Source organism: Pseudarthrobacter sp. DSP2-3-2b1 (genome assembly GCF_049895945.1).
GTDB lineage: Bacteria > Actinomycetota > Actinomycetes > Actinomycetales > Micrococcaceae > Arthrobacter.
This window is the reverse complement of sequence record NZ_JAFCTI010000020.1, coordinates 1-45,531: the sequence shown is the minus strand read 5'-3', so window position 1 is coordinate 45,531 and position 45,531 is coordinate 1. Positions and strand designations below refer to the sequence as shown.

At 64.6% G+C, this 45,531-nt stretch carries 42 protein-coding genes and 2 pseudogenes; 20 read left to right on the top strand and 24 right to left on the bottom strand.

The window, feature by feature from the left end; translation table 11 throughout:
- From ACP7AX_RS18410 to ACP7AX_RS18390, 5 genes and pseudogenes are all read right to left on the bottom strand, one after another.
- Positions 1 to 431: pseudogene (locus tag ACP7AX_RS18410) on the bottom strand (hypothetical protein); the annotation flags it as partial.
- Positions 432 to 660: 229 nt separating this feature from the next.
- Positions 661 to 1,977 (bottom strand): GNAT family N-acetyltransferase, encoded by a 1,317-nt coding sequence (locus ACP7AX_RS18405; protein ID WP_131683383.1) that lies wholly within the window; start codon positions 1,975 to 1,977, stop codon positions 661 to 663.
- A 113-nt stretch (positions 1,978 to 2,090) separates the two neighbouring features.
- A complete protein-coding gene (locus tag ACP7AX_RS18400; protein ID WP_426228543.1) occupies positions 2,091 to 3,467 on the bottom strand; it encodes an FAD-binding oxidoreductase in 1,377 nt (458 codons plus the stop codon).
- Between the two features lie 338 nt (positions 3,468 to 3,805).
- A complete protein-coding gene (locus ACP7AX_RS18395) occupies positions 3,806 to 4,306 on the bottom strand; it encodes a universal stress protein (RefSeq protein WP_426228541.1) in 501 nt (166 codons plus the stop codon).
- A gap of 138 nt (positions 4,307 to 4,444) precedes the next feature.
- On the bottom strand, positions 4,445 to 6,292 hold the full coding sequence (locus ACP7AX_RS18390; RefSeq protein WP_426228539.1) for a glycoside hydrolase family 15 protein: 1,848 nt from the start codon (positions 6,290 to 6,292) through the stop codon (positions 4,445 to 4,447).
- Positions 6,293 to 6,428: 136 nt separating this feature from the next.
- Here ACP7AX_RS18390 and ACP7AX_RS18385 point away from each other — a divergent pair, with 136 nt between their 5' ends.
- A complete protein-coding gene (locus ACP7AX_RS18385; protein ID WP_426228537.1) occupies positions 6,429 to 7,388 on the top strand; it encodes a polysaccharide deacetylase family protein in 960 nt (319 codons plus the stop codon).
- 28 nt (positions 7,389 to 7,416) lie between these two features.
- Here ACP7AX_RS18385 and ACP7AX_RS18380 read toward each other — a convergent pair whose 3' ends face one another.
- The 7 genes and pseudogenes from ACP7AX_RS18380 to ACP7AX_RS18350 all read right to left on the bottom strand — a co-directional run bounded on the left by ACP7AX_RS18380 (position 7,417) and on the right by ACP7AX_RS18350 (position 16,231).
- Entirely contained in the window at positions 7,417 to 10,815 is a 3,399-nt protein-coding gene (locus ACP7AX_RS18380) for a DEAD/DEAH box helicase family protein (RefSeq protein ID WP_426228535.1), read from the bottom strand.
- Between the two features lie 210 nt (positions 10,816 to 11,025).
- Positions 11,026 to 11,751 carry an HIRAN domain-containing protein gene (locus ACP7AX_RS18375; RefSeq protein WP_426228533.1) on the bottom strand — a complete coding sequence of 242 codons (726 nt, stop codon included), beginning with the start codon at positions 11,749 to 11,751 and terminating at the stop codon, positions 11,026 to 11,028.
- A gap of 1 nt (position 11,752) precedes the next feature.
- A complete protein-coding gene (locus ACP7AX_RS18370) occupies positions 11,753 to 12,625 on the bottom strand; it encodes a HipA domain-containing protein (RefSeq protein ID WP_426228531.1) in 873 nt (290 codons plus the stop codon).
- 2 nt (positions 12,626 to 12,627) lie between these two features.
- Positions 12,628 to 13,350: a restriction endonuclease gene (locus ACP7AX_RS18365; protein WP_426228529.1), complete on the bottom strand. Its 723-nt coding sequence runs from the start codon at positions 13,348 to 13,350 to the stop codon at positions 12,628 to 12,630.
- Positions 13,351 to 13,420: 70 nt separating this feature from the next.
- Positions 13,421 to 13,519 (bottom strand): annotated as a pseudogene (locus tag ACP7AX_RS18360) (hypothetical protein); the annotation flags it as partial.
- A gap of 47 nt (positions 13,520 to 13,566) precedes the next feature.
- Positions 13,567 to 14,739, bottom strand: coding sequence for a restriction endonuclease subunit S (locus ACP7AX_RS18355; RefSeq protein ID WP_426228527.1), 1,173 nt, complete (start codon positions 14,737 to 14,739; stop codon positions 13,567 to 13,569).
- Positions 14,732 to 16,231 carry a type I restriction-modification system subunit M gene (locus ACP7AX_RS18350; RefSeq protein ID WP_426228525.1) on the bottom strand — a complete coding sequence of 500 codons (1,500 nt, stop codon included), beginning with the start codon at positions 16,229 to 16,231 and terminating at the stop codon, positions 14,732 to 14,734. Before ACP7AX_RS18350 ends, ACP7AX_RS18355 begins: the two co-directional genes overlap by 8 nt.
- A 141-nt stretch (positions 16,232 to 16,372) precedes the next feature.
- On the opposite strand from ACP7AX_RS18350, the gene ACP7AX_RS18345 reads away from it, so the two are divergent.
- Complete coding sequence (locus tag ACP7AX_RS18345; protein WP_426228523.1) at positions 16,373 to 16,651, top strand: type II toxin-antitoxin system Y4mF family antitoxin; 279 nt, start codon at positions 16,373 to 16,375, stop codon at positions 16,649 to 16,651.
- On the top strand, positions 16,648 to 17,922 hold the full coding sequence (locus ACP7AX_RS18340) for a type II toxin-antitoxin system HipA family toxin (protein WP_426228521.1): 1,275 nt from the start codon (positions 16,648 to 16,650) through the stop codon (positions 17,920 to 17,922). The genes ACP7AX_RS18345 and ACP7AX_RS18340 overlap by 4 nt, the downstream gene beginning before the upstream one ends.
- Before the next feature lie 62 nt (positions 17,923 to 17,984).
- Here ACP7AX_RS18340 and ACP7AX_RS18335 read toward each other — a convergent pair whose 3' ends face one another.
- Positions 17,985 to 18,638, bottom strand: coding sequence for an SRPBCC family protein (locus ACP7AX_RS18335; protein ID WP_426228519.1), 654 nt, complete (start codon positions 18,636 to 18,638; stop codon positions 17,985 to 17,987).
- A 91-nt stretch (positions 18,639 to 18,729) separates the two neighbouring features.
- On the bottom strand, positions 18,730 to 19,347 hold the full coding sequence (locus ACP7AX_RS18330) for a uracil-DNA glycosylase (RefSeq protein WP_131683374.1): 618 nt from the start codon (positions 19,345 to 19,347) through the stop codon (positions 18,730 to 18,732).
- A 127-nt stretch (positions 19,348 to 19,474) separates the two neighbouring features.
- Between ACP7AX_RS18330 and ACP7AX_RS18325 the strand changes: the two genes are divergently transcribed.
- Positions 19,475 to 20,002: a hypothetical protein gene (locus tag ACP7AX_RS18325; RefSeq protein ID WP_426228517.1), complete on the top strand. Its 528-nt coding sequence runs from the start codon at positions 19,475 to 19,477 to the stop codon at positions 20,000 to 20,002.
- On the opposite strand, the gene ACP7AX_RS18320 is transcribed toward ACP7AX_RS18325, so the two are convergent.
- The 5 genes from ACP7AX_RS18320 to ACP7AX_RS18300 all read right to left on the bottom strand — a co-directional run bounded on the left by ACP7AX_RS18320 (position 19,999) and on the right by ACP7AX_RS18300 (position 25,320).
- Entirely contained in the window at positions 19,999 to 21,462 is a 1,464-nt protein-coding gene (locus tag ACP7AX_RS18320; protein WP_426228515.1) for an amidohydrolase family protein, read from the bottom strand. The two genes, ACP7AX_RS18325 and ACP7AX_RS18320, sit on opposite strands and share 4 nt — an antisense overlap.
- Positions 21,459 to 21,842 carry a S4 domain-containing protein gene (locus ACP7AX_RS18315; RefSeq protein ID WP_131683372.1) on the bottom strand — a complete coding sequence of 128 codons (384 nt, stop codon included), beginning with the start codon at positions 21,840 to 21,842 and terminating at the stop codon, positions 21,459 to 21,461. The genes ACP7AX_RS18320 and ACP7AX_RS18315 overlap by 4 nt, the downstream gene beginning before the upstream one ends.
- A 400-nt stretch (positions 21,843 to 22,242) precedes the next feature.
- Positions 22,243 to 23,247: an aldo/keto reductase family protein gene (locus ACP7AX_RS18310; protein WP_426228513.1), complete on the bottom strand. Its 1,005-nt coding sequence runs from the start codon at positions 23,245 to 23,247 to the stop codon at positions 22,243 to 22,245.
- A 77-nt stretch (positions 23,248 to 23,324) separates the two neighbouring features.
- A complete protein-coding gene (locus ACP7AX_RS18305; protein ID WP_426228511.1) occupies positions 23,325 to 24,389 on the bottom strand; it encodes an aldo/keto reductase in 1,065 nt (354 codons plus the stop codon).
- Between the two features lie 163 nt (positions 24,390 to 24,552).
- On the bottom strand, positions 24,553 to 25,320 hold the full coding sequence (locus ACP7AX_RS18300) for a hypothetical protein (protein WP_426228509.1): 768 nt from the start codon (positions 25,318 to 25,320) through the stop codon (positions 24,553 to 24,555).
- Positions 25,321 to 25,553: 233 nt separating this feature from the next.
- Here ACP7AX_RS18300 and ACP7AX_RS18295 point away from each other — a divergent pair, with 233 nt between their 5' ends.
- Entirely contained in the window at positions 25,554 to 25,955 is a 402-nt protein-coding gene (locus ACP7AX_RS18295) for a YchJ family metal-binding protein (RefSeq protein ID WP_131683359.1), read from the top strand.
- On the opposite strand, the gene ACP7AX_RS18290 is transcribed toward ACP7AX_RS18295, so the two are convergent.
- The 3 genes from ACP7AX_RS18290 to ACP7AX_RS18280 form a co-directional block, all read right to left on the bottom strand.
- Positions 25,952 to 26,761, bottom strand: coding sequence for a hypothetical protein (locus ACP7AX_RS18290; protein WP_131683358.1), 810 nt, complete (start codon positions 26,759 to 26,761; stop codon positions 25,952 to 25,954). The two genes, ACP7AX_RS18295 and ACP7AX_RS18290, sit on opposite strands and share 4 nt — an antisense overlap.
- A gap of 52 nt (positions 26,762 to 26,813) precedes the next feature.
- The gene (locus ACP7AX_RS18285) at positions 26,814 to 28,832 is read right to left on the bottom strand and encodes an acyl-CoA dehydrogenase family protein (RefSeq protein WP_131683357.1); all 2,019 of its coding nucleotides are present in this window, start codon (positions 28,830 to 28,832) and stop codon (positions 26,814 to 26,816) included.
- A gap of 75 nt (positions 28,833 to 28,907) precedes the next feature.
- Positions 28,908 to 29,198, bottom strand: coding sequence for a hypothetical protein (locus tag ACP7AX_RS18280; RefSeq protein ID WP_131683356.1), 291 nt, complete (start codon positions 29,196 to 29,198; stop codon positions 28,908 to 28,910).
- A gap of 251 nt (positions 29,199 to 29,449) precedes the next feature.
- Between ACP7AX_RS18280 and ACP7AX_RS18275 the strand changes: the two genes are divergently transcribed.
- The 10 genes from ACP7AX_RS18275 to ACP7AX_RS18230 all read left to right on the top strand — a co-directional run bounded on the left by ACP7AX_RS18275 (position 29,450) and on the right by ACP7AX_RS18230 (position 42,443).
- Positions 29,450 to 30,910, top strand: coding sequence for a DUF3375 family protein (locus ACP7AX_RS18275; protein WP_426228506.1), 1,461 nt, complete (start codon positions 29,450 to 29,452; stop codon positions 30,908 to 30,910).
- 2 nt (positions 30,911 to 30,912) lie between these two features.
- Positions 30,913 to 31,734 (top strand): DUF4194 domain-containing protein, encoded by an 822-nt coding sequence (locus tag ACP7AX_RS18270; RefSeq protein WP_426228504.1) that lies wholly within the window; start codon positions 30,913 to 30,915, stop codon positions 31,732 to 31,734.
- Complete coding sequence (locus tag ACP7AX_RS18265) at positions 31,731 to 35,195, top strand: ATP-binding protein (protein ID WP_426228502.1); 3,465 nt, start codon at positions 31,731 to 31,733, stop codon at positions 35,193 to 35,195. The genes ACP7AX_RS18270 and ACP7AX_RS18265 overlap by 4 nt, the downstream gene beginning before the upstream one ends.
- A 261-nt stretch (positions 35,196 to 35,456) precedes the next feature.
- Entirely contained in the window at positions 35,457 to 36,116 is a 660-nt protein-coding gene (locus tag ACP7AX_RS18260; protein ID WP_426228500.1) for a hypothetical protein, read from the top strand.
- 154 nt (positions 36,117 to 36,270) lie between these two features.
- Positions 36,271 to 37,374, top strand: a complete 1,104-nt coding sequence (locus ACP7AX_RS18255; RefSeq protein WP_426228498.1) for an iron-siderophore ABC transporter substrate-binding protein — start codon at positions 36,271 to 36,273, stop codon at positions 37,372 to 37,374.
- A gap of 10 nt (positions 37,375 to 37,384) precedes the next feature.
- The gene (locus ACP7AX_RS18250; RefSeq protein WP_131683350.1) at positions 37,385 to 38,491 is read left to right on the top strand and encodes an iron chelate uptake ABC transporter family permease subunit; all 1,107 of its coding nucleotides are present in this window, start codon (positions 37,385 to 37,387) and stop codon (positions 38,489 to 38,491) included.
- A gap of 77 nt (positions 38,492 to 38,568) precedes the next feature.
- Positions 38,569 to 39,603 carry a FecCD family ABC transporter permease gene (locus tag ACP7AX_RS18245; protein WP_426228496.1) on the top strand — a complete coding sequence of 345 codons (1,035 nt, stop codon included), beginning with the start codon at positions 38,569 to 38,571 and terminating at the stop codon, positions 39,601 to 39,603.
- A 1-nt stretch (position 39,604) separates the two neighbouring features.
- Positions 39,605 to 40,432 (top strand): ATP-binding cassette domain-containing protein, encoded by an 828-nt coding sequence (locus tag ACP7AX_RS18240; protein ID WP_131683349.1) that lies wholly within the window; start codon positions 39,605 to 39,607, stop codon positions 40,430 to 40,432.
- Entirely contained in the window at positions 40,429 to 41,481 is a 1,053-nt protein-coding gene (locus ACP7AX_RS18235) for a siderophore-interacting protein (RefSeq protein ID WP_426228493.1), read from the top strand. Before ACP7AX_RS18240 ends, ACP7AX_RS18235 begins: the two co-directional genes overlap by 4 nt.
- Before the next feature lie 116 nt (positions 41,482 to 41,597).
- Positions 41,598 to 42,443: an SGNH/GDSL hydrolase family protein gene (locus ACP7AX_RS18230; RefSeq protein WP_426228491.1), complete on the top strand. Its 846-nt coding sequence runs from the start codon at positions 41,598 to 41,600 to the stop codon at positions 42,441 to 42,443.
- Here the strand turns inward: ACP7AX_RS18230 and ACP7AX_RS18225 are convergent.
- Positions 42,440 to 42,727 carry a YciI family protein gene (locus ACP7AX_RS18225; protein WP_131683346.1) on the bottom strand — a complete coding sequence of 96 codons (288 nt, stop codon included), beginning with the start codon at positions 42,725 to 42,727 and terminating at the stop codon, positions 42,440 to 42,442. The two genes, ACP7AX_RS18230 and ACP7AX_RS18225, sit on opposite strands and share 4 nt — an antisense overlap.
- A gap of 60 nt (positions 42,728 to 42,787) precedes the next feature.
- Between ACP7AX_RS18225 and ACP7AX_RS18220 the strand changes: the two genes are divergently transcribed.
- From ACP7AX_RS18220 to rpsN, 5 genes are all read left to right on the top strand, one after another.
- Positions 42,788 to 43,267 carry a MarR family transcriptional regulator gene (locus ACP7AX_RS18220; RefSeq protein WP_131683345.1) on the top strand — a complete coding sequence of 160 codons (480 nt, stop codon included), beginning with the start codon at positions 42,788 to 42,790 and terminating at the stop codon, positions 43,265 to 43,267.
- A 39-nt stretch (positions 43,268 to 43,306) separates the two neighbouring features.
- On the top strand, positions 43,307 to 44,068 hold the full coding sequence (locus tag ACP7AX_RS18215) for an SGNH/GDSL hydrolase family protein (RefSeq protein ID WP_426228489.1): 762 nt from the start codon (positions 43,307 to 43,309) through the stop codon (positions 44,066 to 44,068).
- Positions 44,069 to 44,321: 253 nt separating this feature from the next.
- The gene (rpmB, locus tag ACP7AX_RS18210) at positions 44,322 to 44,558 is read left to right on the top strand and encodes a 50S ribosomal protein L28 (protein WP_108598676.1); all 237 of its coding nucleotides are present in this window, start codon (positions 44,322 to 44,324) and stop codon (positions 44,556 to 44,558) included.
- Positions 44,558 to 44,725, top strand: a complete 168-nt coding sequence (gene rpmG / locus ACP7AX_RS18205) for a 50S ribosomal protein L33 (RefSeq protein WP_011693743.1) — start codon at positions 44,558 to 44,560, stop codon at positions 44,723 to 44,725. The genes rpmB and rpmG overlap by 1 nt, the downstream gene beginning before the upstream one ends.
- Before the next feature lie 4 nt (positions 44,726 to 44,729).
- Entirely contained in the window at positions 44,730 to 45,035 is a 306-nt protein-coding gene (gene rpsN, locus ACP7AX_RS18200; RefSeq protein ID WP_011693742.1) for a 30S ribosomal protein S14, read from the top strand.
- 305 nt (positions 45,036 to 45,340) lie between these two features.
- Here the strand turns inward: rpsN and ACP7AX_RS18195 are convergent.
- The coding region (locus tag ACP7AX_RS18195) for a hypothetical protein (protein ID WP_426228485.1) at positions 45,341 to 45,531 on the bottom strand (191 nt) is incomplete at its 5' end.

The window sequence follows — 45,531 nt, the reverse complement described above, 5'->3', positions numbered from 1 at the left end:
CCGGCGGTCCGTTCGCTGATCGTCAGGACACAGGCGACCTCAGCCACGACCGCCATCTCGTGGGCCCCATCAGACATAACAGGTGACGCCAAGGCCTGGGCCGTGGCTGCGTAGCCTGCGGCCGCATGGACCATCACCGCGGCGACCTGCGCATTGATCCGGGTAGTCAGAGCCAGCGTATCCAGCCAGCCATCAGCCTCCCGGCGCAACGGATCATCATCACCACACGCCGCCAGCTCAGCAGAATCAGCAGACTCAGCTGGCCCGGCAAAGTCTGCGTTCCCCGTGAACCCGGCGGAGTCGGTGAACCCCGCGGGCCCAGCCAGCCCGGGCACGTCCGCAGAGTGAATCCCGCGCTTAGCCGCAGCGAGCAGTAAAGCGGCGGAAGCATAAACAGCCTCCGCCGCCTCAACCGCTGCCCTGTTTCCCATAACCCCATCATTCCGTGGGGTTCCGAGAGCCACCCGGAGGATGATGGCCTATGTGGATAACTAACGCAATGGATAACGGCGGTTGTGGATAACTGACGGCTCTGGATAACCCGCCGCCGTGGATAACCAGCCGCCCCTGCAAACCAGCCGCCGTGGATATCCAGCCCGTGTGGACGAACAGCCCCCGCAGAAAGCCCGAGCCGGGAGCCGAGTACCGCGAACCCTGCGGCTACACCCGGCCCAAGGCGTCGATGTCCTCGAGGAACTGCTCGTGGACTTCCTGGCTGACGGTGGTCCGCGTTTCGCCGATCGCGTCGAGATAGTCCTGCGTGCAGGGCCCCTTCCGCACCGCCTCGCGGACTGAAAGGCTACCGCCGGAAGCCGCGCCGCCGTCGTCGTACACTGCTTTTTCCAAGGCACGCTGGGAGGCGCTCCGGGCCGCGTACTCAATGTCCGCAGGGGAGAAACCGTCAGTCCGTTCCACCAAAAGCTCCACGTCAACGTCGTCCACCACGGTGGCGGGGATGAAGCGCTGCCACATCGCCTCGCGGGCCTGGCGGTCGGGGAGGCCGATGGGGATGACGTAGTCGAACCGGCCGTGGCGGAGGAATGCCGTGTCCAGGGCGCGGATGAAGTTGGTGGCGCAGACCAGCAGGCGGCCCGGCTGTTCGCGGAAGGCAGGGATGATCTTCAGCAGCTCGTTCGTGACGCCCTGCAGCGGCGACGGCGGCTCACCGGACCGCTGCGAGGCGATTTCCTCCACCTCGTCGATGAACACCACGGCGTGCTCCAGCTCGGCGATCTCCAGGAACGTCTCGCGCAGTGCGCCGGCGAGGCCCTTGGGATCGGAGGCCAACCGGGACGGGAAGACCTCCACAAACGGCCACTCCAGCCGGGACGCGATGGCCTTCGCGAACGTGGTCTTGCCGGTGCCCGGAGGGCCAAACAGCACCACAGCGCGCGGCGGCACCACACCGTACTCATCCGCGAGATCGGCCTCGGCAAGCGGGAGGACCAGCCTCCGTTCGAGGAGTTCCTTCTCATTGCGCATTCCGGCCACCCTGTCCCAGAGGTCGCGTGCCAGGATCCGCCCGCCCAGCTGGCCCAGCGCACCCAGTTCCTGGCGTTGCACCGGGATGGTCCGCTCGAAGTAGCGCAGGTTCTTTTTGAGTGCGAAACCGCGGCTGAGGAACGCCTCCACGCGGGTCTCGGACTCGGGCATCAGGGCGGACAGTTTGTTCAGCCCGTGCGGCGCCATCCGGTTTTCGACGGCGGCGAGCAACGAGGTGCCGATCCCGCGGCCCCGGTACTCCGGCAGGGTGGCCAGGAAGACGATCCAGCCTTGATCGTGGGCCGCGCGGCCGACGGCGGCGCCCACCACCATGTCGCCCAGCACCGCCACCACCGCATGGTCCTTTTCGCAGGAGGCGAGGACCTCGGAGAGGGCATAAACGGGTTCCACGTTGTTGGCCTTGAGCGTCTCCCACAGGTGCAGGATCCCGTCCAGGTCCGCAGAGTGGAAGTCCCTGATCCGCCAATTGGTCATGCCGTGTCTCCCGGGTGGTTCGTCGTTGAACTGAGTGCTCTGCTGAGCATAGGCGATCACCCCGCGACGAGGGGTTGCGGGAGCGTTGCGTTACAGGCGGACCGGGAGAAGGTTCAGGCTGCCGGTTTGATGTTCTGGTTGATGTGGAACAGGTTGTCCGGATCGTATTTAGCCTTGATGCTGGCCAGCCTGTCGTAATTGCCCGAGTAGTTGTCCCTGATCCGGGACTGATCGTCGGCGTCCATGAAGTTGATGTAGGCGCCGCCGGCGCTGTGCTCATTCAGGGCAGCCGCGTAATCGCGCACCCAGCGGATGTTCGCTGCGTTGTCCGCAGGGTTTTCCCACATCCCTGCAATCACGGCAGCAAACTCAACATCCCTGTATGGGAAGGCAGTGGCGTCTTTTGCCACCCGATGGACTGCGCCGTTAATGGGGTAGAAATGGTTTGCCGTCTCCTCGCTGGGGATGGTTTCGCCGTGGTGCTTTGCCAGTTTGATGACCTCGTCAGTCATGCTGGGCAGGAACTCCGCCTTCCAGTAGGCCTGGAGTCCTTTGGGCAGCATGGGGTCAAAGAGGGTGTTCAGGGCAGGGTACGGGATGGGCCCCACAAACGAGCCGGCCACGGGTGCCACGTCAAGGAAGGGCTGCCACCGCCGCTGTCCTTCATCGTGTTGCCCCATCCAGGCGCCAACCAGGACCGCCACCGGGCGCCCGTGGTATTCCTCCGGGAGGAACGGGACCGGCGGTCCCTGGTGGATGCCAAGAAAGACCCCCAGTTCCTCCGGTGCAGTGGCGATGGTGTCGCGGTACAGCTGGCCCACAGCCTTAAAATGCTCGAGCTGGTAGATTGCGATGCCGCCATAAACGACGTCTACAGGATGCAGGGCGAACTCCAGGGAGGTCACCACTCCGAAGTTGCCGGTGCCGCCGCGGAGGGCCCAGAAGAGGTCGTCGTTTTCCGTGGCGCTGGCATGCCGGAACTTCCCGTCGGCAGTGACCACGTCCGCCGACTTCAGGTTGTCGCAGGAAAGGCCGTACTTGCGAGAGAGGTAGCCGATGCCGCCGCCCAAGGTCAGCCCCGCCACCCCGGTGGAACCTATGAGGCCGCCGGTGGTGGCCAGTCCGAATGCGTTGGTTGCGTGGTTGAAATCCGCCCACGTTGCACCCGTTTCGGACCAGGCCGTCCCTGTGGAGGGATCCACGCGGACGCCCCGGCGGTTGGTGAAATCAAGTACCAGGCCGCCGTCGCAGGTGCCGAAGCCGGGGGCGCTGTGGCCACCGCCGCGCAGGGCGATGTCCAAGCCCTCGTCACGGGCGAAATTCACTCCCGCGATCACGTCAGCCACTTGGGAGACCTGAAGGACGGCTGCCGGACGTTTGTCGATCATGCCGTTGTAGACGGCCCGGGCCGTGTCGTAATCAGGGCTGTCCGCTGTGATGAGGGGACCGCGTACTTTTTCCTGCAATGACAGAAGGGAACTGCTGTTCATGGTGAACTCCAAAGCTCCAAGATGCTCAGGTGTTCAGGCGCGCACCCGCCAGCTGGCCTTGCCCGATGTGATGTTTCGAGACCGGTGCACCGCAGCAGCGTGCGGCCTGGCCGCACGCTTCGCCGCGGCGTGCTTCATGACTGCGGGTCCGCCGAGAAGGCAGCCCAGACCGGGCACTTCAACGGGTCCGGCTATTCACCAAAATAAGCCCGCGGCATGCGGTGGTCAATGGATTTAACGTACGACGGCGGCACCTGGGTGCCGTGGAAAGGGAACCCCGGGTGCCGCCGTCGTACGCTCAGGTTCTGTCCCGAGGCCCCGTGCGGGAGCGTCAGGACCTATGCCGTGGGCGTGTTCTCACCCTTGGCTTTGTGGCCCCTCCAAAGGTGGTGCGTGCCATGGCTGCTGCCGGCGTCCGAATGGATGACCAGGACCGGGCACTCGGCATGGGAGACGCAGGCTGTACTCACAGACCCCAGGTGCATGCCGCGGATACCGCCATGCCCGCGGCGGCCCACCACCAGCATTGCGGCGCCGGCCGCAGCCTCAACCAGTTTCGCCGGCGCCGGGCCCCGGATCAGCTCCTTGCTCATGTCCTGGGGTGCGTCCGGCCCGAACGCCTTGTCGAGGCTCTCCGCCAGGGTCTTGGCCGCAGCCGCCTGGAATGCCTCGAAATCGGGTGGGACGTAGCCGGCGTACATCTGCGGAAAGTCCCAGCAGGCTACGGCGTGAAGGCGGGCGCCCAGCGCGGGCGCCAGCTGGGCTGCAAAACGCAGTGCCTGCACTGAGGCATCGGAACCGTCGACACCGACTACTACTTTGGCTTCCTTGTCCGTCATTTCCTTAAGCTCCTTTAGCTGGACTTCGCCGTTGAATCAGTAGGATGTGGCTGACGCTAGACCCGGGAATGCAGGCTTTCAAGAGCACAAGGTCCCGGGGCGGCAAGGCTGGGGAGCTCGCTGAGTGGCCGGCGGGAATCAGGACTGCGAGGCCTTGCGGCGCTGTGCCTTCAGAAGCCGCAGCCCGCTGGCCAGCACGCCGACATGGCTGAAGGCCTGGGGGAAGTTGCCGAGGAACTCCCCGGTGTCCGGGTGGATCTGTTCGGGGAACAGGCCCAGCGGGTTGGCCCGCCGGCACAGGGATTCGTAGAGTTCATGGGCTTCGTCCAGGCGTCCCTGCCCGGCAAGGTTGTCCACCATCCAGAAGCTGCAGAGCAGGAACGCACCCTCCGTTCCGGGCAGGCCGTCGGGCGACTCGGCAGGCAGGTAGCGGAACAGGAGTCCGTTGCCGGCGTCGAGGTTGGCCGATATGGCACTGGTGGTGGACACCATCCGGGGATCGTTGAACGAGATGACGTTCCTGATGGGAAGGGTCAGCAGGGCAGCGTCCAGGCCGCCCGCACCGCCCAGCTGTTCGGTGAAGGTGCGCCGTTCCGGGTTCCAGGACAGGCCGAGGGCTGCATCGTGGATTTCCCGGGCCGCCGCCTCCCAGCGCCGGCTCGGGTACGGCAGCCTGTGCTTCCGGGCGATCTGGATGGCGCGGTCCAGGGCCACATGGCACATGGCCGCAGAGTACGTGAAGGGGCGGCCGTCGCTGCGGACCTCCCACGGCCCGCTGTCCGGCGTCCTCCAGCTGGTGATGGCGGCCTCCACGATGGGCGTCAGGGTGGACCAGAGCTGGTGGTCCACGGGCTGCCCGCTGTTGGACCACTGGAAGGCGATGTCCACAATTTCACCGTAAACATCGTGCTGCAGCTGGTGCACAGCGCCGTTTCCCCAGCGGACGGGTGCGGAACCGCGGTAACCGCGAAGCACCGGATCCACCACTTCGTCCGGCGGCTGTGAACCGTCCAGCGCGTACATAACGTGAGGGACGCCGTCGCGCTCTACGTTGGTCAGCACCCAGGCGAGGAAGACATCGGCATCGCTGGGATCGCCGATCCGCCGCAGGACGTAGTTGGAGAATGACGCGTCCCGCACCCAGGTGTAGCGGTAGTCCCAGTTGCGCGGTGAGCCCGGCCATTCGGGGAGGGAGGACGTGGCCGCCGCCATGATGGCGCCCGTTTCGGCATGGTCAAGCAGCTTCAGGGTGATGGCCGAACGCTTCATCAGGTCAGCCTGGGAGCCCTCGCAGGTCAAGCCAGACGCCCACTCCCGCCAGGCCCGGACTGTCTGGTCGATGAGCTTCTTCGCATCCGGGCGCTGCCGCAGCCGGAACCGCCCGGACCAGTGCAGGGCGATGGTGATGGTTTCCCCGGCCCGGAGGGTCAGCTCGGCGCTCAGGCCGCGCCCGTCGGGTCGAAGCTCTACCGAGGACCACAGATACACCTCCTGGGTTCCGTTGACAGGCCAGTCGAACCGCCATCCGCCCGCAAGCTGGTCGAATGTGGTGCCGACTTTCGGTACCACGCTGACGCGGACCCGGATATCGCCGCCAACCGCCTGCGCGTGCCGGAGCAGCTCCGAACGGCCGGCCGGAACCGGTTCCGCTAGATCGGCCCCCGAACGCAGGGTGAGGCAATCGGTCACCTGGAGCATGCCGTGGTCAGAGAACAGCGAGGTGACCACCACGCCGGAATCCTCCGTGTACCGCTGGGTGGACGAGAGCAGCGGCAGGGGAGTGAGTTCGAACAGGCCGCCGGCCTCACTGTCCAGAATCCCGGCCAGGAACGGCGGGCTGTCGAATTCGGGCAGGCAAAGCCAGGAAATTCCGCCGTCGCGGCCAACCAGGGCACAGGTGGAGCCGTCGCCGATGAGGCCGTGGTCCTCGATGGGCAGGTACCCGTCGAGGCGCTCCACCGGGCGCGGATATGCCGGAGCATGCATGCCTGCTGGCTCCTTCGTGTGCTTCCTGTACAGCTCTATTCTCCCGCGGATTTACGGGGTTTTCCACCTGGGGTCCCCTCACAATCGGGGCCTTTCTGCTCTTCCCACCGGCCGGGGTGTGGCCGCACGCTGGAGCATGAGGCCGATCTCAACCTGGAACCGCCGTGTGGCCGCCGCAGTCCTGGCTGCCCTGCTGGTGATGGGGGCCATTGTGTGGGCAGTGGCCGTGTCCATTGCCCCGCCGGCGGGCGGCCCGGCCGTCACCCCAGCTTCGCCTTCGGTGGCGGCCTCCTCGGTTGTTCCCTCCCCAACGACGACGGCGGCACTCACCACCGCATCGCCGTCGCCGTCCGCGCCCAGCACCACAGCACTCGCCACTCCGCCCCCACCGGCGCCAAGTCCCGAACCGCCGGTGACAGAGCAGCCCCCTGCGCCGCCCGAACCGTCCCCGGCTGCGCCCTTCCCGCCCGCGCTGGTGGGCCAGGATGTTGAGGTGCTGCCGGGTGCAGGGCCTGTTGTTGCGTTGACGTTCGACGCCGGGGCCAACTCAGCCGGGCTGCCCAAGATCCTGCAGGGACTCGCTAACGGCGGCGTCCCGGCGTCGTTCTTTTTCACCGGCGACTGGGCTGCCGCGAATCCTGCCGGCGTGGCCGCAATTGTGGCGGCCGGCCACCGCGTGGGCAATCATTCGATGACGCATCCCGGTTTCACCGGACTCTCGGATGCCGGCATAGCCAATGAGGTGCAGGCGGCGGAGCAGGCCATCCTCGCCGCCGGGGGTGATCCGAGGCCGTTCTTCCGCTTTCCGTTCGGTGAGCGCGATGCCCGGACCATCGCCGCCGTGAACAACCTCGGCTACGTGCCGGTGCGGTGGACCGTGGACACGCTCGGCTGGAAGGGAACCAGCGGCGGAATCAGCGCAGGGCAGGTGGCGGACCGGGTGCTGGCTGCGCTGCGTCCTGGCGAGATCGTCCTGATGCACATCGGCTCCAACCCCGACGACGGCTCCACCCTGGACGCTGACGCCCTCCCTCAGATCATCGAGCGCGTCCGCGCTGCCGGGTACAGCTTCGTGACGCTGGACGGGCTGCTGTAGAAGGCGGAACCTGCGCTGTAGCGGAATTTCAGCTCACGCGGGCGCGGTTCTCGATACCGCGCAGGATGCCGAACAGTTTTACAACCCGATCGTCACCGAAGAGGATGTCCGGCCCGGAGGGCGCCAACTCGTTGTAGGGCGAATCGAAAAGTGCGGCGGGCGTCACCTTTCCGTTCTCCACCAGATGCGCTGTCAGGACCTGCAGGAAGTCGATTTGCTGGGCTGTCAGCGTTGTCCCGGCCACGAATTCGGCGAGTGCTTCCTCAACGGCGTCCCGATCCAGGCCGACCAGCGAACGCACATACAGCCCCAGCCCATCCGTGGCCGCCCGATCCAGATCTTCCCGGGAGCCGAGGCCGCTTTCCAGCAGAATGCGTTCCAGCTCGGAAAGGTCCAGGGCGGTCAGCTGCTTGTTCCTGCGCAGGCGCTGGATGGTGGCGTGGTCCTGATGGCCGGCGAGGTAGAGGCGGATCTTGTCGCGATACCGCTCCAAATCGATGTGGCCATTGGCCGCGCCCACGAGGTCGATCTCCGCAAGCTCCCCGAGTTCGTCCTGGAAGTTTGTGTACACCACGTTGCGTTTGCGCTTCTCGATGAGGTGGACGAGCTCACGGAGCCTGAGCCGGATCTCTTCCAGCCATTCGGCTGAGACGGACTCCCACTCGGCGTCGTCAAGGATGGCCTCGATCAATGGCAGCTGTGCTGCAATGGCAGGAATATTGGGCTGGTCCTGGAGTGCAGCGGCTACGGCCTGTATTTTCTTCCGCAACGGGCCAAGGGGCTTGCCCTGCAACGCGGCAAGTTCGGTCTGCAGGATGAGGTAATCAAAGCGCTTGGCTTCCTCTGTATCCGGCAGGGCGCCGATGGAGGCCAGGCGGGCGATGTCCGTCTCCAAAGCGTCGAAGTCCTCGCCATCCAGGGAAGCCCACGCAGTCGGCTCGGCAAATTTGTCCACCCATTTGCGTGCCGGCTTCACCAGGAAGTTCTCCAGTGGCAGCCTGCCAACCGTGTGCTTCAACGACTCCCGCAACCCAGCAACGAACGGGAGGCCTGCATCCCAGGCGAGATCCGCCGTCGTACGCAGCAACTGGACCCTGGTGGCGAAGGTGCTCTCCGCAAGCGACTTACCCAGGGACCCTTCGTTTCCCGGCATGCCGGCGTTGAAGTACTCGGCGTTGCGGCACAGGTCGAAGATGAAGAAGTCCTTCTTGTCTTCGCCTGGTCCGAAGAGGTCCGGGCAGAGGCGCGTCCCGCGGCCCACCATCTGCCAGAACTTGGTCTTGGAGCGCACCATCTTGAAAAAGACCAGGTTGACGGCTTCCGGGACGTCGATGCCCGTGTCGAGCATGTCCACCGAGATCGCGATATGCGGGTCGCCGTCGCGGCGCGAGAACTCCTCAATGAGGGCCTGCGCGTAATTCACCTGGTAGGTCACCACCCGGGCGAAATGGCCCTTGAGGTGCGGGTAGTTCTTATCGAAACGCCGTTCGATGAACTCGGCATGCTTGTTGTTCTTGGCGAAGATGATGGTCTTGCCCAGCCGGTCCCCGCCGGCCACCTTGTGGCCATGGGTCATCAGGACTTCCAACGCCTTGTCCACGGTGTCGGTGTTGAAGAGCCAGGAGTTCACGACGGCGGAATCCACGGTCTCGGGGATTTCGCCGTCCTCGTTCCAGTCGAGTTCGTCCCACTGCTCTTTTTCATGCTCTGGAAGGTCGTCGTAAGCGATGCCTTCATAAGGGAATTTGAGCGGAACCGGGACCACCCTCGGCGGGACAAGGTAGCCGGCTTCGATGGCTTCGTTCAGTTCGTAGGCGAACGTGGGTACGTTGTCCTCGATGCCGAAGAGGTTGTAGGTGTTGCGGTCCACTTCTGATTGCGGGGTGGCGGTGAGGCCGATCAGGAGCGAATCGAAGTATTCAAAGATCGCCTTGTACTTCTGGTAGATCGAGCGGTGGGCTTCGTCAACGATGATGAGATCGTAGTGGCCGATGCCGAACGTCCTCTGGCCCAGGTTTCCCTCGGTGTGGTTGATGAGATTCATCATGGTGGGGTAGGTGGCCACGTGGATGCGGCTGTCTGCTTCCTCGCCGGAGCCCAGGATAACGGGCCCGGAACCCGGGAGGTGGGTCTTGAACGCGTTCGCCGCCTGCTTGACCAGGGCAACCCGGTCGGCCAGGAACAGAACACGTTTGGCCCAGTTGGCTTCCTGCAGCAGTTTGGTGAGCGCGACGACGGTACGCGTCTTGCCGGTCCCGGTTGCCATCACCACCAGGGCTTTGCGCTCGCAGTCCGTCTCGTAGGACTCGGTGACGGCGCGGATGGCATTGTGCTGGTAGGGGCGTTCGACGATGGTGTTGTCGATCTGCTGCTGTGCCAGGGGTTTGCGGGTCTGGCGGCGGTTCACGAACAGCTGGAGCTGATCGCGCGTGTGGAAGCCGTGGACCGCCCGTTCGGGATACATGGTGTCATCCCAGATCCACGTCTCATAGCCGGACGTGTAGTAAATGATGGGCCGCCTGTTGTACCGGAGCTCCAGGCAGTCGGCGTAGAGCTTGGCCTGCTGCTTTCCCACATGCGGGTCCTTCGTGGTCCGCTTGGCTTCCACGACTGCCAGCGGCAGTCCATCCGCACCCCAGAGGACGTAATCCACGTAGCCGATGCCGCTCAGCGTGCCGCTGGTAGTGGGCATCGTGTCCACTTTGAATTCGCGGTCCTCTGTATTGGAGAGCGGCCAGCCGGCCTCCTTGAGGTCCCAGTCGATGAGGTGCTTGCGCGTCAGCGCTTCGTCGTAGTCGTGGTGGTCCGGAACCGACTGGTTCTGCTTCTTTGCTTCGGCAATTTCCGCCTGGAGCTGCTGAAGCTGGGCTGTGAGGTCCTCGTTTGCCGCTGCCGCGTTTGCGAGGGCCGCAGCTTTGGACTTGAGTTCCTCTTCCAGCTTCTGGAGCTGCTCCGGTGACTGCTGCTGGACCGGCGCCTTGGGCGCCGGGGCGAGGTGGCCGGCGTCGAACGTTAACGACGGCGGCAGCTGGCTGCCGTATTTGGCGTAGTTCCGCGCCAGCCAGTAGCAGACGTGGTGGAGTTCCTTGAGGACGATCTCGGCACCCTGGACGGTGGGGTTGACCGGGTTGTGGACGGCGTTGTTTCCGGCTTTGCGGATGATGGTGAGTTTGCTGCCGATGACGCCGCCGACGAGGTTCTTGAAGGCCGGCTCATTGAGGAGGGCGTTGAGATCCTCCTTGTAGGGAAGATTCAGGGCAGCCTCTACCTTGTACAGCCAGTCGACCAGGCGCTCAGCGGTGTAGCGGGCGTAGAACATCGACGCGCGCGGATCGATGCGGGCGAACTGCTCGGCCCGCCGCGCGTGCTGCGCCAGGTCCGGCCAATCGCCCAGCATGAACCCGAAATTGCTGTTGCCCGCCCCCATGCAGTCTTCTCCGCTCCCACATCACGATGTTCTGTGGAACAGTCAACCATGCCGGCGGGAGGGTTGGCGCCTTAGGCCACGTCCTGTCAAGCCACGTTCTTCGCGGAACTGGCGGACGAGAGGGTGGCCGCCGGACCGTTTACATGTGGCCTCCTGTAGGCGTACGGCGACTTTAGAGAATGTTGCCGTACGCACACTCTGGTGTCGCGATCAGCGGGTTTGAGTCCAAACTAGCTCGACGACGAGGCGAAGGTGTGTTCCGTCAGAGCGGGGATTCTTGCGGACAACGCGGGCTGCGAACTTGCCCGGCGTACCAATCATGTCGATGTAGTCCAACACTGGTGCTGGTACGAATCCGACTTTGTGATTTTCTGAGCACAAACCCACTGCGCGGGGGTCCTTGGTGTTTTCTGGCTCCGGGACAGTTTGCAGGGGCTGCCCCTTTGAAACCGACGTGTCAACGTGTGCCTGTGCGGTCTCCGACATATACCGTAGCCCGTGCACGGGAACCACAAATGTCAGCGTGCCACACACGAGATCGACGGAGGGCTCTTCGAAAAACTCATAGGTGTCGGACACGCGCTTGCCGAACGAATGTGCCAAGACTTCAAACGGTGCCGCGTCGGGCCGTAAATCGAGTTTGTGAAGCCACTCCTCGCGGTCTGGACGTGAAGTGCTCATGATCCGCCCGGAGAGCAGGGGGAACAACACTTTGGACGAGTAGGTCTTGGTTGGATCTGAGAATCCCGGAATGGGGCGGAAATCATCGGCGTGTACGGCAGCCGGAAAATATTGAAACTCGTATCCCTGATCTGTTGAAACAGTGCGGCCCAACAGCCGGTACGTCCGCGTCTCAGGGTTTTGCCAAGCAACGAGCAGCGCCGGCGCGCCATGCTGAACGGCGGCAGGCCGCAGATCCATCACGGGAGCAGACATCTCACGAGCCTTTCCTTGTTGAGTCGAATGATTTCTGTTGCCAACTTATCGTTTGGCGACGACATTTTTGCAGAGGTAACGATTTCCGAGACTTCGTTGAGATCCAGAGCGCGGATCTGATTGCCCCAGTGTATCGCTGCCGTGGGGTCTGCGAGCTTGCAGAATGCTGCGGCGACGTCGACCAAAGTGACTTTGGTGCAGCCTTCGAAGCGGGTTCCCCGAGCTCGCTTGACGAACGCGGAAAAAGCCTTTCTTGGCTGGACAGCAGCCCGGGAAGCTTGTCCACGTTACGGTTCACAATCCCGAGACTTGTTCCGTGGTCGTAGGACGGGGCAATGTGCACAGCACCTCCTGCATCGATTTCAAGGGCCCAGTTTTCACTGTGACGATCCTGGTTTGCGATGAGGGCGTCGAAAACCAAGTATCCCGCGAACCAGGAGGCGGCTGACATGCCCTCCTTTTCGCGTCCAATCGGCGACGTGGCCTCAGCTAGGACTTGCCCAATGTTTGCCAGGGAGTGCCCAATCCCTCCTTTGGCTTTCGGGTCGAAATCTACGGCATACTCCGAGATGAACACGGCGGCGTGGGTGAGTTGATTGCGGGGTTCCGACTTCACGTTCCGTGAGATGCAACCTATTTCGCCCAGGTATTCGGCCAGGCGCACCTCAGCGGCCGGTATCCCGACCAGCGGAGCAATCCGACTCGCGACCAGTTCAGCGGAATGTACGTTGGCACTGCGTTCGATTGGGTTCGCTTTGAACATCCAACGACTCTCGTCGGGGGCGATAAACCACCTGTTCTCGTTTTCTCCGCTCGGTTCCTCCTCGGCCCGTATCCATTGCGTGAGGTCGACGAACTCGCTGGGTTGCTCCATACCTACTCGAAGAAGTCCTCGTCCAGCTCCACCACGTCATAGCTCTGCTTCACCTGGACGCCGACGCGGTACTTGATCATCAGCGTGACCAAGCGGGCGGAGTCGATCAGGATGATCCGCGACGGAACATTCTCCGCGTATTGCCGGGCGCCCGGAGTGAAGGTGCTGGTGGTGATGAAGACGCCGCGGGAAGCTCCGACGCCGTGCAGCGCGCCCACGAAGGCCTGGATGGTTTCGCGCCCGACGTTGTTGCCGTCGGCATAGCGCTTGGCCTGCACGTAGATCCGGTCGAGGCCCAGTGCATCCTGGTCGATGACCCCATCAACGCCACCATCCCCTGAACCGCCGATCCGCCGGCCTCGCTGTTCCGCACCGCCGTAGCCCATCTTCAGAAGCAGATCGACGACGGCCTGCTCAAAGAATGCCGGGTCGCTTTCCCGCAGCCGTTGGACCAGTTCTGTTCCAGCCTCCGTCTTAATCCGCTCAATGGCTGCTTCAATCGCATCGATTGGGTCGGCGTCATCATCTAGTGCATCGGTCTCGGGTGCTGTGGAAATCTCCCTGCGGGCCGCCCGGACCTCGGCCCGGTGCTGCCGGTAGGCCTCGATCTCCCGCAGCTGGGCTTGGGCGAGGCCCTCCGGGTAGCGCAGCAGAAGTTGGCACCCGACGTCTGTGATGACATAAAGAGCATTGTCCGGCCGGGCCAACGCCGTGGCGGCGATCAAGTGCGAGATTGCTTGCCCAGCCCACGCGGCCTTTGGCTTTGAGGCTTCCGGAGTCGAGTTGGACCGCACGCTGCTCCTCAGTCAGACCGACGATGTCCATCGCCTGCTTGACCAGCTCGCTGCGGGTCCGCGAATGCCCATCGGACAGTGCCTGCAGGAGAGCCGACATGACGCCATGCCATTTCGGGATGCCATCCGGCTCGACAACGGTAGTCATCACAGTTCTCCTTTGAAGGCCCGGTCCTGGAGTGACGCGAAGAGAGCGTCAAGTTCGGCAAGGTGCTTGCGGTGGGATTCCTTCAAGCGTTCGACGGCGGCAATTCGGGTTGCGAAGTTCTGCTGGAGTTCGAGGGGAGGAAGCTTAACGGGCATTTTCTTGATGATGCCCATGTTGAGCCCGCCCATAATGGCCCCCTTTGTCGTTTGCCTCAGGTAGGCCGCCGCAGCATCAGACCTAAGGAAGTACGCGTGTAACCATTCGGGCACGGCCTGCTCAAGATCTATGGTGATGCAACACAGATGCTTGGTATTGATTGCCAAAGGAACGTCGGCGGGTACGACAGCGCACCGGCCGAGAGTTCCCATGATTGTGACAAGAAGGTCACCGGGCCGCACCGTATAGCGCTTGAGTGCGTCGTACTTTTCGAACGAAATATAGCGCCGCTCGCGCCAGACGAATTCGTTGGAGACTGCGTTGTCGATCCCCAGAACAGCCACGCCCTCCTCGGTGAACTCACTGGTGAGGAGTTGGCTGCCAAATGGGCCGGTTCGGATTGATCCCTTTGCCTTATCGGCCAGATCCTCGATTGTTGTTTCCCCCCATGAACTTGGGGCTTCGTCGAACATGGAGTGGAAGATCGACTGGGTGAGGGTGTCGAGGTGGGTGAGGGCTTCGCGGCGCTTGGTGCGGAGCTCGTCGGCCTGGTCCAGGATCGACGCAATCCGCCGCTGCTCGTCGAGGGGCGGGAGGGGAATCTGAATCGAGCGGATGCTCTTAACCGACAGGTGCTTAACTGTTGCGAATGGAGTTTGGCTCCAGATTGCCATAAGTGGTTTCGGAAGAAAGTGATATAGGTAGCGCTGATTCAGTGATTGATCTCGGGCCACGATTTTGCAAACTCGCTGGTTGAGCAGCGCAGGATCGCTTGCCCAAGTTGCTCTGTTGAAGTCGCCATCCATACCGATCAGTAGGTCCCCGCGATTCACTAGGAACCTGTCGTCGAAGGAGCCAGCAAATCGCGTCTCTGTTCGGCCTCGAACTACGTCACGGATTCGAATGACAGGCACTCCACCAGCAGTTGAAAAGAGTTTGGAGTCGAAGGGGAATCCGGACAGAATATCCGCGTGGTCTCCAAGACTGACCATCCGGGATTCGATCGGATCAGCCACGGAGAAGGTCTCTCAGCTCAGCCGTGCCGAGTGAGATCTCGGCCTCGAGCTCGTCCAGCGCTGCGAGGATTTCTGCCGGCTCAGCATGATCGACTATCTCGTGCTCGATCTCCTTGTACCGGTTCAGCGACAGGTCGTAGTCGTTTTCGACAATCTCTGACAGCGGCACACAGAATGACTGTTCGGTCCGCGCCCTGGTGAGTTCCGCCGTCGTGCGTTCACTCCAGCGGGAGAGGACATCGGGGAGATCTGAGGTGCCCAGCGGTGTGCGCTTGTCGTCGAGACTGAAGCCGTCGGACTTCACGTCGTAAAACCACACGTTGTCCGTACCGCCAGAGTTGGTCTTGGTGAAGAAGAGGATGGCCGTGGATACTCCGGCATAAGGCTTGAAGACACCGGAGGGGAGCTTTACGACGGCGTCGAGCTTGTGGTCCTCAACGAGCATTTTGCGCAGCTGCTTGTGGGCATTGCTGGATCCGAAAAGCACGCCGTCCGGGACGATCACGGCTGCGCGTCCGCCCGGTTTGAGCAGCTTGATAAACAGGGCCAGGAAGAGCAGCTCGGTCTTCTTGGTTTTGACCACGCTGAGGAGGTCCTTGGCCACATTGTCGTAATCCAGGCTGCCCGCGAACGGCGGGTTGGCGAGGATGACGTTGTACTTCTCTTCCTCGGATTCGTGCAGATTCGCCAACGAATCCCGGTAGGAGATGTCCGGGTTCTCCACTCCGTGCAGCAGCATGTTCATGGAGCCGATCCGGAGCATGGTGGAGTCGAAGTCGAAGCCGTGGAACTGGTGGTTGTGGAAGAACTTGCCGGTCTCGTCGTTGGTGAGCAGGTTTGTGTTGTGCTTACGCAAGTAGTCACCGGCTTGGACCAGGAAGCCGCAGGTGCCGGACGCGGGGTCGCAGATCGCTTCCAAGGGCTTCGGGGCAGCCATTGCCACCATGAGGTCGATGATGTGGCGCGGCGTGCGGAACTGCCCGTTGGTGCCGGCCGAGGCGAGTTTGGACAGCATGTACTCGTAGAGATCGCCCTTGGTGTCCTTGCCGTCCATGTTGATGCTGTCGACGATATCCACGACCTGCTTCAGGACGCCCGCGTTGGGAATCTTGAACTGCGCATCCTTCATGTGATGGCTGTAGGTGGAATCTTCGCCGTTGGCCAGCTTGGGGAGCTCATTCCGGAGGAACGGGAAGACATTCTGCGAGAAGACGGTGTACATCTCACTTTGGGAAAAGTCCTTGAACCTGGACCAGCGGAGGTCGGCGTAGGGGCGGCCCATGGGATCGAGGCCGTCCGGGAATACGGCGTTCTGGAGGGGCTGGCCGAGGAGGTTGGCCCGCTTCTCCTCGCGCGTGTGGTTCTCGTCCAGGCGCTTCAGAAAGAGCAGGTACGTGATCTGTTCGATGACTTCCAGCGGGTTGGAGATACCGCCGCTCCAGAACGTATTCCAGACTTTGTCTACTTGGGACTTGATTTCACCTGTGATCACCAGAGTGAGTTTAGTGCTCCATATAGAGCGGCCGAGCCCATATGGACTAGATCCGGTACGTACGTGCCGTAAATGCCCTTGTGCGGGGTAGTCCATCCTTCTTATAGTTGAACCCTCAGGGATATCGGTACGTTCGTGCCTATGAAGGTGATTATGAAGGAAACGCTCTCAGCACACATCGCCGCGGAAGTCCGCGCCCGCCGCGCCGCTCTCCGCCTGACGCAGCAGGACCTCGCCGACATGGCAGGCGTCTCCGAGCGCTTTGTCAGGTTTTTGGAGAAGGGGAAACCGAGCGTTCAGCTGGATTCACTGACCACCGTCCTGGAAACCCTGGGCCTCGAGCTCCGGCTCGCCGCCAGGTCCAGCGAAGCTGCCAAAGCCCTCACACGCGAAACCATCCCTGAAGAAGCAGGGCAATGAAGCACCGGGTCGCCGATATCTACAAAGCAGGGGTGCTCGCCGCGCGGCTGGAACGCCACGACGGCGGGACCAGGTTCAGCTACCTGCCGGCCTATCTCGCGTCCGGGGGACCCGCCGTCGCCAGTTCCCTTCCCCTGACCAGTGAGCCGGTCTTCTCCGCGGCTGGGGCGGCGCCGCCCTACTTCACCGGACTGCTGCCGGAGGGCCGGAGGCTGAATGCACTGCGGCGGTCCATCAAAACCAGCGCCGACGACGACCTTTCGCTCCTGATTGCCGCCGGCGGGAACCCTGTGGGCGACGTGCAGATCGTAGGGCACGGCGAACCGTTGGACCCCGACGAGCACGCGGTCGAGGTGGACACCAAACTGCCGGTGGACTTTGACCAGCTGCTGGGGGATCCGGACCTGATCGATCCCGTGGCGCTGGCCGGGGTGCAGGACAAGCTGTCCGCCGGGATGATCTCGCTCCCCGTGGCCAGCGCCGGCAGGCGGTTCATCCTCAAGCTCAACGCCCCCGAATTCCCGCACGTAGTGGAGAACGAGCTGGTGATGTTCCGGTACGCGGCCAAACTGCGGATCCCGCTGAGCACGGTAGAGCTGATCCGGGATGTTGCCGGCAGGCCGGGCCTTCTGGTGGAGCGCTTCGACAGGGTTCCGGTTCCCGGCGGACAGTCCCACGAAGTTCAGCGGCTCGCCGTCGAAGACGGGGCGCAGGTCCTCAAGCTGTATCCGGCGGACAAGTACAACGTAGGCTTCGGGACGGTGTGCCACGCCCTCGCTGACTACTGCGCTGCACCCCTGCCGGCACTCCGCAACCTCGCCATCCAAGGCGCGTTTGCGTGGCTGAGCGGCAACGGGGACCTGCACGCGAAGAATGTGTCCATGGTCCAGCAGCCGCACGGCGAGTGGACCATCGCGCCCGTGTACGACATCCCCTCCACAGTGGTCTACGGGGACAAAACACTGGCCCTGACGCTGAACGGCAAGCGGAGCGGCATTTCCCGCCGCCACTTCCTCGGCTGGGCCAAGGACCTGGGCCTTACCGAGCGCACGGCAGTCCAGGTCCTGGAAGTGGCCATTAAGGCGTCAGGTCCGCTGATCGCGGATCTCGAGGCGGGCACCGCTTTCGCGGGCGTCAGTAGTGGCCGCAAGAATAGTGCCGGCAGGAACACTGCAGGCAGGAACGACGACGGCGGCTCGCCGTTCCCGGACATGGTCACCAGGGCGTGGGTCAAGGAGCTCAAGCACCGGCGGCGCTTGCTGGAAGCCTGACCCGGCAGCGGTGACTGACGCGCATAGGTGAGCGCCGCCGTCGTGCTCGCAGAAACGAGCTGTCAGAACGAGCCGCTGGTGGGTGGTGGCAGTATGTAGCCTTCATCCCGGTGGCGGGCCTTGCGTTCGGCCGCGCTGTAGTTCTCGCCTTCGGCCGTTTCGTCCGACTCGCCCTCGAAATCGACCAGGCCGTTGGTCTGGTCGAACGGGTGGGAGAATCTGCTGGCGCCGGCTGCTGTCCCCAGGGTTGTTCCGCTTTCAGAGCCGGGGACCGATTTCCGCCAGGCCCCGGTGGCATGCCCCTCGTGTTCGATGAATTCCTTGAACTTCTTCAGATCGTGCTCTGCCTGCCGCGCCACCACGTGGAGCAGGTCGCCGACCTTTTCCACAATGCCCTCAGGCTGGTATTCGAGAGTGAGTGACAGCTGCGTTTTGTTTCCGCCCGCATCCTGGAAGTCCACCGCACCCGAGTTCGTGGCGCCTTCGGTGGAGGTCCACGCCACCCTGCTGTCCGGAACCTGCTCGACGATCCTGGCTTCCCATTGCCTCCGGACCCCGGCGATGTGTGCCACCCACTTCAGCCGGTCAGCGCTGAGTTGCGTCACACTTTCCACGCCGCCCATAAAATGCGGAAAGTCCTCGAACTGGGTCCACTGGTTGTAGGCAGTGCCGACCGGCACGTCTACGACAATCCGCTTCGTTACTGTCGTGCTCACAGCGTCTCCTTCGACCGGAACCGAATCTGACGAGCAGTCTTACGTCATCAGTAGGCTCAACATAGCGCCGTCGGAGTCAGGGGGCCAGAGCCTAAAGGTGCTGGATGCCCGCCCGCTGCATGGCGTCCTTGTAGACATCCACGCTCTTGGCCAGGAGGTCCTCCTGCTTGGCTTCGGAAACAGCAAAGGCCCGCCCGCCGAGCGCGCTGGCCTTGTAGATCTTGATGCCGCTGTTCTTCAGGGAAGAGTGATAGGTCTTCTCGAAAAGGGTAAGGAACGTGGAGGCATCCGTGCCGTGGGCAATGACTGCCGAAACGCGCCGGTTGATCTTCAGGAACTGGCGGAAGGGGCGCAGGCCGTCGGTTTTTTCCTGGACGTTCAGTGCCGAGGGGAGATCGGCGTCGCGCACCCACGGGTAGGCGTTCCACGGCATCACGTAGCGCGGATCAAGCTCGGCAAGTTCGTAGATCTGCGTTGCGCGGCGGGCTGCTTCATCATCGTTGAAATGTGAGACGAAGCCGGATTCGGTGCCCTTGCCGGGGCTGACATGGAGGCTGACGATCCGGCATTCGTCCTCGTCATGCACGGGGTCGATGTACGGGACGACGGACCCTGGCTTCTTTTCCATCAGTTCATCGCAGAGTTGCGTCACCGCCGCGATGTTTGGTTCCTGTAGCAGGGCCTTTTTTTCGTCCCAGTCAATCGTCACGATCTCTCCCTCAGCAGCACGGCGTCCAGAATCAGGCGTCTTGTTCCACTCTACGCTTTTGGGCGTGGGGGTGCGCAGGGTGATTTCGCTCCTCCGCGTTGGCGCCCCGCGGGGTAACGTCATTTGGATGGACAGGAAAACGCTCAAAGAGGACGGGTTTGCCGGCTTCAGGACCCTCGGCAGCCTGGAGATCATGAGAGTGCCGCAGGGGACCGGTTTGTTCGCCGTGCTGCGGCCCAATGAGTACGAGCCGCATTTCCTGAAGAAAAGCACCGCCGGCATCTTCAAGAAGAAGGACCCCAGCCTGCCCCCGGAGCCCCTCCTGGCTGAATGGGTGGACGGGGCCGACATCCTCTACATCGGCAAGGCAGGGCCCGGGAGCAAAGGCAACCGGGGACTCCGGCGTCAGATCCAGGAGTTCCTCGACTTCGGCCAGGGGAAACCGCCGGGCCACTGGGACGGTCGGCTCATCTGGCAATTGACCCACACGGATGCGCTCATCATCGCGTGGAAAGAGCTGCCCGCCGAGGAACTGAACAACGCGGAAGCGCGGTACCACGCAGAGTTTGTCGAGGCCTACGGGAAGCTGCCGTTTGCGAACCTGGTCCAGGCGAGAACGAAGGACCAGCGTCCGGAAACCGGGATCCCGAACTAGGCCAAGCCGCCGTCGAACGTGAACCTGCCGGCCAGCAGCGTGGCGGCCACAGGCATGATGGCCAAGGCGGCGTCCGGGACGGTGAGCGGATCGGCGTCGAGCACTGTAAGGTCGGCGGGATCGCCAACCCGGATGCCGGCGCGTCCCCGCGCGGACGCGGTCAGTGCCTGCTGCCGGGTCATGGCCTCCGCAGGATGCCAGGGCCCACGTCCGTCGGGGCGGGCGCGGGTGGTGGCGGACGAGATGGCGGCCCACGGATCCAGCGGCGCAACGGGAGCGTCCGAACCGAGGGCCAGGGTTGCGCCGGCATGGAGCAGGGACCGCAGCGGAAAGGCCCGGTCGGTGCGGCCGGGCCAGTTGGACTCGGCGGCGTCGCGGTCATCCAGGGCGTGAACGGGCTGGACGCTGGCGGTGACGCCCAGTTGGCCAAAGCGGGGAAGGTCCTGTATCCGAATAAACTGGGCGTGCTCGATCCGGCCCCCTATGCCGGCACGCTCGAACGCGTCCAAAGCCACCTGGTTGGCGGCGTCCCCAATGGCATGGACTGCCGGGACGAAGCCGGCCGCCCCCGCGCGGCCCAGCAACCCGAGAAGTTCCTCTTCGCTCACGGTGAGCAGGCCATGCCCGCCGTGGGGATAAGGGTCCACGCAGTAGGCCGTGCGGGTGTTCAGCGAACCATCGATCAGCACCTTCAGCGGGCCGGTCCGCAATAGCCCACTGCCGCCGTCGACCTCCTGGCCGGTGCGCATCCCCAAACTGACCGCCCGCTCCAGATCCTCCGGATAGACGCCGGCATCAACGCGGAGCGCATCGAATCCGTCCGCAATCCGGCGCAGCCACGGCTCGCGGTTCCACGTCATTTCGAAATCAACCACGCCCACCACGCCGCGGGCGGCCGCGTCCCGCGCTGATTCCAGGACCCACGCGTCAACAACACTGTCCGGCAGTTTTCCGAGCTCCCGGGTCAGGGCGAACGCCGGTTCTTCGCGGAGCAAACCGCTGACATCCGGCTCCACAGAATAGCGGCGGGCCGCGGCACTGTTCAGCCACACGCAATGGAGGTCGTGGCTGATCAAAACCGTCGGCTGGTTGCCGGTTACGGCGTCGAGCATTTCCAGGGTGGGAACATCCGGCCAGAGTGCGTCGCGGAAGCCCACGCCAACGGTGGTGATTGAAGGGTCAGCAGCAGATGCATGGGAACGCACGACGGCGGCTGCCGCGCCCGCGGTGGCGGCCCCCGAGAGATCCAGCCGGTTGGTGTGCAGGGCCCACTGGGTCATGTGGACGTGCTCATCCCAGAGCCCGGGAATGACGTAGCGGCCGTCGAGATCGACCACTTCGACGCCGGCAGGCAAGTCTCCACCGGAGCTGATCCCGGCCACGGCGCCGTAGCGGAGATGCAGGTTAACAGGCCCGGCCGCGCCCGGCTGCCGTGCTCCTGCCAAAACCAGCTCTGTCACGCCGGGCCCTTGAGCCGTTCCATCTCGCGGCGGTCCTTCTTCGTGGGCCGGCCCGCACCGCGGTCCCGCTGGGGGAGGCCCAGTGCCGGCGCAACCGGCCGCGGCGGCGTGTGGTCCGTGAAACAGTGCGATGCGGCTTCGGCGCCCACGCGTTTGGCGATCAGGCGGCGGACTTCAAGGGTGCGCTCGAATCCTGACATCCGGATGGTGACCGTATCGCCGGTGACAAGCGTGGCCGACGCCTTGGCAGGGCTGCCGTTCAGCCGCACGTGTCCGGCCCGGCACGAGGCAGTGGCCAGGGAGCGGGTTTTGTAGGCGCGGATGGCCCACAACCACGCATCGATGCGGACGCTGGCGGGGGAGGAAGGAAGGCTGGTCATGGCTGGCACCGAGTATACGGCGTGCCCGTGTGAAGGCCCGGGGCTACCGGGGAGCGCCGGATGAAACAGAAGTGCATGCACTATGCATGCACTGGGAGTGGGCTGGGTTCATGAGTGTAGCCATCACAGTGAGGAACGTGCCTGACGAGGTCCATGCCAGGCTGACCGGATCTGGGAGCTGCGGGGTTCGGTGACCTCGTACGACGCCGCGTTTGTGGCGCTCGCCGAAAGGCTTAGTGTTCCGCTGCTGACGCTTGACGCCCGGCTCGCCTCAGCGCCGGGTCCCAGCGCGCCTTCCTGACCGGACGCGCGGCGGACTGAGGCCCCGCTGATGCGCGAACACCAGCGGGGCCCCGCCTTCCAGCTCCGGCGCACGGCCAGAAGGCGGGTCATCGAACTGCTAGGCCTGGCGGGTTGCGGGGGACTGGGTGTGCGCCGGATCACGTTCGGCCACGGAGCCCACGGCGTCATCGATTTTCTTCATCACGTCAGGCTCCAGGACAATCCCGGCGGCGGCCACGCTGTCCGCAATCTGCTCAGGGCGGGACGCGCCGACGATCGCTGAGGCCACGTTGGGGTTCTGCAGGACCCAGGCCACGGCGAGCTGCGGCATGGACAGCCCGGCCTCCGCCGCGATGGGCTTGAGCTCCTGGACTGCAGCGAGTACGTCGTCGCGCATCCAGCGCTCGATCATCCGGGCCCCGCCCTTGCTGTCCGTGGCGCGGCTGCCTTCGGGCGCGGGCTGGCCGGGCAGGTACTTCCCGCTCAGGACGCCCTGGCCCATGGGGGACCAGACAATCTGGGAGATGCCCAGCTCTTCGGACGCCGGCACCACCTCAGCCTCGATGACCCGCCACAGCATGCTGTACTGCGGCTGGTTGGAAATCAGCTGGAAGCCCAGTTCCTTGGACAGGGCGTGGCCTTCGCGGAGCTGTTCCGCAGTCCATTCGCTGACGCCGATGTACAGCGCCTTACCCTGCCGGACAACGTCAGCGAACGCCTGCATGGTCTCTTCAAGGGGCGTTTCGAAGTCGTAGCGGTGGGCCTGGTAGAGGTCCACGTAATCCGTCTGCAGCCTCTGGAGGGAGCCGTTGATGGCCTCCATGATGTGCTTGCGGGACAGGCCCACATCGTTCTTCCCCTTGGGGCCGGTGGGGTTGTAAACCTTAGTGAAGATTTCCAGCGACTCGCGGCGCTCACCCTTCAGGGCCTCGCCCAGGACGGTTTCCGCAGCCGTGTTGGCGTAGACGTCTGCCGTGTCGAAGGTGCTGATGCCGGCGTCGAGCGCGGCCCCCACGCATTGGGTGGCGACGTCGTTCTCCACCTGTGAGCCGTGGGTCAGCCAGTTGCCGAACGTGATTTCCGAGACTTTGAAGCCGCTGTTTCCGAGGTATCTGAATTCCATGGTTTTCACGCTAGCCGAGATGCGGGCCTACGGTAAGGGCTTTCCATAACCACGACGGCGGTAGTGGGCGGAAGCGGTCAGCGGCGGCGGAGCTCCGCGTACTCCAAGGACGGCACCACGGCACCGGCGTCGCGTTCCACGAAGTTGGTCCCGGGCGGCACCAGCTCGTCGATCGCATCCAGCACCGATTCGCCCAGCAGGCTGTCCGCGGCCTTGAGGTAGGCGTGCAGGTGTTCCTCGGTGCGCGGGCCAATGATCACGCTGCTGATGGCCGGATGGTTCAGGGCAAAGCCGATGGCGAGTTCCACCAGGGAAATCTCCAGCTTGTCCGCCAGCCGCGCCAATGAGTCCGCAGCCAGGAGCTTGCGCTCGCTGGCCGGTCCGGAGATGTCGTACCGGCCAGGCAGTGAGTGCACGCGGGCCGGCGGCTTGCCGGCGTCCAGGACGAAGTCGCCGGAGAGCCAGCCGCCCGCCAGGGGACCGTACGCCAGGACTCCCAGCCCGTACTGCTGGGAGATGGGAAGGACATCGCGTTCGTTGCCACGGACCAGCATGGAATAAGGGACCTGGTTGCCTACCGGCGGGATCAGGTGGTTGGTGGTGGCGAGCCATTGGGCCTCCACCAGTTGCGCGGGGGTGAACACCGAGGTGCCGTAGTAAAGGATCTTGCCCTGCCGGATGAGGTCGTTCAGGGCTGTGATGGTTTCCAGCACGTCAGTGTTGTAGTCCGGCCGGTGCGCCTGGTACAGATCGATCCGGTCCGTCTGGAGCCGGCGGAGGCTGCCTTCCACTGCCTGCATGATCCAGCGGCGCGAGTTCCCGGAGTGGGCCGGGTTGGCGCTCATCTGGCCGTGGAATTTGGTGGCCAGGAAGACGTCGTCGCGGCGGCCGCGGAGTGCGCGTCCCACCACCTGTTCGGACTCACCCTGTGAGTAAACGTCCGCGGTGTCCACTGCGGTGATGCCGGCGTCCAGCGCGGATTGGATGATGCGGATGCTCTCCTCCGCGCCGGTGGGGGCGCTGCCTGTCGGGGCGCTGCCCGGGGAGGCGCCGGGGCCTTCGCCGAAGTTCATGGTGCCCAAAGTGAGCGGGCTGATGGGCGTGCCCGACCGGCCGAACAGACGAAGTTCGCTGAGGCTCATCCCCGGCTCCTGACGATCGATTTCCCACGCGTTTGCTGTGGATCGTCACGACGCTACACAAATTCGAGACTGCGCAGCCGGAAAGTGCCACAGTCCTTAGCTTTTCGTAGCACGGGGTAACGCAGCACTGCACCGATGACGGTTTGTGAAGGAGAGGGGCGGGTCAGCGCCTGTCCGCAGGCAGTTTCGCCTTGAGGATGCTGGCGTGTCCGGAAAGGGAAAGCACGGAGCCGGTATCCAGCGGGGACAGCGGAGCTGGCGCGGAGGGCTTCTTGAAGGACCGCGGCACATCGCGCGCTGGGCGGTCCTGGTGCAGGGCCGATTCCACCAGGGGCGCCACCGCCACAACTTTTTCCGCCGGTACGCCGGGATCGGGCAGGTCGCGGACGGAGATGGTGATTTCCGGTGCGGCCGCGCGGGCCCTGGCCATGGCCCGGGCGTCTGCTTTTGCCACGGCGTCTGCCCAGTCCTCAGCCAGCACGGGCGGTTCCCGGCGCGCGGCCGTCAGGAGCGGGTGGTGTTCCACGGCGTCCTGCAGCCGGGGCCTGAGTTCCGACGGTTTCAGGACGTTGCGGGCGCTGCGGGCAGCCTTGCGCCAGTCGCGTGGCTTCAGAGCAGGAAGCACCCCGGCGCGGGCCGGCTTTGCTGGCTTAGGGGCCGGGCCGTCGTCGTGCGGTGAATCAGGCGCGGCACCGGAACCAGCACCGGAAGCGCGCGGCGCCTGCGCGCCGGACAGGCTGACAAGCTGGAGGGTCTCGTTCCTGGGAAGCCTGCCGAAGAGGGCCATAAAAAAGAGCGCTGCCAGCCGGCCGACGCCGGCGATCACCAGCGTGAGAATCACCAGCAGGAATAGCCCCAGGAACATCAGGAACGCCAGGCCGAGCGTGCCAAAAAAAGTCAGGTGGAGAGCGATGGTCGTTGAATCTCCCACGTGCACTACTCCTATCTGCGGCTGCGGCGTCCGTCCCGGAAACCACAGCCAGCGGGCAACCGGCCCCCTCCACCACCTTACGGACTATTTGCGGGCTGTGCCGCAGGTTGAGGGGGTCCGGCGGAGGTTGTTCCGAACCTGTTACCGGCTGTGACAACGGCGGCTGCGCCTATAGTCGGAGGGGTACAAAAGAGCCGCAGGCGGGCGGCTGTCACGCAACCGGCCGGAGCGAAATGCCTGAAAGACCACTCGAGACCAGCAACTGCATCTGCCTCTCCGGGCTGGCCTATGCCGAGTGCTGCGGCCGCTTCCACACCGGCCAGGCCGAGGCGGCCACGGCTGAGCAGCTGATGCGTTCCCGTTACAGCGCGTTTGCCCTGCTCAACACCGAATATCTGCTCAAAACCTGGCATCCGGACACGGCACCTGCCGGGCTGGACCTCGATCCCTCCATGGAATGGCGGCGCCTGGATATCCTGTCCACCAGCCGTGGCGGACCGCTGGACACCACAGGCACTGTGGAGTTCAACGCCCACTTCAGGCACGACGGCGAACGCGGAGTCCAGCACGAAAACAGCCGCTTCGTCCGCGAGAACCGGCGCTGGTACTACGTGGACGCTGTGCTGCAGGCCTAGCTCTCGCTGTACGTTTCATCCGGGGTGAAGCCGGCCCGGTCCACCTTGCGGTGGAAGTGCATGCCAGCCAGGCCGCCAAGGATCGCTGCACCGAGGGCAACGACGGCCACCACAATGGCGGCGATGATGCCCATGGTGCTCAGCTGGCCCTCGTTAATGGGGATCCGCGGGAAGCTGTTCAGGTTGGCCAGGATGTTGAACTGCTGGCCGGCGATGATGCCCAGCAAGGCCACCACCACCGCGGCGATCAGGGCCCAGATCCACACCATAAAGCCCTGCTTGGCGCCGTTGAAGCGGGCCATCCTGCCGGCCACATAGCCGCCCGAGTAATAGGAAACGAACAGGATCACCAGCAGAACGATCATTCCCACCAGCCCCACGGTGCCGTTGGTGGCCACCTGGTTCAGGGCCTCGTTGACATCCGTGGTGTTCGCCAGGCCCACCGCTGTTCCCAAAGCCGCAACGAAGGCGGTGAGGAGAACGGACATGCCGGTGGCCGCCAGCCAGCCAAAGAAGGCGGAGCCCACCTTGATGCCGCCGAACTGTTCTTTCTCGCGGGCAACCGCGGTGTGCCGGTCCGTGAGGCTGGGGTCGGTCAGGCGCGGATCCAGAACCGGTGTATCCACCAGCGGCTCGGAAGCCGGATCCGGCTGGTAGGCCCGTTCAGCGGAAGGCGCCGGCGTCTGGTCATAGACGCGCGTGGGTTCTCCGCCGGCGAAGGACTGGTCACGAGCAGTTTCACTCCGTAGATGCTCGTTCCGGGCAGTCCGTGGAAGTTTGTCCTCTGGGTTCGTCAGGTTGCTCATGGATCAACTCAACCACTGGACCGCCATGATAACAAGCCTGCTTACTATCGTGCTAGCGGTACTTCCGGTGCAGGTTCTCCTTGGTGGAAGCGCCCGGCGTCGCGTCCGCGATCCACGGGCCGGTACCCTCCGACTGGTCCAGGACCCCGGCCTCGAGCCAGGTGTAATCGCCGGCCAGGACCTTGCGTGAAAGGCCGCGGTCGCCGTCGTCGGTATTCCTCCACAGCTCGTCGAAGTACCCGTCAACGCGCACGCGTGACTGTTCGCAGAATGCTTCCGCGAGTTCGTAGGCGGAAGCCGCGCGGTCCGGAGCTGTGTGCAGCAGCATTTCGGCGCGCGAGCAGCATGCTGCCATGGCAAACAGCTCTGCTCCGATGTCCACCACCCGGCCCAGGAACGCCTGCTTATATTCAAGCTTCGCCTGCCACCGGCCCATGCCGTAAAAAGTCTGCCGGGCCAGCCGGCGCGAGGACCGCTCCACATACCTCAGCTGCTTGCCCAGCCGGCCGAATTCGCTGTAGGACCGGGGATCCATGCCGGCGCCCGCCACCAGCTTGGGCAGCCACTTGGCATAAAAACCGGAAGCCCCGACGGCGGCCCGTGCCTTCTCCTGCAGGCTCGAGTCCATGGATCCGAGGGCGCCCGCGGCGGCCAGGTGGGCGTCCACGGCTTCGCGCGCGATCAGCAGTCTCATGATTTCCGAGGAACCCTCGAAGACCCTGTTGATGCGGAGGTCCCGGAGCTGCTGCTCCGCCGGGACCGCCCGTTCGCCGCGGGCCTGGAGGGATTCGGCCGTCTCGAAGCCGCGGCCGCCGCGGATCTGGACGAGCTCGTCGGCGATCAGGTAGCTGACCTCGGTGGACCACAGCTTGGCCAGGGCCGCCTCGATCCGGATGTCCTTTTGGCCGGCGTCCGCGAGTTCGGCAGACAGTTCAAAGACGGCGTCCAGGGCAAAGGTGGTCGCGGCGATGAAGGCGATCTTCTTGCCCACGGCTTCATGCTTGCCTACAGGCTGTCCCCACTGGGTGCGGGCGTTCGACCATTCCCGGGCGATCTTCAGGCTCCAGCGGCCGGACGCAACGCACAGCGCCGGGAGCGAGAGCCGGCCGGTATTCAGCGTGGTGAGGGCAATCTTCAGGCCCTGGCCTTCGCGTCCGAGCCTGTTTGCCGCCGGGACCCGGACCTGGTGGAAGCGGGTCACACCGTTTTCAATGCCGCGCAGCCCCATGAACGAGTTGCGGTTCTCCACGGTGATGCCGGGGGAGTCCATTTCCACCACAAAGGCGCTGATGCCGCCCTTGTGGTGCGAGCCGTCCGCATCGGTGCGGGCCGGCACCACGGCCATCACCACCACCAGCTCGGCGATCACGCCGTTGGTGGTCCAAAGTTTGACGCCGTCCAGAACGTAGGATTCGCCGTCGTCCGTGGGAACCGCGGTGCTGCCCATCCGCGCAGGGTCACTCCCGACATCCGGTTCGGTCAGCAGGAACGCTGTGATGGCCCCGCCGGCGCAACGCGGAAGGTATTCGCGTTTCTGCTCCGGCGTCCCAAAGACCTTCACCGGTTCGGGGACACCGATGGACTGATGGGCCGAGATCAGGGCACCGATGCTCGGGTGGACACTGCCCAGCAGCGCCAGGGCACGGCCGTAGTAGACCATGGACAGGCCCAGGCCGCCGTACTCCTGGGGGATCTTCATGCCGAAGACGCCCAGGTCCGCCAGGCCCCTGATGTATTCGTCCGGGATCTGCGATTCGCGCTCAATCACCCGGCCGGACATGGTGCGGGCGTATTCGGTGAGGCGCTCCATAAACGCCTCGCCGCGCTCCACGTCCTCCGCCTGTGCTTTCGGCCAGGGGTGGATGAGGCTGAGGTCGAAGTCCCCCAGGTAGAGTCCCTTGGCGAAGCTCGGCCGCTCCCAGCCCTTTTCGCGGGCAGCCTCGGACAGTGCGCGGGCTTCTGCCGCGGTAGCCTCAGGGCCGATGTTGCTGGCAGCGACGGGAACATCCGCAGCCGGAGCATCGGCAGCAGCGGTGTTGGCGGCGGCAGGACTGTCAGTTGCGGAGCTCATGGGGTATCTCCTCTGCCCGGGATGGCCGGTTCAAGCCATGGATCCGCCGGGTTGGAGAACCCTTCAGCTGTTCCCTTAGATTACCCGCGGGTAGCTTCCCGTGCTAGGGGATGGCTGCCCCTGGAAGTCCCCGGGGACTTCGACAGTTGAGGCGTGGTGCACCAGCCGGTCCCAGCCATGGTTGATGCCGTGGACCACTGCCAGCAGCGAGGTGGAAAGGAGGAACCAGGCGAGCTTCCCCACCCCCACCATGACCAGGGCCAGGAACCCCGCGGTGAGGATGAAGGCCACCAGGAGCAGGCCGAAAACCAGGGTTCCCACAAATACCATGGTGGCCGTTTCCACTGCACTTAGATCAAACTGCATGCTTCCCCCTGCTGCGCCGTTGCTTCGGTTGAGATCAGTAGCATGAGCGTAGGGGCAGGCCGCTGCCGCATCCAGAGCCGCGGCACTCAGAATGCCGGGTTGGTATGGGATCGAAATGCTACCGCGAGGTAGGTAACGGAGCGATCGCGGAACCCTCACCGTTAGGGGGGTTGGGTCTGCGTTAACCTTGTAGTTGGCAGTTTTCGCGTTTCGCGCTGCCCAATCAACCCCCAGCTGCCGAAGGAGAGTGCGTGCCCCGCTCCGCCGCGTCATCCGCTGATGCGATCAGCGCCCGGCTCCGGGACCTCGAACTCCTGACCAAGGGACCTGCCTGGGCGCTCACTCGGTCCGCTCCCTGGGTCATCGCCGTCCTGCAGGCCTCCTTCACGCGCACCCGTCCGCAGCTTCCGCTCGAGGAGTTCCACGCCGACGTCGACTCCTTCCTTGAGCAGCTCCGGCGCCAGGATCCGGGGCTGGGGGGCTCCGCGGACGGCCCGGCCTCCGGAAAGAAGTACGCCGATGAGTGGACGCGCAAGAACTTCCTGACCCGGCGCAACCAGTCTGGGCAGATTGTCTATGAGGTCACAGAACCCGCGGCCCGTGTCCTCGCCTTCCTGGACAGCCTCTCCAGTGAGCGGTCAACCCTGAACGGTTCCCGCCTGGGCACCCTGCTGGGTGACGTGGAGAAGCTCGCCAACGAGACCAACCCGGACCAGAGCGCCCGGCTCGAATCCCTCGAAGAAGAGATCGGCGAGCGGCAGCAGCTGATCCAGGACATCAGTTCCGGCGACTTCGACGGCCTCCTCGATGACGACGAAGCCGTGGAGGCTGCGGGCAACATCCTGGATCTGGCCGCCAGCCTGCCCGCGGACTACAAGAAAATGCGCGACCGCATCGAGGAACTGGTAGGCGCCCTCCGTAATCAGATCATCGAGGAATCGCTCAGCAAGGGCGCCACGATGGCCCAGGTCCTTGAGGCGGACAAGCGGCTCCGGCAAAGCCCCGAAGGCAGGACGTTCCGGTCCTTTACGGCGTTCTTGGAAGACCCCCAGCAGCAGGTACGGTTCCGTTCGGCCATCGGCGAGGTGCTCAGCCGGCAGTTCGCCGATGACCTGTCGCCGGAGGACCGCGAAACCCTGAAAAACCTGGTGGCTGAGCTCCGCCACCAGCACGGCCAGATCCAGCGCATCTACGGCAAACTCAGCGAAAGCCTGAACACCTACGTCCAGAGTGACGACTTCCGCCAGTCCGTCCGGCTCCGGAAGGTCCTGCGCGAGGCCGAGCAGGCCATCAGGTCCCTGCCCTATGAACGCGAACGGCCCGGCCTGGTCCGCGGCCCGGTGCTGTTCAATGCCGGGTTCGAGTCCCTGGCCATGGTCAAGCTCTACGATCCGGACGAGTTCGCCGTGCCCCCCAAGCTCGCCGATCCCATCGCGTTCAGCGACTCGGACCGGGTGCGCTCGCCGAGGACGGGCAAGGCGCGGCCGGAGGCCATCCGGGCAGCCGTTGCCGGTGCCGCCACCCTCGCAGAGGCCTGGGCCCAGCTGCCGCCGGAAGAGCAGCACATCAACTCCATCCGGGCCCTGCTCTCGCATGCGCTGCAGGCTGGAGCGAATTTCGACCGCGAAGCCTGGGACGGCCTCGACTTCGAACAGATCGACGGCACCACCCGCACGGCATACCTGCCGGTGGTCACCCTGAAGAAGGATTGACGATGACTGAAGAGATTACGACGGCGGCGCCTCCCGTTGAGGAGGCCGCACGCCCCTTTGCAGTCACGCCCCGGGACACCTTTGTGGACGGTGCGGCGCTGTTCCCCGGCGATACCGGCGTGCTCTCCATGAAGGTGCGCCAGGCGCTGGTGAAGCTGCTCAAGGGACCGTATGTGGATGGCGGCCGCGACGAAAAACTGTGGACCACGCTGCTGGACAACCAGCTGATCCTCCGCAGCCGGCTGTCCGAACTCTTCCTCACCCTCCAGCTTGACCACGAACGCAAGATCGCCGTCCTGCGCCCTGTCGATCCCGAGGCGATCGGCGGCAGCACACGCTCCAGCATCCTGCGCCAGCAACGCGCGCTGAGCCGGGTTGAAACCATCGTCCTGCTCCGCCTCCGCCTGCTGCTGGACCGCCACGTCACCGCCCAGACGGACCCCACCATCACGCGCGAGGAAATCGCAGACCTCGTGGCCCACTACCAGCCCGCCGGCCAGCAGGACGCCCTGCGCGACTCGGACGTGGTCACCCGCGCCATCACCAAACTCCTGGCGCGCCAGCTCCTCATCACCACGCCCCTGGACGACGTCTACACGATCTCCAACGCCCTCCCCTTGGCGCTGCCCTTCGAAAACATTGGCGACATCCCGGCCCAAATCGAAGCCCTGGTAGCCGCCACCACCGACCCCACAGGCACAGAACCCCTCCTGGAGCTCGACACGGACCCCGCCGCTGAAGACGACGGTGGGGACGACGACGCCGAAGGGGCGGCATCGTCGTCGGCGTTCGCCAACGTAACCACCGAGGGGGAAGCCAAGTGAGCATCGCATCCATGCTGCCGATGGGCGAGCTCACGAACCCGGGCCAGATGCGGCTTGCGTTGGTGCAGGTGGTCAACTGGGGGACGTTCCATGGCGCCCACACAATGCACGTGGACCGGAACGGAACGCTGCTGACGGGCAACTCGGGCGTGGGCAAGTCCACGCTGTTTGACGCCATGCTGCGGGTGTTTGATGCCAGGCCGCGCTCGAATGAGGCCGCGGCCCAGCGCGCCGGCGGTGCTGTGGAGGACAAGAGGACCACATTCACGTACATGCGGGGCAAGGTGGGCGACAAGGCGGTGGGCGAAGGCTCGGCCAGTGCGTTCCAGCGTCCGGGTGCCACGTGGTCAGCCGTTGCGCTGACGTTCGATAACGCCGCGGGGACACGCGTGACGGTGTCCGCCCTGTTCGATGTGCCCAAGAACGGCACGGAGTCCAGCGTCGGGCGCTTTTACCTGATCGACAACAAGCCGCTGGACCTGCCGGTCATCGAGGACATCACCGATAAACGCTTCACCAAGGCCGCGCTCGAGACAATTTTTCCCGACGCCCAGATCTTCGATGTCCACAAGGCCTTCGCCGAACGTTTCCGCCGCCTCCTGGGCATCAGCTCGGATCAGGCGCTGCCGCTGCTCCGGGTCATCCAGGCCGGCAAGGGCCTTGGTGGAAGCGTCAACACCTTCTTCCGCGACCAGGTCCTGGATGCCCCCGCCACCCTCACCGCAGCCGATGACGTGGTGGAGGAGTTCAGCAACCTGATGTCCATCCGGCAGCGGCTTGAGGATGTACGGCAGCAGCGCGACCAGCTGGCTCCCGTGCCAGGGCTGAACAAGGAGTACGCGCAGTCCCTGCTGGACGCCAACCGGCTCCGTGAACTTGCCGGCGAGGAGTTCGAAACCTACAAGCAGCAGCTGGCCGTCACGGTGCACCAGAGGACGCTGGCCCGCATAAAGGAACTGGCCCAGGCCAAAGCCAAGGACCTCGCCGCCGAACGTTCGGTCCGTGACGGACTGGCCAAGGACCTGCGCGAACTGGAGACCGATTACAACAACCAGGGCGGCAACGCGATCTCCGCGATCGAGCAGTCACTGGAGAACGCCAGGGTTGGGCTGAGGCTCCGCCAACAGGTGGAGGAAGCTGCCCGCAAGGCACTGTCCGACGCCGGATTGCAGCTTGAGTGGACGGCTGAGGGCTGGGAGCAGGCCCATGAGCAGGCGGCAGCCAGGTCCGCGGAGCTGAAGGATGATTCCCAAGCCCTGCAGGAACTCCGGTTTGAGGCGTTCGACGGCCACGCCACCAAAAAACGCGAACTGGCCGCAGCCCAGCAGGAGCTCGTGTCGCTGAAGACGCGCAAGTCCCTGCTGCCGCCGTCGAGCATTGAGAACCGTGCGGCGATCGCTGCCGCAACGGGCGTGCCCGAAGACCGGATGCCGTTCGGCGGTGAGCTCATGGACCTCGCCGACGGGGAGGAGCAGTGGCGGCCGGCCGCGGAGCGCGCGCTCCGGAACCTGGCCACCACGCTGCTGGTCCCCGGTGAACACTTCGCCGCGGTAACCCGTTATCTCAACGACCACAAGGTGCGCGGCGCCATCCGTGCCGTGGACGTCTCCAAGCCGCTCGCCGGCGGCGCGCTGGCCGTGGAGGACGTGCGCGACGGCGATCTGCTCACCAAGCTGGACATCCTCGCCAGCGGTGCGGTGGCGGACGCCGGGGAATGGATCCGCGAGCGGATCGCCCTCGACTTCGCCTACCCGTGCGTCGAGGACCCCGACGAACTGGCCACCCTGGACAAGGGCCTGAGCCTCGGCGGAGTGGTCAAACGCAACCGGCACACGGTGGAGAAAGACGATCGCTTTACCGGGCGCCAGGACTACGTGCTCGGTTTCGACAACGCTGCAAAGCTGGAACTCGTGGCCGCACAGGTGGAAGACCTGCAGCAGGAGCTGGCCAAGGCCGCCGAGCTGGCCCAGAGCCGCGAGGAATCCCACCAGGGCATGAGCCGGCAGCTTGACGCCCTGCGCCGTATCGCCGAGGACCACCGCTCCTGGGAGCAGGTGTCTGCCGCCGTCGCCGGCGAGGAACTCACCAGGATTGAACAGCGGCTTAGGGACGCCCTGGCCGCGCAGGCAGACCTGGAACCGCTGCGGGCCAACATCGAAACAGCGCGCCAGAAACACCAGGCCAGCACGGAGGCCGCGGCCGTCCTGCAAAGCGAATACAAGTCGCTCGGCCGGCAGCTCAGCGCCGCCGATTCCCTGCTGGAAGCCGCACGGACCCGCCTGGAGCAGGCGCCGCCGTCGGCCGCCACGGTCACCGCGCTGGAACCCTACTTCACCGAGTTTGGTGACATCAGCGAGATGCACGAGCTGGACAACCTGGCCAACCGGGTCCGGACAGCGCTGCTGGGGGAGCTGCACACCACCGAGACGCGCGGTCAGGCAACCTCCGAGCGCCTGACCCGGATCTTCGAGGGCTTTGTACGTGAGTGGGGCTCGGCGATTTCCGCGGACCACGGCACGTCCATCGGCGCTGCGGGGGAGTTCGAAGCCCGCTACCACGCCATTGTCAGCGACGGCCTGCCCGCCCAGGAATCGGAGTTCCGCCAGTTCTTCAACCAGCGCACCCATGAATCCTTCAGCACGCTGCTGCACCTGCTGGACGAGGAACGCCGCTCCATCTCCAGCCGGATCCTCCCCCTCAACGGCATCCTGGCCGAGGTCAACTTCCATGAAGGCAGCTTCCTGGAACTGGACATCAAACAGACCATGCCGGCCACAGCCAAGCAGTTCAAGGATGCCATCCATCACGCGCTGAAGGCCCGGCACGCGCGGCCCTCCCGCGGCGGTGCGGACGCCGCCACTGCACCAGGCGGAGACGACGACGCCGAGCTCACCGCCCGCTACAAAACTCTCGAAACGCTGGTCAAGAGATTGGGCTCCCAGGCACCGGAGGACCGCCGCTGGCGCGCCGAAGTGCTGGACGTCCGCGGGCACCTTTTCATCCAGTGCAAGGAGCACCGGGAGGTTGCCGGTCCGCGGGGCGGCAAGCGGACCGACGTCTACATGCATGCCGATACCGGCTCCATGTCCGGCGGCGAGCGGCAGCGCTTCACCGCGTTCATCATGGCCGCGGCACTGAGCTACCAGCTGGGCATCGCCGAGCAGGGTTTCACCACCTACGGCACCGTGATGATGGACGAGGCGTTCGTGCTGGCCTCCGAGGAGTTCGCCGGTGCGGGCATCAAAGCCCTGCACGAGTTCGGATTCCAGTTGCTGCTGGCCGCCCCGGAAAACGTGATCGACCTGTCCAGGCACCTCGGCTCCGTCACGGAGATCCTCCGGGACAAGCGCACCAACCGCTCGGGCGTTCTGACGGCACCCGTCATCCGCCCGCGGGCCGGCGAGGAAGGGTCCTGGCGGTCGGAAGCAAACCCTGTGGACATCATTTTGCGCCAGTTGTGACTGTTGGAACGTATTTATAACAAATCGATGGATATATTGCGGAAGCCCTAGTCGGAGCGAAGGCGCTGGTGCCATTCTGGTGGACATCAAACACTCGCCTTCATCCTCCCCGATGGGTAGTCGCGGAACGCTGGGTCCCACGTCTAACGCCTTACGAGTTTGACGGCCTTCTTTTGAAAGGCACCACCAATGCACCCAGTACATCGCGCCCGCACTTTTGCGGCTCTCGCGACCCTCGCAGCCCTTACCCTCACGGGCTGCATGGCAAACGTCTCATCGGACGCTGCCGGCACTCCCACCGCGCGGGCCACCGCCCCGGCGTCCGTGAGCGCCACCCCCGTCCCCAGCAGCACGCCGGACCCGACGACGGCGGGTGAGCGGCCGGCGTCGTCCGCTCCCACGTCTTCAGCGCCGGCGCCTGCCGGACTGGCGACGTATACGTTCCCGGATGGGCGGCTCTCCTTTAAGTACCCGGCGGACTGGCGGGTGGAGCTGTTTGAGGCGTCGGCCTCGCCGTTCGTGGGAACTGCCACGGTTTATGACGCATCCGGGGAACGGCAGGCCGAGATCTACACCGGCGTCATCGCTGATGGAGTCAGCAGTCCCGTTACGCGGACGGTGTTCGAATCAGTGCCGGTTCCCGGACTCCAGGGGCAGCCTGAACCTGCCGCCCACTATTCCTTCTATGTGGACAACGTGAACGAGATCGCCACGTACCGCATGCACCTGACGCCGGGGGCTCCCATTGCCGGCGCGGAGATGGGGCTGCCGGGACTCATCCGGATCGATGGGCGGATCCTGATTGCCGAAGTCACGTTCATTGCCAACCCCTTCGCCAGCGACGACGCCGCCAAAGCCTGGCTTGCGGGGGAAGAAGGCCAGGCGCTGAAGGCCCTCATGATGAGCGTGTCCTACAGCTGACCGTCCAACCACCAGAGGCGCTCCTCCACGAAAGCGGGGGAGCGCCTTTTGTGTCCTTCGTCACGTCGGGCAATTAAGTTACGTAAGCCTTGCGTATTACACAGGAGGGTAGGCTAGCCTTACTTGGGTTCGCATCATTGACCTAAGGAGTTCCGTGACTTCCCCCCTCTTTTCCGGCCCGAGTGCCACCCGCCGTACGCTGCTGAAAACAGCCGGCAAGGCAACGGCCGTACTGGCAGCCGCGGCCCTCAGCCTGTCCGCCTGCTCCACCGGACCCGCGTCCTCCACTCCGGATGCCAGCACTTCCAGCTCCAGCAGCGCACAGTTCCCGGTCACCATCAAGCACGTCTTTGGTGAAACCACCATCAAGGAACAGCCCACCCGCGTAGCCACCGTCTCCTGGGTCAACGACGATGTTGCCATTGCCCTCGGTGTTGTTCCCGTAGGCGTCCCCAAGAATGAATGGGGCGGCAACGAGCAGGGCTCCACACCCTGGAAGGACGCGGCACTGACGGAATTAGGCGCCGGCTTCGGTTCGGAGAAGGCCCCGGTCCAGTACTCCGAGACTGACGGCATCAACTTCACCGAGATCGCCAAGCTCACCCCTGACGTCATCCTGGCCGCATACTCCGGTCTGACCGAAGAGGACTACAAGAAGCTCACGGAGATCGCCCCTGTGGTGGCCCACCCCGACGTGGCCTACGGAACCTCCTGGCAGGACTCCACCTCCATCATCGGCAAGGCCCTGGGCAAGGAAGCGGAGGCTGCCAAACTGGTCTCCGATACCGAGGCCACCATCAAGGAAAAGGTCTCCAAGTACCCGCAGATTGCCGGCAAGAGCTACATCTACGGCAACCTCGAGCCCGCTTCGGCCGAAGGTGTGAATGTCTACACCGCCAACGACAACCGCCCCCGCTTCCTGAGCGAAATCGGCATGACGCTGGCGCCCGTTGTGGAGGAGAACTCGAAGGGCTCCAAGGCGTTCTTCATCCCGTGGTCCGCTGAGAAGGCCAACGAGCTCGATTCCGATATCTTCGTGACCTGGGTTCCGGACGCCGCCACCACCGATTCCATCAAGGCGGACCCGCTGCTCGGCCAGATCCCGGCCATCCAGAAGGGCGCCCTGGTTGCCGATTCGGACAACACGCTGACGCTGTCCATCTCCGCGTCCTCCCCGCTGAGCCTGCCGTGGTCGCTGGACACGTTCCTCCCGCAGCTGGCGAGCGCAGCGGACAAAGTCACCGCCGCAGTGAAGTAAGCACCGTCCCATGACGGAAAGTACGACGACGGCGCCCACCCAGGGGCGAGGTCTCGGCGCTTTGGTGCCGCCAAGGCGCCGAGACCTCACCTCTCGGCGCCCCGCCGGCGGCCGCGCGCGCCCCCGGGGCAAGCAGGCCGCCTGGCTGCTGGCCGCCGTCGTCGTACTTGCTGTATTAACTGCCGCATCGTTGGCCATCGGTGCCCGCGGACTTTCCCTGGCGACGGTATGGCAGGCGCTCACCCTGTTCGATCCCGCCAACGGCGACCACGCCGTGGTCCACGCCCGCATTCCGCGCACGGTCCTGGGACTGCTCGCCGGCGGCGCCCTGGGCCTTGCCGGCGCTGCCATGCAGGGGGTGGCCCGGAACCCGCTGGCGGACCCGGGCATCATGGGCGTCAACGCCGGCGCCGCCCTGGCCGTGGTCACCGGCATCTACATCTTCGGCGTCTCCTCCCTGACCGGCTACATCTGGTTCGCCTTCATCGGCGCAGCAGTGGCCGCCGTCGTGGTTTACCTCATCGCCTCCCTGGGCAGGGACGGTGCGACGCCGGTCAAGCTCGCGCTCGCCGGGGCGGCCCTCAGCGCCGGACTGTTCTCGCTGATGAACGTCATCCTGGTCTCCAGCCAGGACACCCTGGACCGGTTCCGTTTCTGGCAGGTGGGCGGTATTGCCGGCCGGGACTGGTCCGTGGTGCTTCCCGGGCTGCCGTTCCTCGCTGTCGGGGCGCTCATCGTCCTTTTCGCCGGGCGCATCCTCAACAGTTTGGCTTTAGGCGACGACATTGCCCGCGGCCTCGGCCAGCGCGTGGGCCTCGCCCGGGGCATTACCGCCCTGGGCATTGTGATGCTCTGCGGTTCGGCAACGGCGCTCGCCGGACCCATCGGCTTCGTGGGCCTGGTCATCCCGCACGCCGTCCGCTTCCTGACCGGCCCCGACTACCGCTGGATCCTGCCGTTCTCCCTGGTCCTGGCCCCGGCGCTGCTCCTCGGCGCCGACACCATTGGCCGTATTATCCTGCTCCCCGGTGAGGTCCCCGCAGGCATCATGACGGCCCTCGTCGGCGCGCCGGTCTTCGTCTGGCTGATCCACCGCGGGAAAGGGGCCGGGCTGTGAAACTTGCCGAAACCGTCCCCAAACCCCCCGTTGCCTTATCACTTCCGGCCGTCAAAACCGGGTTTTGGCGACCAAAGGTGATAGCGCAAGGCTGGCGGACCGGGTTGCTGGCAGCCGCCGTCGTCCTCCTGTTTGCCGTCTACGTCCTGCTCGGCAGCTACACCGTGACCATCCCGGACTTCTTCAAAATCCTCATCGCCCACCTGACAGGCGGCGAACGGATCCCCGGCGCCAGCTTCATCGTCATGGAAAACAAGCTGCCGCGGGCCGTGATCGGGACCATGATCGGGGTGGCCTTCGGCCTGGCCGGCGGACTGTTCCAGACCATGCTCCGCAACCCGCTGGCCAGCCCCGATGTGATCGGCATCAGCTACGGCGCCAGCGCGGCAGCAGTCACGGCCATCGTGGTCTTCGGCGCATCCGGCGCAGCAGTCTCCGGAGCGGCTCTCGTTGGAGCGCTGGGAGTGGCGGCCATCATCTACGGCATCTCCCGTGGCGGCTCACTCGGCTCCGGAGGCGGCAACAGCGGAAACGCTGCCGGAAACCGGCTGATCCTGGCCGGCGTGGGCATCGCCGCCGCCCTGCACGCGGTGGTCAACTTCCTGATGACCCGGGCGGACATCCGCACCGCCGCGGACGTACTGGTGTGGCTGAACGGATCCCTTAACTCCGCCAACTGGGACCGGGCCACGATGCTGTCCCTGGCACTCCTGGTCCTGATTCCGGCCGTCATCGCCCTCGCCGGCCCGCTCCGCATCCTGGAACTCGGCGACGACGCCGCGGCCGGACTGGGCATCCGCGTCGGCTTCACCCGCCTCGCCGTGGTGGTCACCGCGGTTGCGCTGGCAGCGGTGGCGACGGCGGCAGCCGGTCCGGTGGCGTTCGTCGCCTTCCTCGCCGGTCCCATCGCCCGCCGCGTCACCAACAAAGCCAGCCTGCCGGCGTCGGCCCTTGTTGGTGCCCTTATTGTCCTGGCGGCCGATTACTTCGCCGCCAACATTGCCCCCCTGCTGCTGGACGGCACCGTGCTGCCCGTCGGCGTGATCACCGGTGCGCTCGGTGCCCCGTTCCTGCTGTGGCTCCTTGTCACGGCCAACCGGAAGGATGCCTGACATGGCTGTTCTCAGCGCCAAGGACCTTACGCTGAAATACGATCAGCGCTGCGTGGTGGACGGCCTCACCGCTGACATCCCCGAGGGCAAGGTGACCATGATCGTGGGTGCCAACGCCTGCGGCAAATCCACGCTCCTCCGCGGGCTGTCCCGCCTGCTCAAGCCTGCCGCCGGGGCGGTCACGCTGGACGGGAAGGACATCCACTCCCGCCCGGCCCGGGAACTCGCCCGGACCCTGGGACTCCTCCCGCAGCACCCCACCGCGCCGGACGGCATCACCGTCCGGGACCTTGTGGGGCGTGGCCGGTACCCGCACCAGGGCTTCTTCCGGAGCTGGAGCCCGGGTGACTCGTCACACCATGATCTCGCCGTGCAGCGCGCGCTCGAAGCGACCGAAACGCTGGACCTCGCCGAGCGAAATGTCGACGAGCTGTCCGGCGGCCAGCGCCAGCGCGTCTGGATCGCCATGGCACTGGCCCAGGAAACGGAGGTCCTGCTGCTGGACGAGCCCACCACCTACCTGGACCTGGCCCACCAAGTGGAAGTCCTGGACCTCGTCACGGACCTGAACCGCCAGCGCGGCACCACCGTGGCCATCGTCCTGCACGATCTGAACCTGGCTGCACGCTACGCGGACCACGTCATCGCCATGAAGAACGGCGCAGTTGTTGCGCTTGGCGATCCCTCTGCTGTTGTTACCGAAGAGCTGGTCCGCAGCGTCTTCGGCCTCGAATCCCGGGTGATCCCCGATCCGGTCTCCGGCACGCCACTGATCATTCCCATCGGCCGCCACCACACCACCGCCACTGAATTGGAGCTCGTTTCATGAAGACCCGCAATATTGCCGCCACCGAGCCCATGACCCTGGCCTTCGAGGTCACCGTTTCCTCCGTGCAGGAGCTGAGCCCCAACTTCCGCCGGATCACCTTTGGCGGGTATTGCCTGCGTGATTTCGGCGTGAACGGCGACACCCTGGACCTGCGCATCAAGCTGATGATCCCCTCCGTGGCGGAGGACGGCACGGAGATCCCCCTGCCCGCCTTCGAGATGGCGCAGTCCGGCTGGTACCAGGAATGGCTGGCCATGGACCCCGCCGTCCGGGGTTCCATGCGCACCTACACCGTCCGTGGGTCCCGCTTGGATTCGGTCTATCCGGAGATCGACGTGGATTTCGTCATGCACTTCGATGCGGAAGGCAACGGCGGTCCGGCCGCCAACTGGGCCCTCAACGCCAAGCCAGGGGATGCCATCACCATCATCGGCCCCAACAACCGCGCCGCCCAGTGCTACACCGCCGAAATCTACGGCGGCATCGAGTGGCGGCCCGGTATGGCCCAGCGCGTCCTCCTCGCCGGTGACGAAACCGCCGTTCCCGCCATTTCCGCCATCCTCGAAAGCCTGCCGCCCTACATTACCGGCCACGCCTTCCTGGAGGTCCCGGAGGCCGGCGACTTCCTGGAGCTCACGTCTCCGGCCGACGTCCAGATCACCTGGCTGGCACGCGGTGCCGCCATCGGACGGTCCCGCCCGCACGGGGAGCTGCTGCAGGACGCGGTGCGAAAGGCCGTCCCCGTCCCCGGCTGGGTAGGGATCAAAGCGTCCGACGCCGGCGCTGACGCCGGCGCCGGCCCGGAGCCCGAGGACGTCAATGTGGACGTGGACATCCTCTGGGAGACTCCTGCACGGATGGAAACCGCCGAGATCGAGGCCAGCAAGAACCCCGACGTTCCGGCGGGTGGCATGCCGTTCTACGCCTGGATCGCCGGCGAGGCAGCCGTCATCAAGGACATGCGGCGGTACCTGGTGCGGGACGTCGGGATCGACCGGAAGCAGGTCGCGTTCATGGGCTACTGGCGCCGCGGCAAGGCCGAGCTCTAAACTCCGGCCCCACCCCAAACGCTCTCGCACTTGATGTGGGTTTTTTCGGGACGCTCTGGCACTTGATGTCGCTGTTTGTTAACCCTGATGTTTCCTTCGGTGGGTACGGTGGCGGGGTGTCTGCTGAATCTTTGCTTCCTTCGAGTGGGCGGCGTGTGTTTGTTGCCCTGGGGGATTCGTTTACCGAGGGCGTGGGGGACCGGGACGAACGGCTGCCCAATGGTGTGCGGGGCTGGGCAGACCGGGTAGCGGAGAAACTCGCGAAGGCGGAACCTGGCTGGGAATACGCCAACCTGGCCATCCGGAGCAAACGCCTGCGGCACGTCGTCAGCGAGCAGCTGGAGCCGGCACTCGCCATGAAACCGACTCTGGTTACGCTCTATGCCGGCGGCAACGACATCCTGGACATCGGCACCGACATGACGGCCCTGATGGACGAGTACGAAGGCGTTGTGGCCCGTCTTGCCGGGAGCGGGGCGACGGTGGTCCTTTTCACCGGCTTCGACGTCAAGGTTTCCGCAGTCCTTGAGCTGCTGAAGAAGCGCAACACGTTCTACAACCAGCGCGTGCGGGCGATCGCCGCCACCTACGGCGCCGTCCTGGTTGACTATTGGTGCCTGGACGCCTTCCATGACCGGCGGATGTGGGACTCGGACCGCCTGCACATGTCCAAGGCAGGCCATAAATACCTCGCGGGGCAGGTCCTGGACCAGCTCGGCGTTCCGCACAAGATCCTCCCCAAGGACTGGGAACCGCCGGAGAGGCTCAGCCTGCGGGAGTGGGAACAGCGGCAGCGGCGCTGGATGCACGACTGGGTCCTGCCGCTCTTCGGTCGCAAAATCCGGGGCATCACGTTGGGCGATACCCTCAAGCCGCGGTGGCCGCAGCCGGTCAAGGTGCCGCGGAAGGGCGGGCTGAAGAAACTGGCCGAAAAGAACCGGGCAAAGGCCGAGAGGTCCTAGTTGTCCAGGATGTTCTCGAAGCCCGGCGCCACCCTGTTGGCCGCAAACTCCATGACTTCGAAATCGGCCACGCCGTTGATGTAAAAGGGGTCCTTGGCAAGGCTGCCGTCGAGCGTCGGACGGTCGGCCCTGGACAGCAGCAGCCCGCCCGTGCGGGGGACTTTTCGTCCAGCGGCAACAAAGACGCCGTCGTCGAAGGCATTCTTCAGCCATTCAACATGGCCCGGCAGGTGGAACTCCACAATGTCTTCGGGCACTTTGTAAGTCAGGGACACAACATACATGGGCACAATCTTACCGGGGCGTCGCCGAGCCACTTGAACTGTCAAGCATAGAATGGACCCATGACCGAACCGCGCTGGCTTAATGCCGATGAACGCCGTGCTTGGCTGGCCATGCTGAGCATCAACACCATGCTTCCCGCCGCGCTGGACAACCAGCTGCACACGGCCGGCAAAGTGTCGCTGTTCGACTACAACGTCATGGCAATGCTGTCCGAGGCTGAGGGCCGCTTTTTGCCGATGAGCGAGCTGGCCGCCCGCACCAGTTCCTCGCTGTCCAGGCTCTCGCACGTCGTGTCTAAGCTGGAGAAGCGCGGATTGTTGGAGCGGCGTCCGCACCCCCGCGATGCACGCGTCACCACCGCTCACCTGTCCGACGACGGGATGGCCACTTTGGTGTCGCTCGCGCCGGGGCACGTGGAAGCCGTCCGGAACAAGTTCCTGGACGCCCTGACGGACCGCGATGTCAACGATCTGGTACGGATCGGCGAAAAGATCGTGGCCCGCCTGGACGATGACCACTGGATCCTCCGCGAAAGCTGATTCTTGGTTGCCCGCAACAACGGATGACACACTGGCGCTATGAATTTTTCGACGCGCTTCGTAGCCCTCGGCGACTCCTTCACGGAAGGTGTGGGTGACAGCGATCCCGCGCGCCCCAACGGTGTCCGCGGCTGGGCTGACCGGGTAGCGGAGCAGCTGGGTGCGGCGGATCCGGACTTCGGGTACGCCAACCTCGCCATCCGCGGCAGGAAACTCCGCCAGATCATGGCCGAACAGGTTGATGCCGCCGTCGAACTTAACCCCACCCTGGTGACCATCTACGCAGGTGCCAATGACATCCTCCGTCCCCGGATCGACATCGACGATCTGCTGGCTGAATACGACGCCGGCATCAGCAAACTGGCCGCCACCGGAGCCACCGTGGTGATGTTCACGGGCTTCGATGCGCGCGGCTCCAAGGTCTTCAGCACCATGCGCGGCCGTACGGCCATCTACAACGAACTGGTCCGCGGCATCGCCGGCGATCACGGCGCACTCCTGGTCGATTACTGGCGTTTCAACGAGTACTACGACTGGGGGATGTGGGCCCAGGACCGGATGCACATGTCCGCCGCCGGTCACGCCAACATGGCCAAACGCGTCCTGACGGTGCTGCAGCATGACCACTCCATTGAGGTCCCGCCGATGACGCCGGTCCCGGAACTGAGCCGAGCCGATGCAATCCGCGCCAACGCCCGCTGGGTCCGCGAATTCGCCGGGCCGTGGGTGGTACGGCGGGTCACGGGCAAGTCCTCCGGGGACGGGCTGACACCCAAATACCCGCAGCTGACGCGCCTCTAGCTGGGCAGCCCCTTATACACCGTCCGAAGCCGGATTGGTCTTTAATTGCCTGAACTCGTAGACTTGGTAGGCGCTAAGTGCGCGGAGCGTGCGCAATTGCTCCGGTGGCCCGGTAATTTTCTCCAGGGTAGCCGGTAGTTAGGGGCTCAAGTTGCGTGACTAACCGTTCACCCTGATCACTTTGGGTCGCACCTAGACGCATGATCCTGCAGCAGATATGCGGATCATTACATTCAATTCTTGAGGAGAAGTCATGGCAGCACACTGCCAAGTGACCGGAGCCGAGCCGGGCTTTGGGCACAGCATTTCGCACTCGCACCGACGCAACAAGCGTCGGTTCGATCCGAACATCCAGAAGAAGCGCTACTGGGTTCCGTCCCTGCGCCGTAACGTCACGCTGCAGGTTTCTGCACGTGGCATCAAGACCATCGACGTTCGCGGCATCGACGTAGTCGTCGCCTCTATCCTGGCTCGTGGGGTGAAGCTCTAGTGGCTAAGGACAAGGACGTACGTCCGATCATCAAGCTCAAGTCGACCGCGGGCACGGGTTACACCTACGTGACGCGCAAGAACCGTCGTAACGATCCGGACCGTATGGTTCTGAAGAAGTACGATCCCCGCATCCGTAAGCACGTCGAATTCCGAGAGGAGCGCTAAGCACATGGCTAAGAAGTCAATGATCGCTAAGAACGAACAGCGTAAAGTCATCGTTGAGCGTTATGCTGCAAAGCGCCTCGAACTGAAGAAGGCTCTGGTTGACCCCGCGTCCACCGACGAGGCCCGCGAAGCTGCACGCCTCGGCCTGCAGAAGCTGCCCCGTAACGCATCGCCCGTCCGTCTGCGTAACCGCGACATCATCGACGGCCGTCCCCGCGGCACCTTCCAGAAGTTCGGTATCTCCCGTGTTCGCTTCCGCGACATGGCTCACCGCGGTGAGCTTCCGGGCATCACCAAGTCTTCCTGGTAATCCAGCACCGCTGATTCCAGCTACTTGAGAAGGGCCGGCAACCGTTTGGTTGCCGGCCCTTCTGCTTTTAAGGGTTACGGTCCAGCCCCGTGGGAGTGTGCTTCGTGGTTGTGCCGCAGCACACAGAAACCGCGGGCGACGGCGGCGCCCGGTTTTGGGTGCCTTAAGGCCTTGTGGGCGCGGATTGGCGGGGTTTTGGTGTGGTGTGTGGGTGGATTTGCGGTGGGGGTTGGGTGGGTGTATTGTTTTCTAAGTCGCCGCGAGGGGAACAGCGAAGAGCTGGTTACCGCGGGCGGCCAATCCCCCTAATTCAAGACCATTTTTTTGGTGGCTCGTTTGAGTGCCTGGATGTGGTGGGGGTTCGGGTTTCTTGCTGGTGTTGGTCCTGGAATAGGGATTTGCATCGGGGCGGGGATTCGGGTAAGTTTGAAAAGTTGCTCCGGAGCGATCCACGGCTGAGATGTTGTGGTGGTGCCGGGTGTGTCTGTTGTTTGAG

Excerpts from the sequence above, each read along its gene's own strand:
- ACP7AX_RS18405 (WP_131683383.1), bottom strand. The coding sequence starts at position 1,977 with ATGACCAATTGGCGGATCAGGGACTTCCACTCTGCGGACCTGGACGGG.
- ACP7AX_RS18400 (WP_426228543.1), bottom strand. The coding sequence starts at position 3,467 with ATGAACAGCAGTTCCCTTCTGTCATTGCAGGAAAAAGTACGCGGTCCC.
- ACP7AX_RS18395 (WP_426228541.1), bottom strand. The coding sequence starts at position 4,306 with ATGACGGACAAGGAAGCCAAAGTAGTAGTCGGTGTCGACGGTTCCGAT.
- ACP7AX_RS18390 (WP_426228539.1), bottom strand. The coding sequence starts at position 6,292 with ATGCATGCTCCGGCATATCCGCGCCCGGTGGAGCGCCTCGACGGGTAC.
- ACP7AX_RS18385 (WP_426228537.1), top strand. The coding sequence starts at position 6,429 with ATGAGGCCGATCTCAACCTGGAACCGCCGTGTGGCCGCCGCAGTCCTG.
- ACP7AX_RS18380 (WP_426228535.1), bottom strand. The coding sequence starts at position 10,815 with ATGGGGGCGGGCAACAGCAATTTCGGGTTCATGCTGGGCGATTGGCCG.
- ACP7AX_RS18375 (WP_426228533.1), bottom strand. The coding sequence starts at position 11,751 with ATGTCTGCTCCCGTGATGGATCTGCGGCCTGCCGCCGTTCAGCATGGC.
- ACP7AX_RS18370 (WP_426228531.1), bottom strand. The coding sequence starts at position 12,625 with ATGGAGCAACCCAGCGAGTTCGTCGACCTCACGCAATGGATACGGGCC.
- ACP7AX_RS18345 (WP_426228523.1), top strand. The coding sequence starts at position 16,373 with ATGAAGGTGATTATGAAGGAAACGCTCTCAGCACACATCGCCGCGGAA.
- ACP7AX_RS18340 (WP_426228521.1), top strand. The coding sequence starts at position 16,648 with ATGAAGCACCGGGTCGCCGATATCTACAAAGCAGGGGTGCTCGCCGCG.
- ACP7AX_RS18325 (WP_426228517.1), top strand. The coding sequence starts at position 19,475 with ATGGACAGGAAAACGCTCAAAGAGGACGGGTTTGCCGGCTTCAGGACC.
- ACP7AX_RS18315 (WP_131683372.1), bottom strand. The coding sequence starts at position 21,842 with ATGACCAGCCTTCCTTCCTCCCCCGCCAGCGTCCGCATCGATGCGTGG.
- ACP7AX_RS18310 (WP_426228513.1), bottom strand. The coding sequence starts at position 23,247 with ATGGAATTCAGATACCTCGGAAACAGCGGCTTCAAAGTCTCGGAAATC.
- ACP7AX_RS18305 (WP_426228511.1), bottom strand. The coding sequence starts at position 24,389 with ATGAGCCTCAGCGAACTTCGTCTGTTCGGCCGGTCGGGCACGCCCATC.
- ACP7AX_RS18295 (WP_131683359.1), top strand. The coding sequence starts at position 25,554 with ATGCCTGAAAGACCACTCGAGACCAGCAACTGCATCTGCCTCTCCGGG.
- ACP7AX_RS18290 (WP_131683358.1), bottom strand. The coding sequence starts at position 26,761 with ATGAGCAACCTGACGAACCCAGAGGACAAACTTCCACGGACTGCCCGG.
- ACP7AX_RS18285 (WP_131683357.1), bottom strand. The coding sequence starts at position 28,832 with ATGAGCTCCGCAACTGACAGTCCTGCCGCCGCCAACACCGCTGCTGCC.
- ACP7AX_RS18280 (WP_131683356.1), bottom strand. The coding sequence starts at position 29,198 with ATGCAGTTTGATCTAAGTGCAGTGGAAACGGCCACCATGGTATTTGTG.
- ACP7AX_RS18270 (WP_426228504.1), top strand. The coding sequence starts at position 30,913 with ATGACTGAAGAGATTACGACGGCGGCGCCTCCCGTTGAGGAGGCCGCA.
- ACP7AX_RS18260 (WP_426228500.1), top strand. The coding sequence starts at position 35,457 with ATGGCAAACGTCTCATCGGACGCTGCCGGCACTCCCACCGCGCGGGCC.
- ACP7AX_RS18250 (WP_131683350.1), top strand. The coding sequence starts at position 37,385 with ATGACGGAAAGTACGACGACGGCGCCCACCCAGGGGCGAGGTCTCGGC.
- ACP7AX_RS18240 (WP_131683349.1), top strand. The coding sequence starts at position 39,605 with ATGGCTGTTCTCAGCGCCAAGGACCTTACGCTGAAATACGATCAGCGC.
- ACP7AX_RS18235 (WP_426228493.1), top strand. The coding sequence starts at position 40,429 with ATGAAGACCCGCAATATTGCCGCCACCGAGCCCATGACCCTGGCCTTC.
- ACP7AX_RS18225 (WP_131683346.1), bottom strand. The coding sequence starts at position 42,727 with ATGTATGTTGTGTCCCTGACTTACAAAGTGCCCGAAGACATTGTGGAG.
- ACP7AX_RS18220 (WP_131683345.1), top strand. The coding sequence starts at position 42,788 with ATGACCGAACCGCGCTGGCTTAATGCCGATGAACGCCGTGCTTGGCTG.
- ACP7AX_RS18215 (WP_426228489.1), top strand. The coding sequence starts at position 43,307 with ATGAATTTTTCGACGCGCTTCGTAGCCCTCGGCGACTCCTTCACGGAA.
- rpmB (WP_108598676.1), top strand. The coding sequence starts at position 44,322 with ATGGCAGCACACTGCCAAGTGACCGGAGCCGAGCCGGGCTTTGGGCAC.
- rpsN (WP_011693742.1), top strand. The coding sequence starts at position 44,730 with ATGGCTAAGAAGTCAATGATCGCTAAGAACGAACAGCGTAAAGTCATC.